Raw genomic sequence first — 57,071 nt, forward strand, 5'->3', positions numbered from 1 at the left:
CAGAGAGGCTTGCCAGTCCAGGTGCCTGGGCTTTTCGAGGAACCACGGCCAAACATACATCAACAGGTAGGACAGCCAGATAGTCGGTCCATCCAGCGCCAGGCCTAAGAATCGTCTGCGTTTAATCTGCGCCATCGGCCTTCAGCATAAGGAGACCGAGTTCGCGGGCAAAACCATGGAACGGATCTCCGCCCTGGGTGCCCCTGTTGGTCATCACGGAGACAGCCATACCATAGTCCGGGAACAGCATGAAACTGGAGGATGACCCTTTGGCGGTGCCGTTGTGATGGACAACGCGGATTTTCTTGCCATCGACCTCGATCTCACCAACCCGCCAGCCGAGAGCATAGTTCTGCACGTTCACGGTGCCGTCCTTCAAGGTCTGCGGTGTCCAGAAGGCGTCGCGCACGGCCGGCGGGACCAGATCATTCCCGATCCAAGCGCCGCCAAGGCTGGCGAGATCCTGCGGCGTGGCGAGAAAGCCGCCACCAGCCCATTTTATGCTATCGTCAGTGGGCAGGGCGTCGCGGTAATTGCCGTTTTCAACCTCGTAGAAACGGACGCGGTGGTCTTCAGGGAGGGTGCGGTCGTCGGGCTTTAGTCCGTTCAGGCCCAGCGGGCCGGCGACATGCTTTTGTACGAGGTTGAGATAGGTGTCGCCGCCGGCGCTTTCCATGACGCCGCTGGCCAGAACCGTGCCGTAGGTGGAATAGGAAAAGCCGGCCCCGGGCTCAAACAGCAGGGGCGAGCCGGAAAAGGTGCCGACCGCAGCGCGGACACTGTCAAAATGGCGGGTGTTTTCATAGTCCCAGATGGGGGCGCAAACACACATGCCGTAATGGCGGATACCTGCCGTATGTGACAACAGCTGCCGCGTCGTGATCGGATGGCCCTTGTCCGGGAAATAACCAATGTAACTCGTGATGGGTTTGTCGAGATCGAGCTTGTTTTGGGCGACCAGGATCGCGGCCAGGGTGGCGTTGACCGCCTTGCTGCTGGAGCCGATGCGATACTGGCTTTGCGGTGTCGCGGGCGTCCGGGTTTTCAGGTCGGCATAGCCCTGGGTGTGAGACCATACGATCTTGCCATCGATGCCGACGGCGGCCGACAGGCTGGGATAACGGCCGGTGGCGTATTGCTCGTTGAGATAGGCGGCCGCCGCGTGGGGTTCGGCGGGCACGGATGCCGCCTTTTCTGGCAGGGCGTTCCAGCCAAACGGCCAGACGATCAGGGGGCGGAAGAGGAGATAGATGGCGAGGCAGAGGAAGATCCCCAGACCCGCCCAGAAGAATTTGCGCATCGGTTGTCACCTTTGATGATGTGGTGACAGGGTGAGCCACGAAACCATCCGCCGGAAGTGACAGATGTCACTGCCTGACAGCTTATCCTCCACCGCTTGCGGGAGACGTGGCGAGCGAGCGGAGCCGAAGGCGTAGCAAGTCGAGACAGAGGGGGAGCCGGGAGCTTGTGACGCCCCCTCCGTCTCGACGCGTTTCGCCCCAAAAGAGGGCTCACTTGCTCGACACCTCCCCCGCAAGCGGTGGAGGATAAGGAGCGCTATCCACCGCAGCTTTCGCGGATAATAAGCTGCGTCGGTATCCGCGTCATCTCGACGGGCTCGCCATCGATCAGGGCGGCCAACGTATCGACCAGAACCTTCGCTGCCGTCTTGGTATCCTGGCGCACCGTGCTTAGGGCCGGATTGATACAGGTACAGGCCCACAGGTCGTCGAAACCCATCACGGAAACATCCCGTGGCACATTCAGTCCGCGTTTCTGCAGGCTCTGTATCGCGCCGATGGCCAGCAGATCCGTCACGGCAAACACAGCATCGAAGGCCACTCCATCGTCCAGGAACCGGTCGATCGCAGCCGCCCCCTCCTCACGCGAGATGAAACAATCGATGGCCAGGCTGTCGTCCGGCCGCACCCCCGCCTGGGTATGGGCGCGCATATAGCCCTTGTAGCGTTCGAAAAATTCGGAATGACGCTCCGATGCCTCCCCGAGGAATACGATGCGCTTGCGGCCCAGCTTCAGCAGGTGGGCCACCGCTGTATAGGCGCCGCCTTCATTGTCGGATCCGATAAAGACATTGGGCGTTTCTGGCATGACCGGCCCGAACACCACCCACGGCTCGCCGACCTGGCGCAGAGCCTCAACCTTTTGCAGATAGGTCTCAAAATCGCGATAGCCCAGAAAGATGATGCCGTCTGCACGGCGCGAAAAACCGTAATCGGCGCTCCAGTTGGCGTTCTGTTTTTGCAGCGACATCAGGACGTCAACACCCTTGTCACCCGCATAGTTCATGATCTGGCCGATCAGCGGCAGGAAAAAAGGATTGATCGTATTGTCACCCTGGTCGATGTCTTCCGACACCAGGACAGCGATGGTGTTGATCTTCTTCGACCGCAGCTTGCGGGCATTGATGTCGACCGTGTAGTTCAGCTTGGCTGCCGCATCGAAGACGCGCTGGCGCACCCCCTCGCTGACCGAAGCCGGCCGCGACAGGGCACGCGACACCGTGGCCTGGGAAACCCCGGCGAGAGCGGCAATATCAATGGAAGTAGGGCGTCTCATCTGCATCTTTTTGTTATTTGTGACCATGACACCGCCTCAGGGTTTAGACAAGTAGTCGCCCATAATGGCAGCGACCCATTCCATAAAAGCGCGCGACCGCCGGGCCTGATGGCGGCGGCGCGGTGCGCGACAATGCCAGCTGAACGCGATGATTGCTTCGCGGACGCCCTTGAGCAGGGCGGGACTGCCGGACGATATCGGCGGGGTGGTATCGCTGTTGCTGTCAGACGAGGCTGGCTGGATCAACGGCCAGCGCATCGAAGTCGCTGGCGGGATTCACACCTGATTGCCGCGTAGCGGCCTTAAGATAAGTGGGTTCACAGATTTCACAGATTAGAGGGATTAATACCAGCCCGCGATGACCTTGACTCATCGCGGACTGGCAAGCGCGCCAGCGCATGTTTCTTGGGCGCCCGAGCTTATGCGAAGAGCCATGGGGGGCGCCTGGTCCGGCGCTTGAGCTGAAAAAATGCGAATACAAAGCGTCACTCTTTATGTGGCTTGGTATAAGAGGCGCTTAGCGTAGTCCAAGGCGCCCTTTCTTGCTTAATCCCTCTAATCTGTGAGATCTGTGGACCCACTTCCTTAAAGTCCGGTCAGATCCACCACAATCCGGCGTTCGGCCGTATGGACCTCCGGCACTTGGGCCAGAGTGAAGGGAACATAGAAGCTGACACCTTCCAGTGGCTTGACATCCAGCAGGTCGCCAGCGCCGAAATTGTCGACATTGACCACCTTGCCGATCTCGGTTCCGGCCAAGTCGAAAACCTGCATACCAATCAGGTCGGTGACGTAATATTCGTCTTCGTCCGTGTCCGGAAGATCGGCGCGATCGACATACAGCTTCAGACCCTTTAGCTTTTCTGCCGCCGTACGGTCGGGCGCCTGTTCGGCGAAGACCAGCAGCGCGCCCTTGTGGGAACGCGCCCTGGTCACCACCAGGGCCGGCTTGCCGGCGGCATCCAGAAGCGGGGAATATTCCAGCAGGCTGATCGGATCGTCCATAAAGCTCATCAGCTTGAACTCGCCCTGGACACCATGGGGTGCGCCGACCTGAGCGACGAGAACCAGATTGGGTTTTGTCATCAGAAAAATCTCAAAATAAAAGGGCCGGATCGCTCCGGCCCTTTCGTATGTGGGAATCCGCAGCAAAGCTTATTCCGAAGCGGGAGTTTCGTCAGCCACGGCGACTTCGACTTCCGGTTCTGCAGCGGCTTCTTCGACGACCGGAGCCGGAGCGGCAGCAGCAGCGGCGGCTTCTTCACGGGCGGCGGCCTCGGCGTCGAGACGGTCCTGCTCGCGTTGGGCGCGTTCAGCGGCACGTTCCTGGGCCTTCTTGCCCGGGGTGCCCTTCTTCGGGTTGTTGCTGGCGGTCCAGGTGACCAGGCCTTCCTGCGACAGGAAGCGCGCGACGCGGTCGGTCGGCTGGGCGCCCTTCTTCAGCCATTCGGCAATGCGCTCCGACTTCAGGGTGACGCGGACGGCGTCCTTCGGCAGCATCGGGTTGTAGGTGCCCACCTTTTCGATGAACTTACCGTCGCGCGGCGCAGTGCTTTCGGCGACGACGATGGTGTAGTACGGGCGCTTCTTGGAGCCACCGCGGGAGAGACGAATCTTAAGCATGTTCAGTTCCTTGGTTTGATCGCTTATTTCTTGGTCGGGTTAAAAGGCTTGGAGCCGGGCAGGCCCGGTAAGCCGGAGAAGGGGGAGCCGCTGGCTGGACTGCCGAGACCGGGCAGCTTGATGCCGGCATTGCCGGCCATCGATTGGATCTTTTCGAGATCAGCCTGGGACGGGCCGCCCGGAGCGTTGAGCGTCTTGGCCATGTCGGCGATCTGGGACGGATTGGGCATGCCACCGCCGCCCATGCCAAACATTTTTGCCATCTGACCCATGGCACCGCGGCCGTTGGAGCGCGACATCGCTTTAAAGGTATCGGCCATCTGGCGGTGTTGTTTCAGCAGGCGGTTGATTTCCATGACTTCGACACCGGCGCCGGCAGCGATACGGCGCTTGCGCGACGCGTTCAGCACGTCCGGCTTCTTGCGTTCCATCTTGGTCATCGAGGTGATGATGGCCACCTGGCGGTCGAAGGTCTTATCCGAGATATTCATCTCGTCGATCTGCTTCTTGGCCTTCTGCACCCCCGGCAACAGATTCATGATACCGCTCATCCCACCCATGCGCTTCATCTGGCGCAGTTGTTCAGCCAGGTCGTCCAGGTCGAACTGACCCTTGGCCATCTTCTTGGCCATGGCGGTTGCCTTGGCCTGGTCCAGTTCCTGGGCCGCCTTTTCGACCAGGGCGACAATATCGCCCTGACCCAGGATGCGGCCGGCAACGCGGCGGGCATCAAAGACGTCCAGGGCCTCGACCTTTTCGCCGGCGCCGAGGAACTTGATCGGCAGGCCGGTGACGGCGCGCATCGACAGCATGGCGCCGCCGCGGGCGTCGCCGTCGGCGCGGGTCAGGATAAGACCGGTCAGCGGCAGGCGTTCATGGAAGGCGGCGGCCGTACGCACGGCATCCTGGCCGGTCAGGCTGTCGGCGACCAGGAAAGTTTCGACGGGGTTGGCGATGCGCGCGATCTCGGCGGCTTCGCTCATCAGCGCTTCGTCGAGCGTTGTGCGGCCGGCGGTGTCGAGGATCAGGACATCGAAGCCCTGAATCTTCGCGGCCTGCAAGGCGCGGCGGGCAATGTCGGTGGCGCTTTGGCCGGCCACGATCGGCAGGAAGTCGACGCCAACCTGTTCGGCGAGCAGCTTGAGCTGCTCCATGGCGGCCGGACGTCGGGTGTCCAGCGAAGCCATCATGACCTTCTTGCGGTCGAACTTGGTCAGGCGCAGGGCCAGTTTGGCGGAAGTCGTGGTCTTGCCGGAACCCTGCAGACCGGCCATCAGGATGACGGCGGGCGGTACAGCATTCAGGTTCAGCGGTTCCGGCTCTTCGCCGCCCAGCATGTCGATCAGGCCGTCATAGACGATCTTGACGACCTGGTCGGCCGGCTTGACCGCCTTGATGATCTCTTCGCCAGTGGCCAGTTCCTTGGCCTTTGTCATGAACTGACGCACCACTGGCAGGGCGACGTCGGCTTCCAGCAGGGCGACGCGCACTTCACGCAGGGCTTCGTCGACATCCTTTTCCGAAAGGACGCCACGGCCTGACAGGCGGTCAAAAAGACCGGATAGGCGCTCGTTCAAGCTGTCGAACATGATCTCAATTCTCCGTTCGCGTCCGGTTTGCACCCAAACAGAAAATCCCCGAGGGCGCCACGCGCTGTCGGGGATCCTTCCCATCCTCTGTCCAAGCGCTGTGCCGGGGTCGTGATGACGAAGGGTTCTGAATTAGAGCACGCCAAAGGCGCGCGATGTGGCGGGGTTTATGGCGGAAACGGATCGGAGAGTCAAGTCAGCGGCCGATAACATATTGAACGATCTCTTGAGGCGCGCCCACTCCCCGTGAAGGTCGGCGAAAGCGGTATTCAGGGATTGCCTGCACCCAGGTACAGATTGAGGGCCATCGTTTTCAACACTTCGGACTGCCACGGCGCATCCAGTTTACGGACATCGCGCTGGGCCGCCGCGATCAGGTGACGGCGCAGGACCTCATCGGTTGTCAACGCCCGCAAAGCCTCCGCAGCCGCAGACACATCCGGCTCAGCCCAGACCTGGTCGCTGTCACGGACAACAATACAATAGGGACCGTCGGGGTCTCGGATTGGAATCGTCCGCACCGGGATCAGTCGCGAATTATTGTCATTCATAAAGTCGATATTGCCGGACCAGCCGGTAGCGATCACCCCAACCCCAGACGCCATGGCTTCGGCAAGCGTCAGGCCAAATCCCTCAGAGCGGTGCAGCGAGATTAACACATCGCTGGCCGCTATCAGCCCATCCATGTCAGCATCCGAGAGGCGTTGCGTGATCACCCGGATATCGGGCCGGATGGCCACAGCATTTGTCAGACGCTGCTCGCTATCGCGATCGCCGGACATATCGCTGACCTTGAGCGTCAGGCGGGCATGCGCCGCCGGTAAAGGAAACGCTTCGCGCCAGGCTTCCAGGACACTCCACGGATTCTTGCGAACCGCACCGGACTTGGTGTCGAACAGGCACAGCACCTCACACAGGTCGGGGTCCAGACCGAACTTCTGCTGAGCATCATGATAGGGGATGGCGACGGGATGCGGTGCCGGATGCGGCATGACCCGCAACCGCGAGCTCAGATCGTCGCGACCAGCCTGCCGGAAGGCCTTGACCATGGCGTCATGGACGAAGCGGGACGGCAGCCAGATTTCGTGCAAATAATCGGCCAGCCATACCCAATCGGCTGGCGCCTTTGGCGTTTCCCATGCCCAGTAGCCAATGCGATAGCGATGCGCCCAGGTTTGCGGCGCATGCGCCATGAAGGCGACCAGGCATTCCGGCGCATTGGCATGGATAAGCCACACTCCGCCGTCGCCGGGCAGTTTCGCGCCCTGGAACACCAGATGTTTGAACGCCGGCCGCAAATCGTGTTCGATCGGGGAAAATCCGGCGGCTTTCAGCGCCCGCGCGGTCATCCGGCCGGCCCGGCCGATGCCCAAGGTTTCGCGCAAAAAGCCGGAAACGACCAGGGGGCCGGGTTTGGGTGCAACAGCGCCCGCCTTTGTCCAGGAGCCGCAACGGCCGCGCGCCAGCAGGTTGAGCCCACCATGGATGAGGGGCAGGCGATAACGCAGAGGCAGGTAGCGCAACCCGGGCATGATGTAGAATGTTCTTGAGCTGGAAATGGTCTGACCCAGCTTAGCGCCCGTTGGAAAACAAATGAAGCGGCATGTTAGAGCGGAATGCGTTTTGGTGGGATCAAAACCCCGCACTATATTTTTGTTTTGTGGCGCAATTTATCCGAAAAGTGCTGCACAATTTGTCGGATTGCGCTCAAATTGAAATCAAAGGGCTCGCTATTCCGGTCGACCGCATGAACTCGTTATTATCCAACAAACCTAAGCTAGGTTCAAAGACCCAGCCAGCGCCGGCGTTGTGTCCAGTAGGTCTTAAACTGATCGGCCTGTAGTTCGTCTTCGAACGTGACCACCTTGGTCAAATGATCGCCCGCGGGATCGGAGCGGACCGAGATGGAATCGGCGTCCTGAATCGAAGCGGCTTCGACAAACTTGAAAAAGGCACCGAAGAAGGCGTCGCTTTCCGACTCGGTACTCAGATCGAACTCAAGACTGACCACGCCCTTACCTCACTAACAACGACGGAAGCTATCCAAGCCCAAACCATGCCACGGTGTCGATGCAGATGGCTTCCCGAAAATGTCAGGATCCTGCAAAAACTGTGCGGTGCACAATAACAGTTATCAAAGCCCAAATCTTGGGAAGAGTCAAAAAGAATATATGAAGGATTAATAACATGCTTGGTCGCGTATAATCTCAAAACCCTACCCGGTAAGGGGTGACAGGGCTGTCATGACAAATTGTGTTAGGATTTAAGCGGTGTTGGCTGCGGTGTTGGGCACCTCTTCGTCCGGGGTATTGCGAGCCGCCGGTTGCGACAGTTTTTTGATGTTGCGCGCCGGCATTTTACGTTTTTTCGCGGCGCGCCCCCTCTGCCGGCTGTTACGCGGCGGGCTGATCCAATACGGCAGCGTCATCGAAAGTATTGCGGCCCGCCGGCTGCAACAGTTTTTTGATGTTGCGCGCCGGCATTTTACGTTTTTTCGCGGCGCGCTCTCTCTGCCGTCGGTTACGCGGCGGGCTGATCCATTACGGCAGCGTCATCGAGAGTATTGCGGCCCGCCGGCTGCAACAGTTTTTTGATGTTGCGCGCCGCCTGGCGAATACGGTGCTCGTTCTCAACCAGGCCGATGCGAACATAGCCTTCCCCGTATTCGCCGAAGCCCAGGCCCGGCGCAACGGCGACATGGGCCTCTTCGATCAGCAGCTTGGCAAATTCGATCGAGCCAAGATGTTCGAACTTCGGCGGGATCTTCGCCCAGGCGAACATCGAAGCCGGCGGCGCCGGAATATCCCAGCCGGCGCGCTTCATTGAGTCGATAAGAACATCCCGGCGCGCTTTATAGGTCGCGCGGATCTCGGCAACGTTCTCCTGCGGCCCGTTCAGAGCGGCGGCAGCAGCGACCTGGATTGGTGCAAAACCGCCATAATCCAGGTACGACTTGACCCGCGACAGGGCGGCGCAGATTTCTGAATTGCCGACCACCATGCCGATGCGCCAGCCCGCCATGGCATAGGTCTTGGACAGCGAGTTGATTTCGACCGAACGCTCCCTGGCGCCGTTGACCTGCAGCAGCGACGGCGGCGGGTTATCGTCAAAATAGATTTCCGAATAGGCGATGTCGCTCAGGACCAGCAGGTCGTGCTTCTGGGCGATCTTGATGACCTCCTTGTAGAAGTCGAGATCGACCCACTGCGCCGTCGGGTTGGACGGATAGGAAACAATCATCACCGACGGTGCCGGCACGGAGTGCTTCACAGCCTTGTCGATGCCCGACAGGTATTGTTCAGGCGACAAGGCCGGGACGTGGCGAATGACCCCGCCGGCCATCAGGAATCCGAAAGCGTGGATGGGATAGGCCGGGTTCGGACAAATGACGGTATCGCCGGGCGCCGTTATAGCCATGGCCAGGTTGGCAAAGCCTTCCTTAGAGCCGAGCGTCGCCACGACTTCGGTATCAGGGTTCAGCTTGACGCCGTAGCGGCGGTCGTAATAGCCAGCCATGGCCTTGCGCAGGCCCTGGACGCCCTTGGAAACGGAGTAGCCGTGGGTCTTGGGCTTTTTGACCGTTTCGATCAGTTTGTCGACGATGTGAGGCGCGGTCGGCATGTCGGGATTGCCCATGCCGAAGTCGATGACATCGACGCCCTCTGCGCGCAGCCGTGCCTTCACCTTGTTGACTTCTTCGAAGACATAAGGGGGCAGACGGCGGATACGATAGAAGTCGCGCATGACGGGTTGGAGCCTGAAACGGGGTTACAACAGAACCCTCCGTATGGCGCATCCGGTGATATTTGTCACGTCAGTAAGAGCAAAATTTTGGCTTGAAAATCGGCGTTATTGGGAAATTTTTGCGTCGGGTGAGAAAATTACGCACGCAACGATGCGTCAGGCACCGGCGATGCTCCTTATCCCCACTTGAGGGGAGAGGGCAGGGTGAGGGGTTCCTACTGACAGATACATCACTCTGCCCTCCGGGGATTAGCGAAGAACCTGCAAAAATGAGACCGCAGGAGCGAACAGGAGACCCCTCACCCCCGCCCTCTCCCCTCAAGTGGGGAGAGGGAGTCAAAAGCAGACCTGGTTAGTCCTGCAAACACGCCTTCAGCCGTTCTATCGGCGTGGCAATGATCGCCATGGCCGCTGACGCCTTCTGGTTCGAGCCACGCAGCACTGTTGTTTCGGAGTTCAACGTCGAAGTCCCGGCCTGGCCGGGAAACACCGAAACGTTGCAGGTCGTGCAGCTATCCGATATCCATGTCGACGACGTCCACATGCCGCCTGAGCGTGTCCGCGACATTGCAAAACGGGTCGAAGGCCGGAAACCCGACGTCATCCTGCTGACCGGGGACTATATTGGCGGCGACGTTCTCAAAGGCCGAAAGGAATTCGGCGCCCGCCCTCTCCGCTCACCGGAGAACGTAGCGCTCCCGGCTGGCGCCGCCACACTGACTCTGACACATAATGCCGGCCAGGTCCGGTTACCACTGATCGGCGCGCCGGTAAGGGTCGTTCGACATACCGAAGATACAGCCGACGGCTACGAAGTCATCAACAACCGCATCCTGATCGTAACGCGCGGTCTGGGTTCCAGTGGTCTGCCGGTCAGATTCGGCGCACCACCACAGATCATGGTGCTGAACATTAAGCCAGGGACAACGGCGAAGGTGACAGAGAGGCATTGAACGAAAAAGCCTTCTCCCCGTTCTTTCACGGGGAGAAGTAAAAAGCTACAGCGTCGCCGCGCGCTTCAGGAAGCTCTCGACCACCGACTTCATCTGGTCGGCTTGCTGCGACAGGCTGTGCGAGGCTTCTGTCACGGCACCGGACACTGTGCCAGCCTCTTCAGCGGCGTGGTTTAGCTCTTCGATCGTTGCGGAAGCTTCACCGGCGCCGCGCAGGGCCGAGGACAGGCTGACGGTGATTTCTCGGGTGGCCTGGACCTGTTGCCGCACAGACTCGGACGTGTTTTCCGAAATGCCCTGCATCTGGACGATGACCCCAGCGATGTTGCCAATCTCCGAAGTGGTCCGGTCGGCGGCGCGCCGCACATCGCCGATACGGCCGCGGATCTCCTCGGTCGCCTTCGAGGTCTGTTCGGCCAAACTCTTGACCTCGTGCGCCACGACGGCAAAGCCGCGACCGGCGTCACCAGCGCGCGCCGCCTCGATGGTTGCGTTCAGGGCCAGCAGGTTGGTTTGCTTGGCGACCGACGAGATCAGGTCGACGATTTCATTGATGCGGCTGACGGCCTGGGTTAGCTCGGCCACAGCATTTTGGGTATGTTCGGCGCGACTGGTGGCGTCACGGGCGACCCCGGCCGAAGCCGTCGCCTGGCGGTCGACTTCAGAGATGGTGGCGCCAAGTTCTTCCGAAGCAGCAGCGACCGCGCTCATCGAATCGCGCACCGAGAAGATCGAGGTCACCGCGGAATGGGCGCGGCTGGCGTTTTCGGACGAAGCCGAGGTCAGGATCGAGGCCGACTGCTCCAGATGGCTCGACGCCTTTTCGACGCCGCGGATCAGGCCGCTGAAATCGCGGTTGAAACCGCCGATCAGTTGCTCCATTTCGACGGCACGGGCCAGGCGAGCGCGCGACGCTTCCTCCTGTTCGAGCGCCATGGCTCGACTCTGCTGGGTCACATCCTTGAACACCTGCAACGCCTGGACCACCTGGCCCAGTTCGTCGCCACGCTGGAGCTTCGACGGCTCGACCGACATGTCGGCGTTGGTCAGTCGATGGGTGGCGTCGGCAATCGCCTTGATCGAAGTTGACGTGCTGCGTCCAATGATGACACCCAGCCCGCCGGCGGCGATGGCAGCTATGGCTGCCAGAACGGCAATGACCAGGACATCACGTTGCGCCGACTTAACGCTTTCGGCGGCCTCCGCCTTGGCGCGGGCTTCGGTGCGCTTCAATACCTTCTGGACGATGGCATCTGTGTTTTGTTCTGACGCGGCATAGGGCGGCAGGAAGGAGATGGCCGCGTTCAGGTCGATTTCCAGCATAGACGAGACAAACTCAACGGCCCCCTTCTGGGTCTCGATCTCCGTGGTCATCTCCGCGAAGGCCTTCTTGTCTTCGGCATCGCTCAACTTTTCGCCACGCGCCTTGACCTTGTCCTGCAACGACTTCAGGCTTTCGGCGATCTTGGCGGTATTGGCAGCTGAGCCCGTGACCGTGTCACCACCCGCGCGAGCCGCCAGAGCATTGTAGAGGTCGCGGGCGTCGCCACGCAGCTCGGCGCGAACCTCACCCAGGAACAAGGCATTGTCCATCACGCCGTTGACCACGGTGTCCATGCGTTTGGTCTGGGTCTGCAAGGCGAGGGTAGCGGCCATCGCGAGTACGACGATCAGAGCCATCGCCACCATGGACGGCACAAGAAATTTCCAGATGAAAGGCCAGTCAGACGGGCGCGCAAAATTCGTCCGGGGCCTTGGAGACAAGCGGTTTTGAGCCTGAGAGGTCATATGGGTCTCACATAAAACTGAACAGAGGCGCTGCCGGGAAAGCCAGCAGCGCCGAAAATTACCAACGTTTACTGAGGGTCACAAAGACCGTGGCCGGCACTTTGAAGCCCGAGGTCTGGACCTGTTTGCCGCCAACCAGGTTCTGACCGCTGGCCGCGATCGTCATATTGCTTCCGAGGTCATAGCTGACATTGGCAGCCAGGGTCGTGTGCGCGGGGACCTCGACCACGACATACGAGGAAGGCGTGTAAGAGGTGAAGTCGCCGGTATAGTGAAGGAAGGTATCGACCGTCCACTTGCCGCCTGCCCAACCAAGTCCGACGTTGCCGCGTGTTTTCGGTGTCATCCGGGAGAAATCAGCTTTCTGCGCCGGCAGCGCTACGCCGGGATAGGCCTCGTCGGTTACGTCGGTTGCCGTTACATCGGCATTCCAGTGGAAGGCCTGACCCAGTCTTCCGGAGGCGGATAACTCAAAGCCGGTCATTTCAGAATCGGCGACGTTCTGCCAAGACACAGCCGGCAAACTGGTCAGCGTCGGCATCTGGAACAGGGCCGTTGATGACGGCTGACCCTTGATCGCCTCGCTTTTCTGGCTGAAAACGCGCACGCCCAACTTGCCTGAATCGAAGGTGCGATCGTAACTGAGTTCAAGATTGTCGACGACTGTCGGTTCAAGGAAAGGGTTTCCCATAAAGGCGACCGAAAAACCGGGATAGGGCACTCTCAATTGCAGCCCACCCAACTCGACGAGACTTGGCAGTTGGGCGCCGCGCGCTGCCATCAAACGTAACGAGTCGCGGTCACTGACGCGCCAGACGGCGCCGAGATTGTAGCTCACCTTCGAGATATCGCGGTCCCAGTTGGCATTGCTGGCCAGCGGAAAACCGGGCGCAAAACTGCCCTCACGCTTCAACGACAAGGTATCGTTGCGCACCGCCGCTGAGACGCTGAAGGAATCGCGGACCGCCCAGTTCCACATGGCCGAGGCCGACACGACGTCATAACTGACCTTGCCGCCGGCAATGGGAGAGGTCGTAAGCTCGTTGTTTCTGGCTTCCAGACCCAGCCTGATGGTGTGTTTGGCGCCGATCTTGAACAGGTCCTGAACGCCGACATGGGTGATCACATTGTCGTAACTACCATTGGCGTGCACCAGGAAGACATTGTGCTTGAGGGCATTACGGTAGGCAACAGCGCTTATCACCCCGATTTTCGTATCGGACGTCAAGCCAAGCTTGACGGAACTGGTCAGGTACTTAGACGGCACGGCCTCGAACAGGGAGATCATGTCATTGGTCTGGCTGTTCGATAAGGAGGTCTCAAAGCGAACTTCGGTCTTCTCGCTGACGGTCCAGACCGTATCGACATTCACAGTAGCTTTTGACACTTCTGCACGATAGCCGGCGGCCCTGCTGCCAAGGGTGTTGTCCCATTCGTCGGCGCGCGAGGCACCTGCGGAAATACGGGCGGCGATCGCCGAAGCCGGGCGGAAGGTATGAGTCAGCGAAGCTTCACTACCGTTGCGCGAAGATGCCGATACCGAACCACCGTCGACATCGTCGTAGCGGGGATTGAAAGTGATGATATTGACGACGCCGGAAACTGCGTTGAAACCAAACAGGGCGGCGTTCGGACCTTTTACAACCTCGATCTGGCGGATTTCCGACAGTTGGACAGGAATGGTCGACCAGGCTGTGTAGCCGTAGTGGTCGAGATAGACCTGGCGCCCGTTGACCAGAACCAGCAGACGCGGCGACATCGGCTGGTTATAGCCGCGCACCCCGATGTCCGCTCCGTAGGTCGACCAGTTAAGCACATCGATGCCTGGCACCCGGCCGAGCAGGGTTGGCAGGTCATGGGCACCTGAGCGCTTGATGTCTTCCGCCGAAATGATGGTCATGTCGACGGGGACTTCGGTCGAGCGCTGGGGCGAGCCGGTGGCCGAGGTGGTGACCGGTTCTCCGAACAAAGCCTCCAGCGACCCATAATCGATCGACTGCGCGGCAGCGCCGCCGGTCAGGAAGGGCAGGCTCACAAGAGCTGCTGCAAAGAGAGGGGTTATTTTCCGCATGGTACAAACTCCGGCGCGATGTGCGCTCAAATTTCCTTGATCATCATTTTGAAAGCGGCCTTGAACTTGGCGCCGACCGCAGCCGCTGTGGCGGAATTGACGACGATTTCAACCTTGGGCGTGGCAGCCACGCCCATGACGCAGGCACCGGCCTTTACGCAGGCCATGTCAGAGCCAATGCTCAGGATTTTCTTGCTTTTGGCCGCAGAACCTACGGCGGTGAAGTTGACACCACGCGTAATGTAGTAAGCGCCGACATCACCGGCAGAGCCTATGGCACCCGCCTCAACCGGCTTTCCGACGATGGTCGCGGAACCAGCCGCCATGCCCGAACCCAGGGCCGCCATGACCTCATCCTTCTCGGCAACCGAGGCCGGTTTGGATGCGTCGTAGACGATGGCAAAGGTAACCTTGCCCGTCGGCCCGCCATCAAGAAAGGTCAGGGTTCGGCCGGCGACCTGAATTTCTCTGGCACCATCCGCATGGGCGGAAAGTGGCGCCAAAAAAAGCGTTGCGACCGCCGTCGCGAGGGCCGTTGCGTGCGTTAGACGTTTTGACATATCCAGCCTCGGGAAACTATACTGTTGCAAAAGCAAGTAACTTGACTTGGTTAATTGCAAGTAAATGTGCCATGGGAACGATTTTTTGCTGGGACTAACATATGTCAGTTCAGGAGAAGCGCTTACGCTAACCAAGCTATGAACACGTTGCCGAAAGTCTTTCAAAATAAGAGTATGGCCGACCGGCAGTCTCGGTATGTCCGACCACAAAGAGGCTTGCGATCTCCGGTAAAGAAGTTATTTTATTATGTAATATCAATGTGTTATAACTTTTATAAGTATTACTTTTGGTAAGTTTAAGTATAACTTCGACTCTACTCTTCAGTCAGCCCTTTAAGGCCGCGGAAATGGCACGCCCCTTCCAGCGCGGAAAAGACACCCCTCGGCCGTTGACATCCGCCCACTATTGGGCGAACAAAAAACATGAGAACCCTCGAAGACATCAACCAATGGGGCCAGGGCACCCTGCCAGGCCACCTTGGTATCCGCATTACCCATGTGGCGCACGGCGAACTCCACGCCGAGCTTTCGATCCAGCCGCAGGTGACGGCGCCCAATGGCTACCTCCATGCCGGCACGGTGGTTAGCCTGGCCGATACGGCGGCGGGTTATGGCTGCATCCATTCGCTGCCCGATGGTGCGGTCAACTTCACCACCGTCGAGCTGAAATCCAACCACCTGGCGACCGCGCGTGAGGGCACGCTCGCGGCTATCGGCAAGGCGGTACACATGGGCCGCACGACCCAGGTGTGGGATGTGACCGTTACCCACCCCGAAAGCGGAAAGACCATCGCTCTGTTCCGCTGCACCCAGATGCTGATCTATCCGAAGTAAAGCCATGGCTACCGAAATCGAACGCAAATTCCTGGTCACCGGCGATTTCCGGCCGTTTGCCGTCAGCCAGCATCAGATCGTCCAGTTCTATCTGAGCACCAGGCCTGATTGCACGGTCCGTATACGGCTTACCGACGATAAGGCTTTTATCACCATCAAGGGCCGAAGCTCCGAAGACGGATTGGAACGGGCAGAGTGGGAATATGCTATCCCTGTTGCCGATGCCGAAGACATGTTGCGTCTGCCTGGCATCCAATCCCTGGCCAAGGTGCGCTACAGGGTACCGGTCGGCAACCACGTCTGGGAAGTCGACGTCTTCGAAGGCACGAATGCCAGCCTGATCATGGCAGAGATCGAACTCGCTAGTCGCGATGAGGCGTTCGAACGGCCCGACTGGATCGGCCCAGAGGTTACCGGCGATGCCCGGTATTACAATTCTCAGCTTCTGACCGCGCCTTACACAGGCTGGACCCAGAGCGCAATACGATAAAAAGTGACGCCACCGCACGGACGTCCCCGTTTTCGGATAAATTGTGCGACAAAACAAAAACTTAGAGAGGGATTTTGATTCCACTAGAATCCCGCTCTGGCGTCTACTCCACCGTCACCGACTTGGCCAGGTTACGCGGCTGGTCGACATCGGTCCCCTTATGCACGGCCGTATGGTAGGCCAGCAACTGGATTGGCACCGAATAGATCAGCGGCGCGATAAAGGCGTCGCAGGACGGCGCTACAATCACCTTTAATGACTTGGCGGCATCGCCTGACAGGTTCGGCACCTTGTCCGGCGCATTGGTGATAATGATCACCCGGCCGCCGCGCGCCGCTACCTCCTGCACATTGGAAGCCGTCTTTTCGAACAGGGCGTCGTCCGGCGCGATCACTACCACCGGCGTATTTTCGTCGATCAGGGCGATCGGCCCGTGCTTCAACTCGCCGGCGGCATAACCTTCCGCATGGATATAGCTGATTTCCTTCAGCTTCAGAGCGCCTTCCATGGCCAGAGGGTACATGTCGCCGCGACCGAGATAGATAACGTCGCGCGCCCTGGACAGGTCGTAGGTCATGCGGGTGATTTCGGCATCCATGGCCATGGCTTCGGCGATCAGGCCAGGCGCGCCCAGCAGGACCTGGACCAGGCGAGCTTCTTCGTGGCTGGTGATCCGGCCGCGTTGGCGGGCGGCACAGATAACCAGGCTGAGCAGGGCCGACAGCTGCGCCGTAAACGCCTTGGTCGAGGCGACACCGATTTCCGGCCCGGCATGGGTCGGCCACATCAGATCGGCTTCGCGCGCCATGGTCGAGGAGTGGACATTGACCAAGGCCGCGGTCCGCAAGCCATTCTCCTTGCACCAGCGCAGGGCCGCCAGGGTGTCGGCGGTTTCACCCGACTGAGAAACCGCCACCGCCAGAGTTCCCGGTGTTATCGCCGGGGTGCGATAACGGAATTCCGAGGCGACCTCGACATCCACCGGCAAACCGGCCAGTTTTTCGAAGGCATACCGGGCAATGCTGCCGGCATAGAAGGCCGTACCGCAGGCAATGATCTGGATGCGGACGATGGCACCGAAGTCGACACCGGCCTTGATATCGTCGCGCACGGTGCAGGTGGTCGGATCGAGATAGGCCGAAAGGGTGCGCTGGCAAGATTCCGGCTGCTCGTGGACTTCCTTTTCCATGAAGTGTCGGAAGGCGCCTTTTTCAACCAGGGCCGCCGAGGCCGACACCACCGTCACCGGGCGATTGACCAGCAGGCCACGGGCGTTGAAGATTTCGGCGCCGTCGCGGTGCAGTATGACCCAGTCGCCCTCTTCGAGATAGGTGACACGCTGGGTGAAGGGGCCGACCGCCAGGGCATCCGAGCCGAGGTACATCTCGTCCTGGCCCCAGCCGACGACCAGGGGCGAGCCGCGGCGGGCACCCAGGATGGTATCTTTCTCACCGCCGACCAGTATGGCCAGGGCATAGGCGCCATGCAGCCGGTCCAGGACCGACTTGAAAGCGTCTCTCAACGGCAGGGTTTTCAAGGCTTCGTCGAGCAGATGGGCGATGACCTCGGTGTCGGTGTCCGAGGTGAAGTCATGCCCCCTCGCCTTCAACTCCGTCTTTAGTTCGGCGTAGTTCTCGATGATGCCGTTGTGGACCAGGCTAACGATGCCGGCCGTATGGGGGTGAGCGTTGCGCACTTCCGGCGCTCCATGCGTGGCCCAGCGGGTATGGCCGATGCCGACAACGCCTTCGATCGGGTCGGATTGAATAGCGGCCTCGAGGTTGCGGATCTTGCCCTCGGCGCGGCGGCGATCGGGGCCTGCCTCGGTGTGGACCGCGATGCCGGCCGAGTCGTAGCCGCGGTATTCAAGCCGGCGCAATGACTCCAGCAGGCGCGGGGCGACGGGTTCGTTGCCGATGATTCCGATAATGCCGCACATGTGGTCCTGTTCCTTGATCTGGGCCGCAAAAACCCCTGTTTAGCAGACCGGTTTCAAACAATACGTAAACTGGGATGACAGAACGTTACGTTGCAGCCGAAAAAAGATAGTAAAATCAGGTATTAATAATTGATTGGTAACATTCGGGCACAAAGATTTTACGCTTGCCGGCTAAACTTGCGCCTATAAGAGGCCACCTTTCCCTCCATCCCGACAGACCGTACCCATTCTCATGAGCACACGTAAGTACTTCGGCACCGACGGTATCCGCGGCCGCGCCAACTCGTTTCCGATGACCGCCGAAGTCGCCTATCGCGTCGGCATGGCCGCCGGAAAGATGTTCATGTCCAACGCCGACCGCCGTCACCTGGTCGTTATCGGCAAGGATACGCGCCTGTCGGGCTATATGATCGAGCCAGCCCTGGTCGCCGGCTTCACCAGCGTCGGCATGGATGTGCGCCTGTTCGGGCCGCTGCCGACTCCGGGTGTTGCGCTGATGACGCGATCGATGCGCGCCGATCTGGGCGTGATGATCTCAGCATCGCACAACGCCTTTATGGACAACGGAATCAAGCTGTTCGGGCCGGATGGCTACAAGCTGTCGGACGAGGTCGAACTGGAAATCGAAGCGCGCATGGACGGCGACATCCTGCAGGGCGTGGCCGAGGCGCACAAGCTGGGCCGGGTCCAGCGTCTCGATGACGCCCAGGCGCGCTATATAGAAATCGTCAAGGCGTCTTTCCCGCGGCATTTGACCCTGAACGGCCTGCGCATCGTTATCGACTGCGCTCACGGCGCCGCCTACAAGGTTGCGCCCCTGGCCCTGTACGAGCTGGGCGCCGAGGTTATCAGTATTGGTGTGTCGCCAGACGGACTGAACATCAACGAAAAGTGCGGCTCGACCCACACGGATGCCATGGCCGTTAAGGTCAAGGAGATGCGCGCCGATCTGGGTATCGCCCTGGATGGCGATGCCGACCGGGTGGTGATCTGCGACGAAAACGGCAAGGTCGTCGATGGCGACCAGATCATGGCCATCGTCGCCGGGCATCTGGCCGACAAGGGCTTGCTGAAAGGCGGCGGCGTCGTTGCCACCGTCATGTCAAACCTGGGCCTGGAACGATTCCTCGCCGCCAAGGGTCTGACGCTGGAGCGTACAAAGGTTGGCGATCGCTATGTCATGGAGCGGATGCGCGAGGGCGGCTTTAACCTGGGTGGTGAGCAGTCGGGCCACGTCATCCTGAGCGATCATGCCACTACCGGTGATGGTTTGATGGCCGCCCTGCAGGTGCTGGCGGTGCTGGTTGAACGCGGCAAGCCGATGTCGAAGCTGGGCCGTCAGTTCGAAACCGTGCCGCAGATCTTGAAGAATGTCCGGTTTACGGGTGTTTCACCTTTGAATTCGGAGGCCGTCAAGCAGGCGATCCGTGAAGGCGAAGAGATGTTGAAAGGTTCCGGCCGGGTTCTGGTGCGGCCATCGGGTACCGAGCCGCTGATCCGCGTCATGGCCGAAGGCGATGACGAAAAGCAGGTCAAGGCGGCAGTGAACATGATTGCCGAGGCGATGAAGGCTTAAGAAAGAATTTGACCACGAACCACACGAACAGACACGAACTTCAGGTCATGTCTGAGCCGTCAGCGACGTGGTGCGCTTGGTAAAGCTTTCACCCCCGCGCAGCGGCCCAATTCGACTGAATGTCGCTGCGCGGCGATTTCCGGATAACCACAAAGTTCGTGTCTGTTCGTGTGGTTCGTGGTCAAATCCTTGCGAAAGCAGACCCGCCAACGATCAGATATAACTTGTCCACCAATACTTGTGCGTGGCGCGGTATTTCGCCCAGGCACTCGACATCGGGTAGAGGATCGCCAGAACAACCAGCCATACGAGATAGGTTGCCCATAGCGGGACGCCGGCATTAGCGGCCAGTGTGCGCGACGGGTCGCTCATATGCCCCCAGAAGGCCTGGATCGGCACGCCCTGAAACAGGCCTATCAGTACCGCCAGCCCGTGAGCGACATAGATGTGCAGCAGGTAGGTCAGCATTGGCGTCCGCCCGAACGCCAGCAGTGGTTTCTGCACCAGGGCCGGCAGTTTCGGCAAGGCCAGCATCAGCAGCATGGCGATACCCAGTGTAATCAGCGCGTAGTGCAGTGATGGTGGGTATTTGAAGACGTTGAGGACGGCGAATGGTGCTTCCGAGGGGTTGGCCGGCATGGTCCACGGAACCGGGTTGCCGTACAGATTGGGTATGCGCAAGCACAGGAACAGGACGATCGATGCGACCGCCATCAGGGCGATGTTGCGGCTGCGATTGGGGCCGAGGTCGGTAATGACCGGGGTGAGGCCGAAACCCAGGCACATGATGCCCAGCCACGGAATGGCCGGATAGACATTGAATCCGCCCAGCGGGAGATTGAAGGCTGGCTCCATGAGCAGGCTCCAGGGCAACTGGAGCGCGGCGGGCAGATTTGGCGCATCGATGGGCGCCAGCAGGACATGCCCGCCGACAATGACGGCCCCGACGGCGAGGACGGCGAGCCGCGGCAGGTGCACCAGGGCGGCCATGAAGATCATGCTGACGCCGATAGCCCAGATGACCTGAAGGAAGATGCCGGGTTTCAGGTCGAAGCCGAAATTGACGACGGTGAGTTCGAGAAAGACCAGCCAAAGGCCTCGGGTAAGCAAAAAGCGGCTGAGCGGCCATCCCGTCTTGCCATTTTGGTGTTGCAGAAAGATCGAAACGCCTGACAGGAAGACAAAGGTCGGGGCGCACAGGTGTGTGATCCATCGGGTCATGTAGAGGAAGGGACCGCCGCTTTTCAGGTCCAGCGGATCAGCACCCAGCGCGCCCTGGTGGACGAAGTCGCGCGTATGGTCGAGGACCATCAGGCAGATGGCCAAGCCACGCAGCAGATCAATAAAGTCGAGACGTTTCTGAATGTCGGTCATGGCGCACTCCCCGAGGGTGGAGCCTGGAGCGGGATGTGTTTTGATGGAATCAAAACCCCGCTCCACGCGTTATGTACGCTGATCGCGCTTGGCTGCCACGCGCAACCGCAATGCATTCAGCTTGATAAAGCCCGCCGCATCCCGGTGGTCGTACGCGACCTTGCCTTCTTCAAACGTCACCAGGTCCTGATCGTACAGCGAATAGGGGCTTTCGCGGCCGGTAATGGTGACATTGCCCTTGTACAGTTTCACCGTCACACGGCCGCTAACCTTCTCCTGCGACCAGTCGATTGCCGCCTGCAACATGTTGCGCTCAGGTGAGAACCAGAAACCATTATAGATGAGCGAGGCATATTTCGGCATCAGCTCGTCCTTCAGGTGCATGGCACCGCGGTCCAGCGTGATCGACTCGATACCGCGGTGGGCCGCCAAAAGGATGGTGCCACCCGGCGTTTCATAGACGCCGCGCGACTTCATGCCGACAAAACGGTTTTCGACCAGGTCGAGACGGCCGACGCCATTGTCGTGACCCAACTGGTTCAGCTTGGTCAGCAAGGCCGCCGGCGACAAAGCGATGCCATCGATGGCTATCGGATCGCCACGCTCGAAATCCATGGTGAAAACGGTCGGCGTGTCCGGCGCGGCCTCGGGGGCAATGGTGCGCTGATAGACGAATTCCGGCGCTTCGATGGCCGGATCCTCCAGCACCTTGCCCTCGGACGAGGAGTGCAGCAGGTTGGCGTCGACGCTGAAGGGTGCATCGCCGCGCTTGTCCTTGGCGATCGGGATCTGGTGCTGTTCGGCGAAGGCGAGCAGGGCTTCACGCGAGGCGAAGTCCCACTCCCGCCACGGGGCGATGACGCGGATGTCGGGCTCCAGGCCATAATAGCCGAGTTCGAAACGGACCTGGTCATTGCCCTTGCCGGTTGCGCCGTGACAGACGGCGTCGGCGCCGACCTTGCGGGCGATATCAATCTGGGCCTTGGCGATCAGCGGACGGGCGATCGAGGTCCCCAACAGGTACTGGCCCTCATAAACCGTATTGGCGCGGAACATCGGGAAGACGTAGTCGCGAACGAACTCCTCGCGCAGGTCCTGGATGTAGATGTTTTCCGGTTTGATGCCCAGCAGTTCGGCCTTCTTGCGCGCGGGTTCCAGCTCCTCGCCCTGGCCCAGGTCGGCGGTAAAGGTGACGACATCGGCCTGGTACTCGGTCTGCAGCCACTTCAGGATGATCGAGGTGTCGAGACCGCCGGAATAGGCGAGAACGACTTTCTTGACGGGCTTTTCGACAGGAGCGGACATGGGCGGCGTGACCTTGGGACGTGACTTGGGGTTAAATCGGGCACGCGCGCTTTACGGTCTGAGGAAAGGGGATGCAAGCCCGAATCTACGGTTCAGACCAGAAGGCTTAGGGCGATTTCATGCCACCTGCGGACGGTGATGCCGTTTTGCTGGTCGACCGCCAAGGCGTGGTCTTCGTCCACAACTATGAACAACGGAACCATGCCACGATCGCGGACCTGAACCGAAAGCGGAAGGTGCTTGTGAGTCGGGTAAGGGGGAAGGGTGCTGCTCAACCATCCGAAATAAGGCGGATCGTTGGCGCGGCCGGGATCGTTCCAGCGATCAGTCATATGATCAAAACTAGCCCGACTCAAAGACGACCAAACGGAGAACGCCAGCGATTCGCCATGACCAAGAATTGGAATTTCAATAAGGCCACGAATGAAAAACACAGTCTCGTCCACAACACACTGATCATTTGTCAGATCGACACGTTGTTCGAATTCTTCTTCCGGCACCAGATCGAGCCAGGGCGCCTTTACACCGAAGCATATCGGCAGATCGTCATGAACCTTACCGCACGTTTTGCATGACCAATTCCGTTTGAACAGGCGAAACATGCGCGCAGGTCTAAACCGTCACCTGGGTGCCAAGTTCGACGACCCGGCCAGGCGGGATATGGAAGAACTCGGTCGGGTTGGCGGCGTTTTTCATCAGGAAGATGAACAGCTTGTCCTGCCACAGCGGCATGCCGGAATTGGCCGACGGTACCACATTGCGCTTACCCAGGAAGAAGCTGGTGGCCATGATGTCGAACTTCAGCCCCAGCTTGCGGCACAGACCCAGGGCCTTCGGCAGGTTCGGGCTTTCCATAAAGCCGTAGCTGAGCGTCACCTTCTTGAAGTCGTCATTGATGACCTCGATGGTAATACGATCGCCTTCCGGCACCCTCGGCGACTGGGCTGTCTTGACGGTCAGGATGATATTCTTCTCGTGTAGAACCTTGTTGTGCTTGAGATTGTGCATCAGGGCGACGGGTGCCAGTTCGGCATCGGAAGTCAGGAAGATGGCCGTACCGGCGACTCTGTGCGGAGGCCGCTTCTTCAGCATCTCGACCAGGTCGAGCAGCTGTACGCTGTCGCGTCGGGCCTTTTCGGTCAGGGTGCGTGTGCCGGCGGCCCAGGTCAGCATGATCAGGACCAGGACGGCGCCGAAGACGAGCGGAAGCCAGGCCCCGTCCGGCACCTTGAGCAGGTTGGAGGTGATGAAGACCATGTCGAGCAGAGCCAGCGGCACCAGAAGCAGGGCGGTCTGGCCCAGGTTCCATTTCCAGATATAGCGGCAGACAAACCAGGCCAGCAGGGTATCGACGAACATCGCGCCGGTGACGGCAATGCCGTACGCCGAAGCCAGGACCGACGATCCCAGAGCGTCGGCATCCTCGGCAAGACGGGCCTCGGCGACCAGGCTGGCACCCACCAGCAGAATCAGAACGCCGATCAACAGGAAGGTGTTGACCGACGGCACATAGATCTGGCCGGCCTGGGTTTCCGAGGTACGCCGGATCTCGATTCGCGGGAGCAAGCCGAGTTGCACCGCCTGCTGGGTCAGCGAGAAGGCGCCAGTGATGACCGCCTGGGAGGCAATGACGGTAGCGATGGTGGCCAAAATCAGGATCGGCCAATAGGCAACTTCCGGCACCATGTTCCAGAACGGATTTTCACCGGCGCTGTTGTCATTCAGGATCATGGCGCCCTGACCAAGATAGTTCAGGGCCAGACACGGAAAGACCAGGACCAGCCACGAGATCTGGATCGGCTTCCTGCCGAAATGACCCATGTCGGCGTACAGAGCCTCAGCGCCGGTGACGCAAAGGAAGACGCTGCCAAGGATGATAAATCCGGCCAGTTGTTCTTCCATCAGGAAGCGAAAACCATACCACGGATTGATGGCGTAAAAGATGCGGGGATCATCGGCCAGGTGAATGGCCCCAAGCGCGCCCAGGACCAGGAACCATACGACAGTGATCGGACCGAAGAATTTGGCGACCTTGCCTGTGCCCTTGGCCTGGACCATGAACAGGGCGATCAGGATGCCAGCGGCGATCGGCAGCAGGTACGGGTCCAGCCGGCCGGCCAGGCCAGGGGCGTCCTTCAGGCCCTCGACAGCCGAGAGTACCGAGATGGCCGGCGTAATGATGCCGTCGCCATAAAACAGGGCGGCGCCGCAGATACCCAGGAAAAAGACCAGCGGCGAGTACCGGCCCAGGGCCTTTTGGGCCAGGGCCATCAGGGCCAGGGTTCCGCCTTCGCCCTTGTTGTCGGCGCGCATGAAGAAGGTGACGTACTTGATCGTCACAAACAAGGTCATGGTCCACAGGACGAGCGAAACGACCCCAAGCACGGCATGTTCCGGATTCACATCACCGCGGGCATGGTGCAAGGCTTCTCGCATGGCATATAGCGGCGACGTGCCGATATCGCCGAACACGACGCCGATCGAACCGACAGCCAAGGCGAGAAAACCTTCCTTGCCATGGCCATGACTGGTGATGGCATCGGTTTCACTGGCGGTGGCGTGAGGGCTGGCAGCTGGCGTGCCGTTAGAGTCCGCGGCTTTGGCGGACGAGGCTGATGCCGGCGGGGAGGCCTTGGAATCAGCAGGGGTTTCCCCAGTCATTCATACTCTCCTGAGGGCGGAAAACACACAGATCACCGGTGACGTCCCTCGTTTGAACTGGGCGCTCTTACGCCTATTTAAAACCACATTCAATGGCCTTTGATCGCCCTATCTTGCACTGCACAGTAAGTTTTCGGGAAAAATGCATGACAACATGGTATTTTTATTTTCATCAGCCCAGACTCGCAAAGCGCGGGGGTGTCGACTGGGTATCGAAATTCGCGTAACATTGTGCTGACATGTCCGAAAGCCAGAGATTTCCCGTAGCGGCCCATACCCTGGCTTACCTGGCCCATCGTAACGCCTGTTCGCGGGAGTCGGCGGTGTCGTCGTCGGTCCTGGCGGCGTCGATTCCCACCAACCCGGTCGTCATCCGTCGCATGACGACATTGCTGGCCAAGGCCGGCCTGGTCGCCACCTGCTCCGGCGCGGCGGGCGGGGCGTGGCTGCTGAAGCCGCCGGAAGAGATACTCCTGAATGAGGTCCTGCGTGCCGTCAATGGCTGCGCCCATCTGGGCAGCGCTCCGATCGGCGCGGAGGGGTGCCCGGTTAGCCAGGCCATCCCGAGGGCGATCAACACGGCTATGGAATTGGCCAATAAGGCCGCATCCGAGGCCCTGAGTACTGTGACTGTGGCCGATTTGCTGCGCCCTGCCGCAGCGCCATCGTGCGTGGGCGAAAAGATACCGGTCTGATCCGCTCGATTTCCCCGATTTTCTTGATTTTGTAGCGATTATCGTGTTTCCCTCCGGAATCTTGTCGCGAGGTTTCATTTGGCACGCCGTCTGGTTCTGATTACGGGAGCGTCTTCGGGCATAGGCCTGGCCTTTGCGCGGACCTATGCCGCCAACGGCTGGGACGTGGCTGTGACCGCGCGCCGGGCGGAGCGACTGGAAAAGCTGGTCGAAGAGGTTCGTCTGCGCTTTGGCGTCGAGGCCTACGGCCTGCCGGCCGACCTGTCAGATGCGGCAGCGCCAGGCGTTCTGCGGGAGGGGATTGCGGCGCTCGGCCGGACAGTCGACGGCCTGGTCAACAATGCCGGATACGGTCAGCCGGGCGGTTTTGTCGGCAATCCGTGGGAATCGCACCGTGCTTTCATGCAGGTGATGATGCTGGCGCCGATGGAGCTGACGCACCGTTTCCTCCCGGGCATGATCGAGCAGAAGTTCGGCCGCGTGGTCAATGTCGCGTCGCTGGCCGGGTTTTTGCCAGCGTCTCCCGGCGATACGGTCTATGGGCCGATCAAGACCTTCCTGACGCGGTTGTCGCAAAGCCTTCACCTGGAGGTCCGCGAGCACGGCGTGCACGTTTCGGCCCTGTGTCCAGGCTGGACCTATTCGGAATTCCACGACGTTATCGGCACGCGGTCGAAACTGTCGAAATCCATCCCCGAATGGTGGTGGATGGGCGCCGACGAGGTGGCGCGCGAGGGCTATCAGGCGTGCGAAGCCAACCGGGCGGCCTGCGTCCCGGGCGCCCCGAACAAAACGGTGGCGGCATTGCTCAAAGTCCTTCCGGACGAATGGGTGATGGAACTGGTGTCGGGACAGCTCAGCAAGATCCACAGATAGTTAGCGGTTGAGAAGGCCGCGGCCTGTCATCTCTTTGAGTTTAAAGAGGAAGGGGCCTCGGGCCCCTTCACCCCAAAACCTCATCGGTGCATGGCCTCGTAGGGGTGCGCCGCTGACGGCAGGATAATGTTTTGGGTAATCTCGCCCACAGCCGAGATGATGATCTGGACCGACAAGGCGCAGAGGATCAGCCCCAGGACACGAATCACCACAACCATGCCGACCCGGCCGAAAATCCGCGAAATGGTGTTGGAAAACAGCAGGGTGAGCAGTATGGCGAGGGCGGTGGTGATAATGGCGAGCACCCCGACGACCAGGCCAGTGATACCAAAGTCATTGGCGACACCGGCCTGGATGATCACGGTCGAAATTGTGCCCGGTCCGACCATCAGCGGAAAGGCGAAGGGCACAACCAGCTTTTCGAAGCTTTTCTTGGCGGTTTCGCGGTGACCCAGGGGTTTAACCTCGAGATGGGCTTCCCCGTCGCGGACCTCGTCCTTCTGCGTAAAGCTCTCGATAAAGTCGCCACGCGCCATGTCCAGCCCCATCAAAAACAGCAGCAGGCCACCGGCGATGCGGAAGGCATCCATGGAAATGCCGAAGAACTTCAGGATGCTCAGGCCGGCAAAGAAGAAAATGGTCAGGATCAGCGCGGTGAACAGCGAGATATAGATACTCAGCCAGCGCCGCGACTTGACCGACTGGGTCTGGGTCGCGGCGGCATAGATCGGCACATTGCCGATCGGGTCGATCAGGGCGAAGAGGGTAATGAAGAAGTTGATGTAGAAGGCAAACAGCGCCGCGAAGGAAAAGTTCTCGAACATAGCCTGGCCCCGTGATTCGCCCATATCGCGACTTGTCCTGCCATAGCAAATCGTTTAGGCCCCCAACACCCCCATAAATGGAGCGCAGCCATGACCTTGAACGCCGACCCGCGCCTGATCGTGGCCCTGGATGAATCCGATCTTGCTTCGGCGCGCGCTCTGGTGACGGCGCTCGGCGATTCGGTCAGTTATTACAAGGTCGGTCTGACGCTTTTGGCCCAGGGGGGCTTGAGCCTGTGCGACGAACTGAAAGCCCAGGGCAAGCAGGTTTTCCAGGACTGGAAGCTGCACGATATCGGCGCCCAGGTCGAAGGCGCCGCTCGCGCCGCGGTGGCAGGCGGCTGCGACCTGCTGACCGTCCATGCCGAGCCCCAGGTGATGAAGGCGGCGATTGCCGGCCGTGGCGAAGGCACGACGAAGATTATCGGCGTCACCGTGATGACCTCGTTGTCACAGGGCGATCTCGACGAGATGGGCTATGGCATGCCTTTGAGCGATCTGGTGCTGCGCCGGGTCGACCAGGCCGTCGAATGCGGACTGGACGGGGTGGTGTCGTCGCCGCACGAAGCCGCCCTGATCCGGGCGAGGGTTCCGGTGGATTTCCTGATCGTGACGCCGGGCGTGCGTCCTGTCGGCGCCGACCTCAACGACCAGCAGCGCGTGGCGACACCGCAGGATGCTTTCCTGAACGGGGCCTCGCATGTGGTGGTCGGTCGGCCGATTACCCGCGCGCCGGACCCGAAGGCAGCGACGCTGGATATCCTTCGGGCGATCCACAACGCGTGAACCGGACAAAAAATTTCTGTCGCCAGAGGCGGATTTGACCGCTAGGTTTTGATGCGGGTGGGTTTGACCTACCTGGTTCGGGGTCAGCCTATGCGCATAACATCCATCCTGTTGTCGTTCGCCCTTGCTCTGGTTCCGGCCGCTCCTGCTCTCGCCCAGATCAATGAGACGACGCAGGTCCCGGCGAAACCGGTCACGTCGCGAGGAGAAGATGTGGTCCGTCTGTACGGTCGGGCAAAGTATGGCAACATCCCTGATCAGGTGCGACTGGCTGACGCCTACGACGATGGCGACGGGGTGGCGAAAGACCGCGCCCTGGCATTGGTGTGGTTTAAGGCGGCGGCAAATTACGGGGACGCCGAAGCACAGTATGAAATGGGCAGGGCCTATCTCCTCGGCCAGGGCGTACCCAGGGATACGGCCCAGGCGGCCGATTGGCTTCGAAAATCCGCTGAACAGGGATATGGTCCTGCCCAAGTCATGTTCGGCTTTCTGTATGAAGACGGCGAAGGTGTCCCCCGGGACGATGTCCAGGCCTACACTTGGCGTACCCTTTCTCTTTTGGTTCCACGCGCGGTCATCGACAAGGACGGACGCATCGCAGCGGGGAACGACCTACTTGGCGCAAAACTGACAGCGGCTCAGATGGCGCAAGCGGAAGCACAAATCAAGGCGTGGAAGCCTGCGCCGCTGACGCCGGACCAGCAGGTCTCAGCGGCCATTGACTCGGTGAAGGTCAACCCGATCCACGAAACCTTGAACGTCTTGCGCCCTCTTGCGGAAGGTGGCCATGTCCGCGCCCAATACTTGCTCGGGGCTTTATACGGCGTGGGAATGGGTATGCCCCGCGACCCTGCCACCGCGATCGTCTGGTACCAAAAGGCGGCAGAGCAGGGGCACCCAGTGGCGCAGTACATGCTGGGGCTCGCCTACCAGAAAGGCGAGGACCTCGCCAAGGATGATGCGGCTGCGATACGGTGGCTGCGCCCGGCAGCGGACGCGAATATCGGTAAAGCACAATATCTTCTGGGTATCCTGCATCTCGGTGGAAAGGGTGTTCCCCCGGATGATGTGGCTGGCCGGGCGCTTCTGCAAGCTGCCGCCGATCAGGGCGAGAGCGACGCTCAATATTTCCTGAGCACCCTGATCGTCGCCGGGCGTGGCGGCCCCGCGGACCTGGTGGAAGGGTACAAATGGTTGCTTCTGACGGAGGCCTACCGGGATGACGATGAAATTTTGGGCATGATGGCGGAGTTGAAAGCAGACCTGATCACGAAAATGACCCCAGCCGAAATCGCCGAAGCCGAAAGGCGTGCCGCGGTGTGGATGCCGACCTTCCCCAAACCCTGAGACGTGGCCCTAAAAATCCACCGCAATGCCTTTGCGTTCCCAGTCGCCGTAGCGCGTTGGCTCAGGCCCCGGCGGACCGCCTTCTTCCGCGGCGCGGGCGGCTTCCGCTTCGGCCACAGCGCGGCGTTCGGCCGCTTCGGCCAGAGCGCGCTGGGCGGCGGGCGTCAGCACCTTTTTCGGCGTCAGATCGGACAGGTCGGGTTCGGATGACATTTCTGTAATCCCCTTGCAGGCTTGGGATGTGACCCTACATTTAGGATCAACACTCTCATATCGCAAGGAGCGATTTACGACCATGAACCCGTTGAAGACCTGGCTGCTGCTGGCTGGTATGACCGCCCTGTTCGGCGTCATCGGCCTGATGCTCGGGGGCCCGACCGGGATGCTGATTGCCCTGGGCCTGGCGATCGCCATGAATATGTTTGCCTACTGGAACTCGGGCAAGATGGTGCTGCGCATGTACCATGCCCAGCCGATCGACCCCAATCGCGCCACCGGCGTGCTGCGCGGGTATTATGACGACGTTGCCGATCTGAGCCGCCGCGCCGGCTTGCCGATGCCGGCCGTCTATATCATCGACAACCCCCAGCCCAACGCCTTCGCCACCGGCCGCAACCCTCAGAACGCTGCCGTCGCCGCCACCACCGGCCTGTTGCAGGCGCTGGACCGGTCGGAGATCCGCGGCGTCATGGCCCATGAACTGGCCCACGTCAAAAACCGCGACACCCTGACCATGACGATTACGGCCACCCTGGCTGGTGCCATTTCGTCGCTGGCGAACTTCGCCATGTTTTTCGGTGGTTCGCGCGATAATGGAGGGGGCGGCAGCAATGTTTTCGTCGTCATCCTGATGTCGATCCTGGCGCCGATCGCCGCCATGGTCGTCCAGATGGCGATTTCGCGGACGCGTGAATACGAAGCCGATCGTCTTGGCGGTGAAATCTCGGGCGACCCGGAGTCACTCGCCCGGGCTCTGCGCAAGATCGAGGCCTATGCCCGCGGCGTTCCCAACCACGCGGCCGAACGCAACCCGGCCTCGGCCCACATGTTCATCATCAATCCCCTGAACGGGCGGCATATGGACAATTTGTTTTCGACCCACCCGGCGACCGAAAATCGCGTCAAGGCTCTGATTGAACTCGGCGTGACTCTGAGGCGCGGCGGGGGCAGCGATACAACCAGTGTGCCGACGACGTGACTTTACCCGGAGCCCGCCGGAGTCTATAGCGCCCTGAACAACCCTCTCCCCTCCCTGGCGAGAGGGCTTTTTTTAAAGCCTCGAATCTTAAAAACCAAGCATCTTAAGAAGCCCAGCACCTTGAACAAACCCAGACCCGCCAAAAAACCGCTGCAAAAGTCACGTCCGCGCCCCCCCCGCCCTGAACCCGAGCGCATCGACGATGGGGGCGACATCGGCATGAATGCCCGCCTCGCCGCCCTGACCCTGATCGACGCTGCGCTGGCCAAACGCACTGGTTTTGACGAGGCGGTTACCCGCAGCGATTTCCTGGACTTAAGCGACTCCGAACGCGGCTTTGCCCGCGCCCTCGCCATGCTGGTCCTGCGCCGGCTGGGCCAGCTCGACTACATTATCGAAAAGAAGACCCAGAAGGCCCCCAATGACGGCGTCTGGGCGCTGCTGCGCATCGGCCTGGCCCAGATTGGTTTTATGCAAGTGCCGGACTTCGCCGCCGTCTCGACCACCGTCAAGCTGGCCGAGCGTGAAGCCCATACCCGCCCGTTCAAGGGTCTGATCAACGCCATCCTGCGCAGCGTCATCCGCGAAGGGGGCCTGAATAAACCCCTGCCGTCGCGCCTGGCGCCTGATTGGCTGTTCCAGCGCTGGAAGGCGGCCTATGGCGAGGCTAACGCCGAAGGCATCGCCCTGATGCTGACCGAGGAGCCGGCGACCGACCTGACCTTCAAGACCGCCGCCGATCTCGACCGGCTCAAGGATGACCTGCAAGGCGAGCCCCTGGGCGGCCTGGCCCTGCGCTCCTCCCTGCGCGGCAATATTGCCGAATGGGCCGGCTATGGCGAAGGCGTGTGGTGGGTTCAGGACGCCGCGGCCTCGGTCGGCGCCGGCCTGCTCGGCGACCTGACGGGCAAGACCGCCATCGACCTGTGCGCTGCGCCGGGCGGCAAGGCCCTGCAGATGATCGCCGCTGGCGCCGAGGTCATCGCGCTTGATCGCTCGAAGAACCGCCTGAAGCGCGTCGAGGAAAATCTGATCCGCACCGGCATGACCGCCGATGTGGTCATGGGCGACGCCGAAACCTGGGAGGATAGGCGTCAGTTCGACGCCGTCCTGCTGGATGCGCCCTGTTCTGCCACCGGCACCCTGCGCCGCCAGCCCGACGTGCTTTGGGCCACCCGGCCCACCGATATCGCCAAGCTGGCCGACGTCCAGCACCGCCTGCTCGATTCGGCCGGCGGTCGCGTCAAACCGGGCGGGTCCCTGGTCTATTGCACCTGTTCGCTGGAGCGCGAGGAGGGCGAAACCCAGGTCCTGGCCTTCCTGCGCCGCCATCCGGACTTTGCCATCCAAAAGCCGGAAGATGCAACGGTCGCAGCCCTGGGCATCCCGGTCGAATCGGTCGCGCAACAGGGCTGGCTGCGGTTGTTACCGCATCACCGGCCAGGCGGCCAGGACGGCTTTTTTATCGCCCATCTGGTGCGCCAAAACGGTTGACCATCACCGCCAAGAACGCTTTAAGCAGACACTCGCTACAGGCTGACCCGACATGACCGCACCGCTTATCTGCCCGTCCATTCTGGCCTCCGACTTCGCCCGGCTGGGGGAAGAGGTGCGGGCCATCACTGAGGCCGGCGCGGACTTCGTCCATATCGACGTCATGGACGGCCACTTTGTCCCCAACATCACCATCGGTCCCGACGTGGTGAAGGCGCTGCGGCCGCATACCAGCCTGCCGTTCGACTGCCACTTGATGATCTCACCGGTCGATGCCTTCCTCGAAGCCTTCCGCAATGCCGGCGCAGACCTGATCAGCGTCCATCCCGAAGCCGGACCACACCTGCACCGCACCTTGAAATACATCCGTCAGCTCGGCGCCAGGGCCGGCGTCGTGCTCAATCCGGCGACCCCGGTCGAAGTGCTTGACTGGGTCATGGACGATGTCGACCTCGTGCTGATCATGAGCGTTAATCCGGGCTTCGGCGGCCAGAGCTTCATCGAGTCGCAACTGCGCAAGATCGAAGCGGTTCGCGGTCGGCTGGATGCGGCCGGAAATCCCGCAATCCTTCAGGTCGACGGCGGGGTCAATGCCCAAAACGCAGGAAGGTGCGTGGCCGCGGGCGCCACCGCTCTGGTCGCCGGCACCGCCGTGTTCAAGGGCGGGCGTGAGGCCTATGCCGGCAATATCAAGACTCTGAAAGGCCTGTGATGCAGGCCTTTGAGCCCGGCGCCACCGAACAGCTTCCGCCCGTCAAGACGCCCTGGGCCAAGGTTATTGGCATCCTGTTGCGCAAGCAGATCGGCGCCGAGCTCTTTGGCATGCCGGGCTATCGCTTGACGCTGAAAGGGCGGACACCTGACGGATTCCTGGCCGCGCCCCACGATGGCAGGCCCAGCCAACACCTGCTGGGCAAGGCCATCCTGTCGGGCCGGTTCCTTCTGTGCAATGCCCGGATGAGTGTCCAGGGCTCGGGCGATCCGTGGAACCGCCCCAGCCCGACCCGGGCCTTCGGCGTCGAGCTTCACCGCTTTTCGTGGCTGTCCTCTCTGCTGGCCCATGGTGACGAAGGCACGCGCGAATCCGTCCGCCTGTTTATTCTCTGGCACAAGATTTTCCGCAACTGGACGCCGTTTACCTGGGGCGAAGAGGTCCTGCCGCGGCGGCTGATCAATCTCTCGCTGTTTGCCCGTCGCATGGCCTCCCTGGCCGCACCGGACGAGGTCCACCTGCTGGCCCAATCCATGGCCGAACAGGGCCGTCACCTGCTGCGGCTGTCGCAACAGACGCCGTGGGCGGGACAACAATCGGTCGCGCTGGTTCTTTTGGGCTGTGTCCTGTCTGGCCGTGTCGGGGACGGTTTCCGCAAGAAGGGCCTGAGCCGCCTTCCAAAAGTGCTGAAAAAGATCGTTCTGCCCGACGGTTCGCACGCCTCGCGCAGCCCGGAGCAGGGGCTGGATCTGTTATACGACCTGCTGCTGGTCGAAGACGCCCTGTCCCAGCGTGGCATGGCGGTGCCCGACTATCTCGATCACTATATAGACCGGTTGATGCGCTTCGTGCGTACCTGTTCGCACCCGGACGGCAGCCTGTGCGCCTTCCAGGGTTCTGAGTCGATCCTGGAAGACCAGGTCGTGCCGGCCCTGGTGCGTACCGGGCAGAAGGCGGTCGCTGCCATACCGAATGTGCTGGAGCACGGCCGTTACCACCGCATGACCGGGCGGTCGCTGACCGTCTATGTCGATGCCGGCGAATCGAAAACCGGGGTCATGGGTTATGCCGCCTGCGACCATCCGATGGCGTTCGAGGTGTCGGGCGGGCGCGACAAGCTGATCGTCCAGCCAGGCTGGTCGCCCAGCCAGTCAGACCAGCAGGCGTTTCGCATCATCGGCGCGGGCAATACCCTGACCCTGAGCGATCGCGCCGTCCTGTCGCCGGTGTCGGGGCGGTTCGGCGAGATGTTGAACTTCGGTCTGGAGGGTCCGCGTTACAAGCTGCGCTCACGCCGGGTCGAAGCGGAGGATTCGGGCTCGCTTCTGGAGATGGAGCACGAGGGCTGGCGCGATGCTTTCGGCCTGAAGCACGAACGCCGGCTGTATGTCGATGCCCAACGTGACGAACTGCGCGGTGAAGAACGACTAACCCCGATGGAAACCAAGCAGAAGGACCTGCCGGTCGAGTCAGCGTTTACGGTCCGTTTCCTGCTGCATCCGGAAGTCCAGGCATCGCTGGCGCGCGACAGGAAAAGCGTTTTGTTGCGCGGGCCGGGCGGCCGGGGCTGGTGGCTGCGTCATGATGCCCGCGACGTGACGCTGGAAACGGGCTGGGTGTTCGAGCGTGGTGCGGCACGCAAGTCGGTTCTGATCGCCCTGCGCGGCACGGCGCGACTGGAGACCTCGACCCGCGTGCGCTGGAAGCTGTCGCCGGCAGAGGGCTAGCACAAGACCTGGGGAATCAGCCTGAACGCGCCGCGCAGCGGCAATTTACGTTAAGCGCGTCCACAGATTACACAGATTGCACAGATTAAGAGAGATTAAGGTAAGTGTCGCCGATACTTTTTTAATCCCCCTTAATCTGTGCAATCTGTGTAATCTGTGGACCACTTTTGGTCGAAGTCCGCTACGCGGCGCGTTCAGAACAGACTTCATGGTCATGTTATCGGTTTTTACGCCTGCGGCGATACAAGCTGACGGCTTCCTTATGCGCCATTTCGTATCTTGCCTTCGTTTACGGGATAACCGGCTCCAAGGAGGGCACCGTCGGCGGTGCCGTTGTTGGCGGCGTCGTCGGCAACAAGATCGGCAAGAACAACGCCAGGAGAAAGTGCGTCGACCAGGCGGCCTACCGCAGCGAAACACACTATCGCAAGCTTCCGAACGGCAGATACGAAAAGGTTGTGTACCGCTATGTCCACGAGTAACCTTTTCAGCCTTCGGAAAGAGCCCCGCCTTGCACGACGGGGCTTTTTGTTGCCGCTTTTTCGCGGTTATAGTCCCTGTATGAAACCGTTCACCCTAACACTTGTATTTGCCTTGCTCGGCACACCTGTCCTTGCAGACACGGTGACCAGCGACGATCCGCGCATCGAACTGACCAAGCAGGACAAGAAGCTGATCTCGGTCGTCGAAGACTATGTCAGCAATACCCGCGGCTGGGATGGGGGCGATTACACTGTCCAGATCTATCGCCACGAGGACGACAGGGTGGTGTTTTCGGTGTGGTACGACAGCGGCGACAGTGCCTCGACCATTGTCTACAACAATGCCCGCTCTTTCCGCGTCGTCGTCAACCCAAAGACCAAAAAAGTCGAAAGCGAACGCTTCTTCTGATTTCCTTTGAAACCTTGTACATTTTCAAGGTTTTGATGCTATAGGCGCGGCATGCTTGACACCCCAGCCTTCGACCCGTCGCACCACGTTCTGATCATCAAATGCCCGGACACCCGCGGCATTGTTGCCGCCGTTTCCGGTTATCTGAACGACAATGACATCACGATCGTCGAATCGAATCAGTTCAACGACGCCCATCGGAGCGAAGACCGGGGCGACATGTTCTATGTCCGCGTCGTGTTTAAGCAGGCTGGCGCCAAAATGCCGCCGATGGACACCCTGCGCGACGGCTTCAAACCGATTGCTCATCGCTTCTCGATGGACTGGGAAATCTTCAACCTGTCGCACAAGCCACGGGTCCTGATCGCTGTATCGAAGTTCGGCCACTGCCTGTATGAGCTGCTGCATCGCTGGAAGGCGGGTCTGCTGCCGGTCGAGATTGCCTGTGTCATGTCCAACCATGAAGACATGCGCTCGTTCGTCGAATGGAACGACGTCCCTTTCGTCTATCTGCCGGTCAACAGGCAGAACAAGGACGAGCAGGAATCGGCCTTCCTGTCGCTGATAGACCGTCATCAGGCCGACCTTGTCGTCCTGGCGCGCTATATGCAGATCCTCAGCGACGACCTGGCACGCCGGCTGAACGGCCGGTGCATCAATATTCACCATTCGTTTTTGCCGTCATTCAAGGGCGCCAAGCCCTATCACCAGGCCCATGCGCGCGGCGTCAAGATCATCGGTGCGACCGCGCATTATGTGACCTCGGACCTGGACGAAGGGCCGATTATCGAACAAGACGTCCAGCGCGTTCACCACGGCCTGACGCCGGAGCAGTTGGTGGTTATTGGCCGCGATATCGAGTCGCGGGTGTTGGCGCGGGCAGTGACCTGGCACGCTGAGCGACGCGTGATTGTTAATGGCGGCAAAACGGTGGTCTTCAGCTGACGATCTCGTGAGCTCGCTTACGGTGGGATTTTCCACTTATCCCCAGCTGTGAGCGTTTATCCGCTTCTCGCACGCGCGTTAAGACTTGATTAAGCTTATCTCGCGCTGCACAATCGCGCCGATTCCCTTACTGTATAAGCTTTTCGTCACAATTCTTTCACACAATGGGGCGCGTTCCATGTTCGAACTGTCGCGTAATGATTCCCCTCCCGCGGGAAAACGCAAGCCGTCCCGCACCGAGGCCGAGCTGACCGTCACCATCTATGCAGAAATCGACGGCATCGGTATGGGCCTCCTCAGCAACGGTGAGCCGTATCTGACACAACGTGGACTGGCAGCTTTATGCGGCGTGCAGAACGCCCATATCGGCAATATCAGCCGCGACTGGGGCAGCGAAAAGCCCCGCGTCACCGCCATCCAGGAACGCCTCGGCTTCCGCCGTGCCCAGGCGCATCGGGTCCTGACCCACGACGGTCACCGCCTCTTTGCCTACGATATGGCCGTCGCCCAGGCGGTGCTGGACTATTACGCGCTGGACGTCGCCAAGCCTGAGGCCGTGCGCAATCACCTCCGCTTTGCCGATGGTGCTTTGAAGAGTCACATCCTGAAACAGTTCGATGCGACGCCGGTGGCCACCCAACCCTTGCGGTTCGAGCCTGTAGCCAGCCTCGATGAAGACGAGGCACAGGGCCCCGTCGCCGCCTTCCTCATACAGATCTGGACGCTCTACGTCCTGTCCTTCTGGATGGCGGTGAACCATATCGAAGACCTGCGGGCACGCATCGCCAAGGCCCCATGGAACCGGCTGGGGCTTTATCTTCCGCTGAAGGCCTGCCTGGAGATTCAGGCCGAGTTCTTGCGCAGGAACAGCACCTTCAGCGTCAAATAGGTCGCTTGCGCTCAAGAAGCGAAGCGTTAGCGCGACAAAAAAAGCGGCGACCCTACTTGCGCAGGAACGGCACCCTCAGCGTGAGATAGGTCGCCGCTCGCCACAGCCACTCGAACGGTCCGTAGAGGAATACCTTGAACCACAGATGGGCCAGGACGACCTGGATCGCAAACGCGGCGAGCCCGATCAGGATGGCCGTCGATTGCAACATGGTAGCGTGCATCCCAAGTCCGAAGCTGTAGAAGACCGGCACGAAGACGATCGACTGCAGGATGTAAAGGGTCAGGGTCATACGGCCGGCCGGGGCCAGGAGGTTCAGCAGCTTATGGGCATAGCCATAGTAGAGGGTCAGAAAACCCATCATCAGGGTGAACATGACGCTAAGGTCGAACCAGCCCGACACCATCGAACCCCATAAGGGCCGCGCCATGGCCACGGCTTCCGGCATCAGGCCTGTCAGTTTGTCTTTCTGGAGGAACAATACGACGGCGAGACATGCTGCAATCAGCAGGGATATAATCCGTGTTCTGACAAATTTTTCCGGCTGGGCGAAGAAGTCGATACGTCCCAGCACCATGCCAATCAGCGACAGACCCAGGATCTGGCTCAAACGGCCGGATTCAGCCATGAACAGCCACTTGAACGGATGGCCGTCGACCCAGTTCATACGGACGGTCGCGGCCAGGTCATTTCCGGTCAGATAGACCTCGGGGATCTTGGCGCTCCAGTAACCGAACGGCTTGTTCGCCCATTCGGCGCCGTCAAGGGCGCTGACCAATTGGAAAATCATCCATGGCTGCAGCAGGAAAAAGGCGCCGGTCGCCAGCACGAGAGCATTGGACTTGAGGCGGTAGAAGGGGATGATGAACAGACCCATCACTGCCAGAACTTCCAGGATATCGCCGCGGTACCACAGGCCGTGCAGCAGACCAAGGATCCCCAAAACCGCCAGGCGCCAGACGAAGCGGACGGAAAAGTCCTGACCGCGCCGGGCCGACCGGTCCATGATGATGAAGAAGGAGACGCCGAAGCACAGGGCCAGCAGGGCAAACGACTTGCCGGCAAAGATTGTGAAGATGATATCGTGCCACAGAAGCTGGGTCGGATCGGTGACCGGATGGGCCCAGTAGAGCTCGAACAGTTCCGGCATATGGACGATGAACAGGCCGAACAGGGCAAAGCCGCGCAGCGCATCCAGCCCCTCCATGCGCGGTACGAAATCAGTTTTTACCGCAGCCATGTTTTCTCCCTCCAAATTTTGTATTTTTTTCGTCTTACCCTGCCCGCTGCACTTTTCCATAGAAAAATCAGCAAAAACCCCTATATGGGCGGAATGAAACGACCGTTTAAAGCCAAATCCCTGGGACAAAAGCCAGTCGAACTCGGCCCCAACCAGCGCCAGTTGCGTGGCGGCGAACTGGTGCGCCACGCCCTGGTGGAGATTCTGCGTGAAGGCGAGATCCACGACGACGTCTTGCACGATGTCTCGGTCACCATCACCGAAGTGCGGATGTCGCCGGACCTGCGCCACGCCACAGTTTTCGTCGAACCACTGGGCGCCGGTGTAAACAGCAAGGTCCAGGTCGGTCCGATCGTGGAGGCCCTGAACAAGCACAGCAAATATATGCGGGGTGTCCTGGGCCGGATGATCGATATGAAATTCACACCGGCCTTGCGGTTTTTGCACGACGAAAGCTTCAATGAAGCGGCACGTATCGACGCGCTGTTCATGCGGCCGGACATTGCGCGGGATCTGCGACATGATGATGAGGACGAAAACTAACTTATCCTCCACCGCTTGCGGGGGAGGTGTCAGCGCGCTGCCCGTAGACGAAGTCGAAGGGCAAGTCGCTGACGGAGGGGGAGCGGGGAGCTCGTAACGCCCCCTCCGTCTCGACGCGCTTCGGCCCATAGGGGGCCTCGCTTGCTCGACACCTCCCCCGCAAGCGGTGGAGGATTAAGGGTTTTATCCCTCATCGAAGATTTTGACCCATGGCCCGAAAGAAAAAAGGCGATCCCGTCCACGGCTGGATCTGCTTCGACAAACCGCTGGAAATGACCTCGACCGCCGCCGTGGCGAAGGTCCGCTGGCTGTTCCAGGCCCAAAAGGCCGGACACGCGGGCACGCTTGATCCGCTGGCCACCGGCATCCTGCCGATTGCGCTGGGCGAAGCCACCAAGACCGTGCCCTACCTGGTCGAAGCCGACAAGGTCTACAGCTTCACTATCACCTTTGGCGCCACGACCGACAGCTACGATGCCGAAGGCCAGGTGACCGCCACTTCCGACGCCCGCCCGACCCGCGAAGCCCTCGAAGCCCTGCTTGCGGCCTTCATCGGCCCGATCGAACAGATACCGCCGGCCTTTTCGGCTATCAAGGTCGACGGCAAACGCGCCTACGACCTGGCGCGCCAGGGTGTCGAGGTCGAACTCAAAGCCCGGAAAGTCGACGTGTTCGACCTGACGCTCGATGACTTCACTGGCGAGACCGCCACTCTGACGCTGCACTGTGGCAAGGGCACCTATGTCCGTTCGATCGCCCGTGACCTGTGCGCTGAACTGGGGGTCTGCGGCCATGTTACCATGCTGCGGCGCGAGGCTGTCGGTGCGTTTGCAACAAAAAACGCAATAACACTGGAAAAGCTGACCGATTTGGTGCATAGAGGCGCCGCTTTGGACGCTTTGCTTGGCGTAGAGACGGCGCTGGACGACATCCCGGCCCTGCCTGTGACGCAAGACGAGGCCTCAAAGCTGAAGCAAGGGCGTGACCTTGCCCTTTTGCCCCGCCAGATCAACCTGATTGCCGAGGCTCAAAAAGCCCGCCGCGAGGCTGGCTTTGACGAGTTTCCCGATACGGTCCAGGTGGTGTTGAACGGCACGGTTCAGGCACTTTGCGAACTGCGCCAGGGTAGGCTTTACCCAACGCGCATTCTGAACCTTTAATCCTCGAACAGGAGATTACCCGATGTCGATTACTGCTGACCGTAAGTCGGAAGTCATCAAAACCCACGCCCGCGCCGAGAACGACACGGGCGGCCCGGAAGTGCAAATTGCTATCCTGTCGGAGCGCATCGCCAATCTGACCGAGCACTTCAAGGAACACAAGAAGGACAACCACTCGCGTCGTGGCCTTCTGAAGATGGTGTCGCAACGCCGCCGCCTTCTCGACTACCTGAAGGACCGTGATACCGGCCGGTATCAGTCCATCATCGAACGCCTGAGCCTGCGTCGCTAAGGTTCAACTATCCAGGGGCTTGAGGTTAGACCTCAAGCCCCTGTTCTATGTATAAAGACCTCGCCTGAAACGCGATTTATCCACCCCGCGAAGCGCATCGCTCTCGCTGATCTCATGGTTCTGAAGTCTATTTGGCCAGAACCCTATAACGCTGCTCCGATAGCAGCTGACCTGCCGGGCATGGGGCCTGCCGGGTCTGAACGAAAGAAACGAAATGTTTGACATCAAAAGAAAATCCATCGACTGGGCCGGACGCAAGCTGACCCTGGAAACGGGCCGTATCGCCCGTCAGGCCGACGCCGCCGTGCTTGCCACCTATGGCGAGACCACCGTGCTGGCGACCGTGGTCTATGCCCGCGCCCCCAAGCCCGGCCAGGACTTCTTCCCCCTGACCGTGAATTATCAGGAAAAGACCTTCGCCGCCGGCAAGATCCCGGGCGGCTACTTCAAGCGTGAAGGCCGTCCGTCGGAAAAGGAAACCCTGGTTTCGCGCCTGATCGACCGTCCTATCCGCCCGCTGTTCGTCAAGGGCTTCAAGAACGAAGTCCAGGTCGTCTGTACCGTGCTGTCGCACGACATGGAAAATGATCCGGACATCGTGGCCATGGTTGCCGCCTCCGCCGCCCTGACTCTGTCGGGCGTGCCGTTTATGGGCCCGATCGGTGGCGCCCGCGTCGGCATCATCGACGGTGAATTCGTCCTCAACCCAACCGTCGACCAGGTCAAGGAATCGACCCTCGACCTGGTGGTTGCTGGAACAACCGACGCTTTGATGATGGTCGAATCGGAAGCCAAGGAATTGTCGGAAGACAAGATGCTCGGCGCCCTGATGTTCGCCCACCGCGGCATGCAACCGGTCATCGAAGCCATCATCGAAATGGCCGAGCACGCCGCCAAGGAGCCCTTCGACTTCGAAGCCGAAGATTTTTCGGGCATCGTCACCGCGATCAAGGGCCTGGTTGGTCAGGACATCCGTGACGCCTACACCATCACCGGCAAGCACGATCGCCACGCTGCGGTTGGCGCTGCCAAGTCCAAGGCCGCTGCGGCCCTGGTGAAGACTGAAGAGAACCCGGACGGCGTTGACGCGTCTAAGTTCGGCGCGGCCTTCAAGGAATGCGAAGCCGACGTCCTGCGTCGCGACATCATCGAACACGGCAAGCGCGTTGACGGCCGTCCGGTCGACAAGGTTCGCGCCATCGTGTCAGAAGTCGGCGTGCTGCCGCGGACCCACGGTTCGGCCCTGTTCACCCGTGGTGAAACCCAGGCCCTGGTCGTGGCGACGCTCGGCACCGGCGACGATGAGCAATATATCGACGCTCTGGAAGGCACCTATAAGGAAAAGTTCCTGCTGCACTACAACTTCCCTCCGTACAGCGTCGGTGAAACCGGCCGTATGGGCTCGCCCGGCCGCCGCGAAATCGGCCACGGCAAGTTGGCCTGGCGCGCGGTTCGTCCGATGCTCCCGACCACGGAAGAGTTCCCCTATACCGTCCGCGTCGTCTCGGAAATCACCGAGTCGAACGGTTCGTCCTCGATGGCGACTGTCTGCGGCACCTCGCTGGCCCTGATGGATGCCGGCGTGCCGCTGAAGTCGCCGGTATCGGGCATCGCCATGGGTCTGATCCTGGAGCCGTCCGGCGAATACGCCATCCTGTCGGACATCCTGGGTGACGAAGATCACCTGGGTGACATGGACTTCAAGGTGGCCGGCACTGTCAACGGCATCACCTCGCTGCAGATGGACATCAAGGTCCCCGGCATCACCGAGGAGATCATGACCAAGGCGCTGCGTCAGGCCAACGAAGGCCGTCTGCATATCCTGGGTGAGATGAACAAGGCGATTTCGGGCGCTCGTGAAGAGCTGGGCGAATTCGCGCCGAAGATCGAGACGATCAAGATCGCTGTCGACAAGATCCGTGAAGTCATCGGTTCGGGCGGCAAGGTCATCCGCGAAATCGTCGAAAAGACGGGCGCGAAGATCGACATCCAGGACGATGGCACGATCAAGATCTCCGCTTCTGAACAGTCGAAGATCGACGCCGCCCGTGATTGGGTGAAGTCGATCGCGTCGGAGCCGGAAGTCGGCGCCATCTACAAGGGCAAGGTCGTGAAGGTCGTCGATTTCGGCGCGTTCGTGAACTTCTTCGGCGCCAAGGACGGCTTGGTCCACATTTCGCAGATCAAGGCGGAAAAGGTCGGCAAGGTATCGGACGTGCTGAACGAAGGCGATGAGGTCAAGGTGAAGTTCTTAGGCCTCGACGACCGCGGCAAGACCAAGCTGAGCATGAAGGTGGTCGATCAGGAAACCGGTGAGGACCTGACCGAGAAGCTGGAAGCTGAGCGAGCGGAACGCAATGCGGCTCGTGGTGACGCGGGTGACGAAGGCGAGTTGGAACTGGCCGACGGTGGTGACCGTTCGGATGGTGGCGATCGTCCGCGTCGTCGTCGCCGTCGCGACTAACGCTGTCGCGTATCGGGGTGAAGGGGCCTACGGCCCCTTCGTCTTCTCTTGAATAAAGAAAAAGGGCGCCCCCGCTTTGGGGAGCGCCCTTTTTCTTTATCAGGAACAGTGGAGGTGCCTCGGGCCCCTTCCCCCAAATACGCGACAGCGTTCAGCCGGACGGCAGGGAGGGATTGCCTGACACAAGAACGGCGCCTATTCTGAACGACAAGGGGGGAAGGTGACTATGAAACGCTCTATCAAATGGTCGACCTGGCTGGCGTGGTCGCCGCTTGCCCTGCTCGCTGTATGGCACCTCAGCTTGCCCGTTATTTGCGGCGATGGCCCCTGCATTGGTCGAGCGGGCCTGTCTGCCATGAATGAACTCTTTGCCTATTCCAAATGGTTGTTACTGGCGCTGCTTATCTTGACCCTGATTGCCGCATTACTGGGTAAACTCACGAAGCTTGGCTGGACTGGCCTTGCCATCTCCTTTTTGCCTGCATTGTATCATATCGGAATCATGATCGACTAAGGGGGAGGTTGGATGAGACTCAGATCGAAAGCATCGACCTGGCTGGCGTGGTCACCCATACTGCTTCTGGCGCTCTATGTTTTGGTAGATGCAGTCCTGCCATCCTCCCTCAAATGCTCGCCGATCGATGAAGGTGGCACGGAAATGCTGTGCAGCACTGACTACAGTCATCCGGCGTTGCAATTCGCTAGACCTATGGTGTTGTCAGCTTACTATGCGTTGACGGCAATAACGGGCTTCTTCGCGGTTCGCCGCCAACTCACTGTTTTTGGTGTGGTTGGATTTGTGATTTCCGTCGTTGTCGGACTCCTGTTGGCCTATATGCTGCTCTATGCGCTGTTTATCTTTAGCGACGAATGCACGCCCTAATCACCTCCATGAACAACATCACTGACCAGATCCTCGACCGTGGCGCCGTGCTCCTCTTGGCCAATTCTGGCAAACCTCAGACCTTGGTCGGGTGTGAGCTGGAAGAACTCGATCTGTCGGATTTTGTCCTGAACGGCTGGGTGTTCGACCAGTGCATCCTGAAAAAGTCGAAGTTCACCTCGGCCAAGCTGGAGAAAGCCCAGTTCATCGGCTGCAAGGGCGCGCAGGCGGTGTTCACGGGCGCCGCCCTCGGTGAGGCAAAGTTCAATGGCTGCGACTTCAACAATGTTCAATTCCGCGGTGCCACCCTGACCCAGGCAAAGTTCCAGCGCTGTAAACTGACCGGCGCCGATTTCACTCAGGCCCGGACGTTTGATCTCACCTTCGAAGAATGCAAGCTGAACGACGCCCGGCTGCGCGGGATTTCGTTCGCCCGGCAGACATTGAAGCAGCTCGACCTGCACAATGCCGACCTGCATCAGTGCGACTTTCGCGACTCGGTGTTCGAGGATTGTAGCTTGCGCGACGCCATGCTGGACCATGCCCGGTTCGAAGGGGCCGACTTGCGCGGAACCGATATCGGTGGTGTGCGGCTGGACGATGCGCGGCGGTTCAAGGGCGCTACGATTTCAAGGGCACAGGCTGCTGAGTTATTGTCTGAGTTGGGATTGAAGGTGCGGTAGCGCTGTAGAATCCCCTCTCCCCGCGAGCGGGGAGAGGTTAGGGTGAGGGGCGGGGCGACTTCCGAACGCTCCGTCCTCTGAAGGCCCCTCACCCGATCGCGTTCACTTCGTTCCGCTCTCGTCCTCTCCCCGCAGGCGGGGAGAGGTGAATTAAATCAACCCCTTTTCCCGCAAAACGGCATCCATGGCCGGGTTGCCGCTGGGTTCGGTCCAGTCGCTCACGCCCGCCGCGATCAGCAGTCGTGCCCCTTCGGCATAGTCACCATGACCACAGTTGGTGGCGCCGTGGTGCAGCCAGCCGCTGGGCGTCGCATTGAAAGAACATTCGACGGCATCCAAAGGCGCACCATACGCCAGCAACAACCGGATCAGCGCCACATTGCCGCGCCAGCACGCCTGATGCAGCGCCGTCTCACCCATATCTCCGCGGGCATCGACCGACACACCCGCTTTCAACAAGGCTTCGACGGCCCCGATATTGCCGTGTTCGGCCAGTTGCGGCAGCAGGCGGGCATTGGCGGGGGAAGCCGCGCTTTCCGGCGGCACCTCGCCACCCTGGCCGGCCACCACGGCATCCAACGCCGACAGCCGGGTATCAGCGCCACGCGACGCCAGCGTACCGGCCACCGCTCTCTGACCCGCCACCACTGCCATGGCGTAGGCCGTGCGGCCATCGCCGCGCACGGCATCGATATCGGCGCCGGCATCGAGCAACATGGCGACAATCGCTGCCGACCGTCCCCGCCGTACCGCCCAGTGCAGTGCTGTGTCGCCCTGGGCATTGGCCAGGTTAGGATCACCGCCGGCGTCGAGCAACAACCGCAGACCCTCGCGGTCCTCACGGTCCAGCATGTGCTTGATAGCATTGGCCTCATCGACCCTGGCGCCATGCTCCAGCAGGAGCTTCATACAGGTCAGGTCGCGATGCTCTGTGGCATGATACAGCGACTCGCCGTCGTTGGGATCGGCGCCGGCTTCCAGCAGGATACGGGTGATCTCGGTGTTGCCCAGCAAACCGCTGGCGGCGTAGAGGCAGGACAGCGGACCATGGTCGGCGGCCAAGGCTGTGTTGGGGTCGGCGCCATTGTTGAGCAGTAACCGCACCGTCATGGCCAGTCTCGCCGCGCGCTCCGAATTCGGCCGGCCAAAGCGCGAAAAACAGGCATAGACCAAAGGTTCGACGCCCTGCGGTCCGGACGGCTCGACAGCAAATTCCGGATCGGCGGCGATGGCGTCGGCGACCTTTTCCCAGTCGCCCAGCACCAGGGCGACATAGGTGCCGGCGTGAGCAATGTCGGGGTGTTCGGCCAGGATATCGCGCGCCCGGCGCTCATCCGAGGTGGCGGCGGCGAGAAAGCGGTCGACCAGTTCGCGGAAGTCGAGGTTAGATTCAGTAATAAAGGCCTGGAAGCGTGGCCAGCTGGCAAAGCCCTGTTCGCGGGCGACGGCCAGTTGCGCGGCGTGCAGGGCCGGTTCGCCGTCGGCGCCATAGCGTTTCAGCCGGGCATTGGCGACAGGGTCGCCGGCGCGAGCCGACTTCAGCAAGGCCTTGGCGCGCTTTTTGTAAAAGTCGAGATTGAGGTCAGCGGTTTGGGTAAGCTGTTTGGGAAGCATGATAACGAACGCCCTTCAGGTCTGCCCACCGGTCCGCAATTGGGGCTGAAAGGATGGTTCGTGAAAACGACGTAGGTAAAAAAAGGTGGGAAAATCCCTGCCCGCGGACCGGCTGCGTCCCTTGAACGCAGCCCACTATGGATCAGGCCAAAGCCCCGCGCAAGCCAGCCATGCGCGGAAAACGTAGTCGTTAATCACAACTGTCATCCTGAAATCACACTTGCTAGCGAAAATATCAAGGTTTTGGCCTTATCATAAGCGGAACCCCTGCCAGGATTAAGGACCACAGCCTTACCTAAGGGAAAGACAATCGTGTCAGGCGGGGAAAGGTCTTGCGCCCGACTCGCAAATTGACTAGAGCGCAATCCGATAGGGTGGATGCAACTTTTCGGAAGAATTGCGCGACAAAACAAAAACTTAGAGCGGGGTTTTGTTTCCAACAAAAACGCATCCCGCTCTAGCCCGCCAACAACAGGCCGACCCAAAGGTCGTCGTCCAGGACGTTTTCATGCTCTATCTGTCTCGCCTTCTGGTTTTTTCCGCGCTTGCTTCCGGATGGCTGGCCGCGCCGGCCTTGGCCGCGGAGCCGACGACCGAGGTTATTATCACCGCCCAGAAACGACCCGAGCCGCTGCGACGCGCGCCGTTGTCGATTGCGGTGGTGACGGGCGAGCAGATGGAACGTAGCGGGGCGTATGACCTGAAGGACATGCAGATACTCACCCCATCGCTGCTGATCACCTCGACGGCCAATGAGGCCCAGACGACGGCGCGCCTGCGCGGGGTCGGCACGGTGGGTGACAATCCCGGGCTGGAATCGTCGGTCGGCGTGACCATCGACGGCGTGCTGCGGCCGCGCACCGCCACGGCGATGAGCGACCTGGGTGTGCTGGACCGGGTGGAAATCCTCAAAGGACCGCAGTCGGACACCTACGGCAAAGGCGCCTCCGCCGGGATCATTCAGGTGGTCAGCAAGCTGCCCAGCCTGAAGCCGTCACAGAATTATGAACTAACGACTGGCTCGCAATGGACGCTTGGCGCCTCGTCCTATCTGACCGGCCCGGTGGCCAAAGATCTGGCCGGTTCGTTGTACCTGGCGACGCGCGAAAGCGATGGCCAGTATGAGATCCACACCGGCGACGGCCCGCGTACCCGCACCGATGATGGTGACGTCAATTACGATTCGCTCCGAGGCCAACTGCTGTATGCGCCGACGGGGTCGCTGCGCCTGCGCCTGATTGCCGACTACACACAGCGCGACGAAAGCTGCTGTGCCGGCACGGCCATCGCCATAGGCGGCACGCGCGGCTACATCGACAGCTTGTCGGACGACGAAGGCACGGCCTCGGTGGTCGATCCGGAAGGGCGCCAGGCCTGGGCCAACCGCCCGACAGGCCAGCAGATCGTCGACGGCGGTGTCTCGCTGCAAACCGACGTGGCGCTCACCAGTACGCTGCAACTGACCTCAATCTCGGCGGCGCGCTACTGGGATCACAACAGCGGTTACGACGCCGATTTCAGCTCGGCCGACGTTTATTACCGCAACGAAGGCGGCAGTTTTGGCAACCGCTTCAACACAATTTCGCAGGAAGTGCGGCTGAACGGCAAGACGTGGAACTTCGACTGGATGCTGGGCGTGTTCCTCGACCAGGAAGACGTGGTCCGTAACGACGAAACCCTGTACGGCGAGGACTATGAGGCTTATCTGAGCCTGCTGCTGTCGGGCGGGGCCAATCCGAACCGGGTGTCTGAACTGACCGGCTTGCCCGTCGGCCAATCGTTCGTGCCGGGCCAAGGCGCCCAGGATGTCCACGACCAGCGCGAACGCAATGCCGCCCTGTTCGGCCATGTCGACTGGTTCGTCAGCGATAATCTGACGGTGCTGATTGGTGCACGAAGAAATCAGCAGAAAAAAACCCTGGTATCGCACTATACCACCTCGGATGCCGGTATCGCCTGCGCCAATGCTTCGGCCTCAAAGAGCGTGCTCTGCCAGGCGTTCGCCAACCCGGCCTTTACCAATCTGACCAATGTTCAGAGTGCGGAGGAATCTGCGACGGTCGGTTCGATCAAGGTCAAGTGGCAGGTGACGCCGAACATCATGTCCTATGCCTCCTACGGCGAAGGCTGGAAGGGCGCTGGTTTCAACCTGGACCGCGAACAGACGTCTGCCTTTGCCGCCGACCGCAACACCGCATTTAGGGCGGAGACCTCGCGCGCCTATGAGCTGGGCGCCAAGGGCCGGTTCTTCGACGGCCGGCTGGCGGTCGACGGGACGCTGTTCGACCAGCGCTTCCGCAACTTCCAGCTCAACACCTTCCTGGGCACGTCGTTCCTGGTGACCTCGATCCCGAACCTGCGCTCAAAGGGCGTGGAGCTGGAGTCGCGTTATCAAACGGGGTTTGGACTGAACCTGCGTGCAGGCGTTACCTATACCGATGCCAAGTTCGGGCCTGAGCCGATTGCCGGGCTGGCGCTGCTGGCCAACAACACGCCATCGTTCGCGCCGGAATGGTCATCGGCGTTCGGGCTCGACTACAGCCGCATGATGGGTGGTTTGAAACTGGCCGCCAGCCTGGATGGCCGCTATAACAGCGACTACAATACGGGTTCGGATCTGGCGCCGATCAAGGTGCAAAAGGCCCATACGCTGTATAATGGCCGCATCGGCGTCGGCGCGCCGGATGGTAACTGGACGCTTGAACTTTGGGGCCTGAACCTGACGAACGAGACCTATTACCAGGTGGCCTTCTCGGCGCCGTTCCAGTCGGGCTCGTTCAAGGCGTTTACCGGCAATCCAAGGACGGTGGGTTTGACATTGCGCCTGCGCCATTAAAGCGGGATGGCTTTAGGTAGAATCGCCATCTCGCTCTAAGTTTTTGTTTTGTCGCGCAATTTATCCGAAAACGGGGACGCCGGTGCGGTGGCTTCCACTTTATCGGATTGCGTTCCAGCGCCATGACAAGCCCCAGCGCCATTTCCTTCACATCCGCGCTGCTATGGCGTGTCCGGTCACGCCTTATACCAACCCGCGAAAATCTTGACTCATCGTGGGTTGGCAAGCGCGACTGCGCGCCCGAGCTTTTGCGAGGAGCCATGCGGCGCTTGAGCTGAAAAAATGCGAATACCAAGCGTCATTCTTTATGAGGCTTGGCATTAGCGCCAGCAAATCGGCAATGCCTTGACGGAGAAGCCCAAGTCCCGCGCGCCGCAATGTTCTGGCGATGATACCAGCCCCGTCTGGTCGTCATTGCGGGTCATTTTGGCGGATACGCCCAAGGCCTGGGCTGCCTGTCTGATGCGAATGGGAATCTTATTTTCTTAAGCGCACGATGCGCGCGCTGACCAGCGCACTTGCAATTCTTGCAAAGAATCCCCTGAAGGGAAGCTCGACACTACACGGTACGCCAAAAAAACAAAGCTGGCGCAAGCCTAGAGCGGGATGGCTTTAGGTAGAATCACCATCTCGCTCTACGTTTTTGTTTTGACACGCAATTTATCCGAAAACGAGGACGCCCGTGCGGTGGCTTCCACCTTATCGGATTGCACTCCAGGAGGCAGTCATGGACGACAGACCAAAGACACAGGTACATGAGGAACTGCACGACCACAGTCAAATGGTGCAAAAGCATAGCTGTTGTCAGAACAAGGCGCCTGCTCCCGAAGAGGTTCATGCCCACGCCTGCCATCACGCACATGACCATTCCGCCGCGCCCAACCCAGCATCCACATCCAGAGTCGGCGAGGCTGTCACCTATACCTGTCCGATGCATCCCGAAATTCGTCAGGAGGAGCCGGGGTCCTGTCCGATTTGCGGCATGGCGTTGGAGCCGGAAATCGTCACACTTGAGACACCAGATAATCACGAGTTAAAGGATATTTCCCGCCGCCTGTGGATTGCTACCGCGCTGAGTATCCCGGTAGCGTTTCTGGCCATGGGCATGCATTTCGGTCTTAACCGATACGTCCCGATGCCGGTATCGCTTTGGCTTCAACTGATGCTGTCGACACCGGTTGCGCTGTGGTGCGGCTGGCCTTTCATCACCCGCGGCTGGGATTCGGTCAAAACCCGTAACCTGAACATGTTCACCTTGATCGCGCTGGGGATTTTGGTCGCCTGGAGCTACTCCGTCTTTGCGGTCCTGGTGCCGGGCGCCTTCCCTGATCTGACCGGCATGGGGCCGGATGTCTATTTTGAAGCGGCGGCGGTCATTACAACGCTTGTGCTTGTGGGACAGGTCCTGGAACTCAAAGCCCGCGCCCGGACGGGCGATGCCATACGCGCACTTCTGAAACTGGCCCCTGCGACCGCACATCGCCTGCATGGGGAAACAGAAGAGACCGTGGCGCTCGATGCAATTATCGTCGGTAACTTACTGCGCGTCCGCCCAGGAGAGAAAATTCCCACCGATGGCGACGTCGTCGAGGGCACAAGCCATGTCGATGAATCGATGCTTACCGGCGAGCCGATGCCGCAAACCAAAGCGAAAGGTGACAAGGTAACAGGCGCGACCGTCAACCAAACCGGCAGTTTCGTTATGCGCGCGACCCGCGTTGGCAATGATACACTCCTTGCCCAGATCGTCGCGCGCGTTGGCCAGGCACAACGCTCCCGCGCCCCCATTCAGCGCATGGCCGACCAGGTATCGGCATGGTTCGTCCCCGCCGTCATCGTGATCGCGGCACTGACCTTTGCGGCATGGTTGTTTTGGGGCGCCGAGCCGAAACTGGGCCACGCCATGCTCAATGCGATTGCTGTTTTGATTATCGCCTGTCCTTGCGCGCTCGGCCTTGCCACGCCGATGTCGATCATGGCGGGAACCGGGCGAGCAGCGCATATGGGAATCCTTATTCGTGATGCCGCTGCGCTTGAGGCTTTCGAAAGCATCGATACGCTGGTCTTCGACAAGACCGGCACGCTCACGCAAGGCCGCCCGGAACTCACAGACGTGAAATCGAGCGGCGATTTATCCGACGACCGGCTCTTGTCGTTAGCGGCCTCTGTCGAAGCCTTGAGCGAGCACCCGATAGCGATTGCCATTGTCGCTGGCGCTAAAGAACGTGGCGCAGTAATTTTGCCGGTTACCGATTTCGACTCTCCCACAGGTAAGGGCGTGGTGGGCAAGGTCGACGGGGTGCTCGTGGCTCTTGGCAATACGGCGCTCGTCGGCGAGAATGCGACGCTGCTTGAACTTGCCCGCCCCTTGCGCGAGCAGGGCCAGACCGTTGTGTATGTCACCATCGATGAAAAGCCAGCGGGCGTTATCTCCGTCGCTGATCCGGTCAAGCCCTCAACCCAAGACGCGCTCAAGGCCCTTCAGGCGCGTGACATCAAGATTGTCATGCTGACCGGCGATAACGAAGCCACCGCAAAGGCCGTCGCCAAAACGCTTGGTATCGATGAGGTGAGAGCCGATGTACTCCCAAATCAAAAAGCCGATGTGATCGAGGACCTGATCGGGCGCGGCCGCAAGGTTGCGATGGCAGGCGATGGCGTCAATGACGCCCCCGCTCTGGCCGCGGCTACCGTTGGTATCGCTATGGGTAACGGGACTGACATCGCGATGGAAAGCGCCGGTATCACCTTGATCAAGGGCGATCTGGGCGGCATCGCCAAGGCCCACGCGCTCAGCCGTCTGGTCATGGGCAACATCAAACAAAATCTTGTCTTTGCCTTTGCCTATAATGTTGTTGGCATCCCCGTCGCCGCCGGCGTGCTCTACCCAAGTTTTGGGATAGTGCTGTCTCCTGTCATCGCTTCGGCGGCGATGGCGCTCAGTTCAGTCTCGGTAATTGCTAACAGTCTAAGAATAGGTTCGGCGCGTATTGATAGGTAGCTGTCCATGTGCGGAACCTGATTTATAAGAAAGCACAGCCTTTATCTTTTTGGCAGAAATCACTATAATGGACCAGCATGACACAGTTTTTTACACGGCTGATAGTGGCAGCGATATTCGTCTTTATGACGGTGTCATCGCCCCTGCACGCCCATGTCCTGCCCAGCCAGGGTCGTGTTGCAGCGGCTGAAACGATAGCCGCGCTAGAAACGGGCGGCATGGACGAAGCGTGCGCCAAAGCCATGGCGGAAGCGGCGGCTGCGGATCATTCTGGCGACAAGCACCACGAGGGAAAAAGCAGTGCATGCTGTGACAACGGTTGCAATTGTCCCGTGAGCCATTGCGCAAATATGGCGGCGTCCATTTCCTGCGGCAGCTTCAGCCTGATTGAACACGGCGAGAGGTTGGTCCCGGAAGGATCGAGCCAGGATTTGCCGTCGTATCTTTCCGACACGCTTAAACGGCCGCCCCGAGCGTAATCCCGTTTTGTTTGACCTTTAGTGTGCGCCTTTCGGCGCATGCCCAACCCTGTCTGCAAATTGGATACTCGCATGAAAAATATATGGCTTTGGGGGCTTGGCGTCTCAGCCCTGGTGTTTTCACCCATGGCGGCGGTCGCTGAAACCCGTGAATACAGCCTGACGATCAGTCGCCAGGAGGTGATGATTACCGGGCAACCTCTCAAGAAAATAACGCTGAACGGCTCCATTCCCGGTCCCGTGCTTCGCTTCAAGGAAGGGGATGAAGCCGTCATCCACGTCACCAATAATCTGGACGAGGAAAGCTCGATTCACTGGCATGGCCTGATCCTGCCGGGGAACATGGACGGCGCTCCGGGCTTCAATGGCTTTAAAGCCATTAAGCCGGGACAAAGCTTCACCTACAGGTTTCCGATCAAACAGGCCGGGACCTACTGGTATCATTCCCACACGACCCTGCAGGAACAGGACGGTCTATATGCTGGCCTGGTCATCGAGCCTGCCACACCCGATCCCGTAGAGGCCGAGCGTGACTACGTCGTTCTGCTTTCGGACTTCTCGAAGGAGGATGCCGCCGACATTCTGGGCAACCTCAAAATGTCATCCGATTATTACCAGACCCGTCGCCGGACGGTTGGCGATCTCTTCAGTGACATGGAGGAGAAGGGCTTCAGCAAAGCGGTGAAGGACGCAGCCGCCTGGGGCAAAATGCGTATGCTGCCAACTGACCTCTCTGACGTGAAGGGCTATCATTTCCTGGTTAACGGTCTCACCAATGGTCAGAACTGGACGGGCATATTCAAGCCCGGTGAGCGCGTCCGCCTGCGCTTCATCAATGCCTCTGCCATGACCATTTTCGATGTGCGGATACCAGGATTGAAGATGACCGTGGTGGCGGCTGATGGCCAGCCGGTCGAGCCGGTTGAGGTTGATGAGTTTCGTCTTGGCAATGCAGAAACCTACGATGTCATCGTGACACCTTCGGATGACAAGGCCTACACCATCGCCTCCGAGTCGATTGATCGTGAAGGTTTTGCAATTGCAACGCTCGCCCCTCGCGACGGCATGAAAGGTGAAATCCCGGCTGCACGTCCACGCGCGCGACTGACAATGGCCGATATGAACATGGAGGCCATGATGCGCGACGATCCCAACATGGACATGAGCGACATGGAGACCGAAAGCGGCTGGGCCAGGACCTATGCGCCGGAGGGTGCGAAAATCTTGTCGTATGGCGATCTGCGCTATCTGACGGAGCAGGCCGACACGCGCGCGCCGACACGCGACATTACCGTGCGTCTTGGTGGCAATATGGAGCGCTATATCTGGACGATGAACGGGACGGTGTTCGATCCCATGAAAGGGATCAATATCGCCTATAATGAGCGTGTACGGATTTCCTATGTCAACGAAACCATGATGGCGCATCCCATCCATTTGCACGGCATGTTCACGCAAGTCGAGAACGGTCAGGATGCGGGCAAGATGCCCAACAAGCACACGATCATCGTACCGCCGGGACAGACTGTTTCCGTTATCCTGACAGCTAACGAGCCGGGCGAATGGCCCATCCATTGCCATCTGCTTTATCACATGGCGACAGGGATGATGGCCAAGGTCATTGTAGCTCAGCCCGGCGAAGCGATCAGGTTACCCGCCTCTGATGCACCGCCGATGGATCACAACGGTCATGACATGAGCAAGATGGGTGCCGAATCCTCGTCTGAAACTAAAGACCCGCATGCCGGGCATGACATGCCTGGCATGGAACCTGTGCGGCAGGATACCAACCCGGCATCACCCGCTCAGCTTGGCGCGGACGATCATTCACGGCATGGAGCAGCGGCGGAAGCCAAACCCGCTCAGAAAAAGGAACCTGCCAACACGCAACCGGCTCAGCCACAAGGAGGCCAGCATGACCATCACTAAAACAGTTTTGACAGTTTTGGCCTTGTTCCTGTTGCCGCTGCCGGTGCTCGCCAATGATCTCGAAGACGAAAAGATGGCTCACGATCACGGCGGTCAGGTGTTTCACGCCTTTCGACTGGAAACGGATATTGGTCGCCAGCGCGGCGAAGGCGTGGCGAGCTGGGACCTGGACGGCTGGGTTGGCACGGATGTGAACAAACTCTGGCTCAAAAGCGAAGGCGACATTGAAGACGGTGAGATTCACGAGGCCGAGCTATGGGCGCTCTACAGCCGGAATGTTTCGACCTTCTGGGATGCGCAAATCGGCATTCGCTATGATGTCGAGCCGGAAGGACACACCTTTCTTGCCCTTGGCATGAGTGGCCTTGCGCCTTACTTCTTTGAGACAGAGGCCCATCTTTTCATTCGCGATGATGGCGCCCTGAGCGCCCGGCTGCGACAAGAGAACGAATGGCTTTTGACCAACAAGCTCATCCTGCAGCCCTATGTGGAAGTCAACCTGAGCGGGGAAGATGATCCCGAGCTTGGCATCGGCTCCGGCCTGACCAGCGGCAAAATTGGGCTTCAAACGCGCTATGAGTTCAGCCGAAAGTTCGCGCCATACGTCGATGTCTCCTACGAGCAGACGTTCGGCGGGACGGCTGATTATGCGCGCGCTCATGGCGAAGACCCTGACACGACCATGTTAAGTGCCGGCATTCGCTGGTTATTCTAACACTTCATAAGTGCATCGGCGCTTTCTTCCAGGAAAGTAAAATTCCTTATGCGATTGCCCTGCCTTCGTGCTAAGGCCCGCCGCCATGTCCTATAAAGTCACTGTCCTGACCATGTTTCCGGAGGCTTTCCCTGGCCCGCTCGGGGTGTCGCTGATCGGGACATCTTGGAAAGAATCTGAGCTGTGGTCCCTGGAAACACTGGACATTCGCACCTTTTCAAGCGATAAGCGCGGTTTTCTTGACGACACCCCCGCCGGAGGTGGCCCAGGTCAGGTGCTGAAGGCCGATGTCATCGCCAAAGCGCTTGATTCGCTTGAGCTTTCCAACCGGCCCAAGGTTTACATGTCCGCCCGGGGCAAGCCCCTGACCCAGGCGAAAGTCAAGGCATGGAGCGCCGCAGACGGACTGATCGTCCTGTGCGGACGCTTTGAAGGGGTGGACCAACGGGTGCTCGACGCCCGCGGGTTCGAGGAAATCAGCGTCGGCGACGCCGTCCTTGCGGGCGGAGAAGCGGCGGCGATGGTAACGATCGAGGCAGTGGTGCGGCTTATTCCGGGGGTTCTCGGCGCATCGGAAAGTCTTGAGACCGAAAGCTTCGAGGATGGACTCCTGGAGCATCCGCAGTACACGCGACCGCGGACGTTCGAGGGCCTCGACATTCCCGAGGTGTTGTTGTCGGGCGACCATAGGAAAATGGCCGTCTGGAAACAACAGCAGAGAGAGGCAACCACGAAGGACAGGCGACCCGATCTGTGGGCGGCCTGGCTTTCCAAATCACAGGCAAAAGGCTCTCCAAGGCCCCAATAATTCAGGAGTACTTATATGAACCTGCTTCAGCAGATCGAAGCCGAAGAAGTCGCCAAGCTGGCGGCCACCCGGACCAACCCCGCTTTCCAGCCCGGCGACACGCTGCGCATCAACGTCCGCATCAAGGAAGGCGAGCGCGAGCGCGTCCAGGCCTTCGAAGGCGTCTGTATTGCCCGCGCCGGCTCCGGCATCAATGAAACCTTCACGGTCCGCAAGATCAGCTTCGGCGAAGGCGTCGAGCGCAAGTTCCCGCTGCTGTCGCCGATGATCGAGTCGATCGAAGTCAAGCGTCGCGGCGTCGTACGTCGCGCCAAGCTGTATTACCTGCGCGACCGCCGCGGCAAGTCGGCCCGTATTGTCGAGCGTTCGCAAAGCTCGACCCGCGGTTCGAAGGGTGATGAACTGCGCGCTGCCATGGCCAACGCTGCGCCGGCCCCGAACCTCGACGCCGAATAGGTTTCTGGCGTTTAAGCCAGTTGAAATGCCCGCCAGATCGCTCCGGCGGACATTTTGTTTGTCGTCGAAGGGTGGGTGGCGACACTGAGGGGCATATCCAGGTGTCCGCGCGTACGGAACTTTCCGAAAAGCCCCTCACCCGATCGCCTTCGCTTCGCTCGGCTCTCGTCCTCTCCCCTCACGAGGGGAGAGGGAAGAAGGGCTATGGCTTTGGCGGTTATAGGGTCAGTCCTTAGAGCGGGATGAGTTTTGATGGAACCAAAACTCCGCTCTAAGTTTTTGTTTTGTCGCGCAATTCATCCGAAAAGTGCTGCACACTTTTTCGGATTGTTTTCATAGACTTTCGCTGCGTTGGCCAGGTTGCGAAGCACCGCCTGTTCGCCACGCACCTTTACGGTAGCGCGACCGGTTACGCCGACCGGCCACCTTTTTGATGATGCGCGACGTGACGATGTGGCCGGGATCACGGCTTGTCAAGCTACTCCAGCACGCCTTCG

Annotated in this window: 54 protein-coding genes (2 of these 54 running past the window's edge); 31 read left to right on the forward strand and 23 right to left on the reverse strand. The window is 60.1% G+C overall.

From position 1 onward, the window contains the following. The 3 genes from ABAC402_RS39185 to ABAC402_RS27850 form a co-directional block, all read right to left on the reverse strand. Positions 1–135, reverse strand: partial view of a sensor histidine kinase gene (locus tag ABAC402_RS39185; RefSeq protein ID WP_023449000.1) — the beginning only. The gene continues 948 nt to the left of window position 1, outside the view; only the first 135 of its 1,083 coding nucleotides appear in the window; the start codon lies at positions 133–135; its stop codon lies off the left edge, out of view. Beyond that, positions 122–1,300 (reverse strand): serine hydrolase, encoded by a 1,179-nt coding sequence (locus ABAC402_RS27845; protein WP_023449001.1) that lies wholly within the window; start codon positions 1,298–1,300, stop codon positions 122–124. Before ABAC402_RS27845 ends, ABAC402_RS39185 begins: the two co-directional genes overlap by 14 nt. Before the next feature lie 257 nt (positions 1,301–1,557). Then, positions 1,558–2,577, reverse strand: coding sequence for a LacI family DNA-binding transcriptional regulator (locus ABAC402_RS27850; protein ID WP_235079930.1), 1,020 nt, complete (start codon positions 2,575–2,577; stop codon positions 1,558–1,560). A gap of 169 nt (positions 2,578–2,746) precedes the next feature. On the opposite strand from ABAC402_RS27850, the gene ABAC402_RS39695 reads away from it, so the two are divergent. Further along, entirely contained in the window at positions 2,747–2,863 is a 117-nt protein-coding gene (locus ABAC402_RS39695) for an SDR family oxidoreductase (protein ID WP_235079931.1), read from the forward strand. Between the two features lie 299 nt (positions 2,864–3,162). Here ABAC402_RS39695 and rimM read toward each other — a convergent pair whose 3' ends face one another. The 7 genes from rimM to ABAC402_RS27885 form a co-directional block, all read right to left on the reverse strand. Then, on the reverse strand, positions 3,163–3,663 hold the full coding sequence (gene rimM / locus ABAC402_RS27860; protein WP_023449004.1) for a ribosome maturation factor RimM: 501 nt from the start codon (positions 3,661–3,663) through the stop codon (positions 3,163–3,165). Between the two features lie 69 nt (positions 3,664–3,732). Further along, positions 3,733–4,200 (reverse strand): 30S ribosomal protein S16, encoded by a 468-nt coding sequence (rpsP, locus tag ABAC402_RS27865; protein WP_023449005.1) that lies wholly within the window; start codon positions 4,198–4,200, stop codon positions 3,733–3,735. A 23-nt stretch (positions 4,201–4,223) separates the two neighbouring features. Next, entirely contained in the window at positions 4,224–5,789 is a 1,566-nt protein-coding gene (gene ffh, locus ABAC402_RS27870) for a signal recognition particle protein (RefSeq protein ID WP_023449006.1), read from the reverse strand. Positions 5,790–6,058: 269 nt separating this feature from the next. Then, on the reverse strand, positions 6,059–7,321 hold the full coding sequence (locus ABAC402_RS27875; RefSeq protein ID WP_023449007.1) for a glycosyltransferase: 1,263 nt from the start codon (positions 7,319–7,321) through the stop codon (positions 6,059–6,061). A gap of 251 nt (positions 7,322–7,572) precedes the next feature. Further along, entirely contained in the window at positions 7,573–7,800 is a 228-nt protein-coding gene (locus tag ABAC402_RS27880) for a hypothetical protein (protein WP_023449008.1), read from the reverse strand. A 252-nt stretch (positions 7,801–8,052) separates the two neighbouring features. After that, a complete protein-coding gene (locus ABAC402_RS40155; protein WP_155847347.1) occupies positions 8,053–8,217 on the reverse strand; it encodes a hypothetical protein in 165 nt (54 codons plus the stop codon). Positions 8,218–8,309: 92 nt separating this feature from the next. Further along, the gene (locus ABAC402_RS27885) at positions 8,310–9,533 is read right to left on the reverse strand and encodes an LL-diaminopimelate aminotransferase (RefSeq protein ID WP_023449011.1); all 1,224 of its coding nucleotides are present in this window, start codon (positions 9,531–9,533) and stop codon (positions 8,310–8,312) included. Positions 9,534–9,928: 395 nt separating this feature from the next. On the opposite strand from ABAC402_RS27885, the gene ABAC402_RS27890 reads away from it, so the two are divergent. Continuing rightward, complete coding sequence (locus tag ABAC402_RS27890; RefSeq protein ID WP_023449012.1) at positions 9,929–10,486, forward strand: hypothetical protein; 558 nt, start codon at positions 9,929–9,931, stop codon at positions 10,484–10,486. 45 nt (positions 10,487–10,531) lie between these two features. On the opposite strand, the gene ABAC402_RS27895 is transcribed toward ABAC402_RS27890, so the two are convergent. From ABAC402_RS27895 to ABAC402_RS27905, 3 genes are all read right to left on the reverse strand, one after another. Beyond that, positions 10,532–12,175 (reverse strand): methyl-accepting chemotaxis protein, encoded by a 1,644-nt coding sequence (locus ABAC402_RS27895; protein WP_023449013.1) that lies wholly within the window; start codon positions 12,173–12,175, stop codon positions 10,532–10,534. Positions 12,176–12,332: 157 nt separating this feature from the next. Continuing rightward, the gene (locus tag ABAC402_RS27900) at positions 12,333–14,345 is read right to left on the reverse strand and encodes a TonB-dependent siderophore receptor (RefSeq protein ID WP_082179882.1); all 2,013 of its coding nucleotides are present in this window, start codon (positions 14,343–14,345) and stop codon (positions 12,333–12,335) included. Positions 14,346–14,371: 26 nt separating this feature from the next. Continuing rightward, complete coding sequence (locus ABAC402_RS27905) at positions 14,372–14,905, reverse strand: hypothetical protein (RefSeq protein WP_023449015.1); 534 nt, start codon at positions 14,903–14,905, stop codon at positions 14,372–14,374. Between the two features lie 423 nt (positions 14,906–15,328). Between ABAC402_RS27905 and ABAC402_RS27910 the strand changes: the two genes are divergently transcribed. Continuing rightward, positions 15,329–15,739 carry a PaaI family thioesterase gene (locus ABAC402_RS27910; protein ID WP_023449016.1) on the forward strand — a complete coding sequence of 137 codons (411 nt, stop codon included), beginning with the start codon at positions 15,329–15,331 and terminating at the stop codon, positions 15,737–15,739. A 4-nt stretch (positions 15,740–15,743) separates the two neighbouring features. Further along, entirely contained in the window at positions 15,744–16,229 is a 486-nt protein-coding gene (locus ABAC402_RS27915) for a CYTH domain-containing protein (RefSeq protein ID WP_023449017.1), read from the forward strand. Positions 16,230–16,332: 103 nt separating this feature from the next. Here ABAC402_RS27915 and glmS read toward each other — a convergent pair whose 3' ends face one another. Further along, positions 16,333–18,168 carry a glutamine--fructose-6-phosphate transaminase (isomerizing) gene (gene glmS, locus ABAC402_RS27920; RefSeq protein WP_023449018.1) on the reverse strand — a complete coding sequence of 612 codons (1,836 nt, stop codon included), beginning with the start codon at positions 18,166–18,168 and terminating at the stop codon, positions 16,333–16,335. Positions 18,169–18,400: 232 nt separating this feature from the next. On the opposite strand from glmS, the gene glmM reads away from it, so the two are divergent. Next, on the forward strand, positions 18,401–19,744 hold the full coding sequence (gene glmM / locus ABAC402_RS27925; RefSeq protein WP_023449019.1) for a phosphoglucosamine mutase: 1,344 nt from the start codon (positions 18,401–18,403) through the stop codon (positions 19,742–19,744). 213 nt (positions 19,745–19,957) lie between these two features. Here glmM and ABAC402_RS27930 read toward each other — a convergent pair whose 3' ends face one another. The 4 genes from ABAC402_RS27930 to ABAC402_RS27945 all read right to left on the reverse strand — a co-directional run bounded on the left by ABAC402_RS27930 (position 19,958) and on the right by ABAC402_RS27945 (position 25,084). Further along, a complete protein-coding gene (locus ABAC402_RS27930; RefSeq protein WP_023449020.1) occupies positions 19,958–21,118 on the reverse strand; it encodes a DUF1624 domain-containing protein in 1,161 nt (386 codons plus the stop codon). A gap of 69 nt (positions 21,119–21,187) precedes the next feature. Then, a complete protein-coding gene (locus ABAC402_RS27935; RefSeq protein ID WP_023449021.1) occupies positions 21,188–22,423 on the reverse strand; it encodes an argininosuccinate synthase in 1,236 nt (411 codons plus the stop codon). A gap of 92 nt (positions 22,424–22,515) precedes the next feature. After that, the gene (locus ABAC402_RS27940; RefSeq protein WP_023449022.1) at positions 22,516–23,025 is read right to left on the reverse strand and encodes a DUF2199 domain-containing protein; all 510 of its coding nucleotides are present in this window, start codon (positions 23,023–23,025) and stop codon (positions 22,516–22,518) included. Positions 23,026–23,035: 10 nt separating this feature from the next. Continuing rightward, positions 23,036–25,084 (reverse strand): potassium transporter Kup, encoded by a 2,049-nt coding sequence (locus ABAC402_RS27945; protein WP_023449023.1) that lies wholly within the window; start codon positions 25,082–25,084, stop codon positions 23,036–23,038. Positions 25,085–25,323: 239 nt separating this feature from the next. On the opposite strand from ABAC402_RS27945, the gene ABAC402_RS27950 reads away from it, so the two are divergent. Both ABAC402_RS27950 and ABAC402_RS27955 read left to right on the forward strand, forming a co-directional pair. Next, on the forward strand, positions 25,324–25,779 hold the full coding sequence (locus ABAC402_RS27950) for an Rrf2 family transcriptional regulator (RefSeq protein WP_023449024.1): 456 nt from the start codon (positions 25,324–25,326) through the stop codon (positions 25,777–25,779). A 78-nt stretch (positions 25,780–25,857) separates the two neighbouring features. Continuing rightward, the gene (locus ABAC402_RS27955; protein ID WP_023449025.1) at positions 25,858–26,655 is read left to right on the forward strand and encodes an SDR family oxidoreductase; all 798 of its coding nucleotides are present in this window, start codon (positions 25,858–25,860) and stop codon (positions 26,653–26,655) included. Between the two features lie 80 nt (positions 26,656–26,735). Here ABAC402_RS27955 and ABAC402_RS27960 read toward each other — a convergent pair whose 3' ends face one another. Further along, a complete protein-coding gene (locus ABAC402_RS27960; RefSeq protein ID WP_023449026.1) occupies positions 26,736–27,503 on the reverse strand; it encodes a MarC family protein in 768 nt (255 codons plus the stop codon). A gap of 72 nt (positions 27,504–27,575) precedes the next feature. Here ABAC402_RS27960 and pyrF point away from each other — a divergent pair, with 72 nt between their 5' ends. Beyond that, positions 27,576–28,265 (forward strand): orotidine-5'-phosphate decarboxylase, encoded by a 690-nt coding sequence (pyrF, locus tag ABAC402_RS27965; RefSeq protein WP_040409883.1) that lies wholly within the window; start codon positions 27,576–27,578, stop codon positions 28,263–28,265. A gap of 213 nt (positions 28,266–28,478) precedes the next feature. Next, on the forward strand, positions 28,479–29,615 hold the full coding sequence (locus ABAC402_RS27970) for a tetratricopeptide repeat protein (RefSeq protein WP_162148513.1): 1,137 nt from the start codon (positions 28,479–28,481) through the stop codon (positions 29,613–29,615). Positions 29,616–29,624: 9 nt separating this feature from the next. Here the strand turns inward: ABAC402_RS27970 and ABAC402_RS27975 are convergent, their stop codons facing one another. Beyond that, the gene (locus tag ABAC402_RS27975) at positions 29,625–29,828 is read right to left on the reverse strand and encodes a DUF1674 domain-containing protein (RefSeq protein ID WP_023449029.1); all 204 of its coding nucleotides are present in this window, start codon (positions 29,826–29,828) and stop codon (positions 29,625–29,627) included. An 82-nt stretch (positions 29,829–29,910) separates the two neighbouring features. Here ABAC402_RS27975 and htpX point away from each other — a divergent pair, with 82 nt between their 5' ends. From htpX to ABAC402_RS28015, 8 genes are all read left to right on the forward strand, one after another. Continuing rightward, the gene (htpX, locus tag ABAC402_RS27980; protein WP_023449030.1) at positions 29,911–30,813 is read left to right on the forward strand and encodes a zinc metalloprotease HtpX; all 903 of its coding nucleotides are present in this window, start codon (positions 29,911–29,913) and stop codon (positions 30,811–30,813) included. A gap of 219 nt (positions 30,814–31,032) precedes the next feature. After that, positions 31,033–32,307, forward strand: coding sequence for a transcription antitermination factor NusB (locus ABAC402_RS27985; protein WP_052025288.1), 1,275 nt, complete (start codon positions 31,033–31,035; stop codon positions 32,305–32,307). Between the two features lie 52 nt (positions 32,308–32,359). Further along, positions 32,360–33,019: a ribulose-phosphate 3-epimerase gene (gene rpe, locus ABAC402_RS27990; RefSeq protein ID WP_023449032.1), complete on the forward strand. Its 660-nt coding sequence runs from the start codon at positions 32,360–32,362 to the stop codon at positions 33,017–33,019. Beyond that, positions 33,019–34,746 (forward strand): heparinase II/III family protein, encoded by a 1,728-nt coding sequence (locus ABAC402_RS27995; protein WP_023449033.1) that lies wholly within the window; start codon positions 33,019–33,021, stop codon positions 34,744–34,746. The genes rpe and ABAC402_RS27995 overlap by 1 nt, the downstream gene beginning before the upstream one ends. 167 nt (positions 34,747–34,913) lie before the next feature. Next, the gene (locus tag ABAC402_RS40840) at positions 34,914–35,228 is read left to right on the forward strand and encodes a glycine zipper 2TM domain-containing protein (protein ID WP_023449034.1); all 315 of its coding nucleotides are present in this window, start codon (positions 34,914–34,916) and stop codon (positions 35,226–35,228) included. Between the two features lie 79 nt (positions 35,229–35,307). Further along, entirely contained in the window at positions 35,308–35,637 is a 330-nt protein-coding gene (locus ABAC402_RS28005; protein WP_155847348.1) for a hypothetical protein, read from the forward strand. 51 nt (positions 35,638–35,688) lie between these two features. Continuing rightward, positions 35,689–36,582 carry a formyltetrahydrofolate deformylase gene (gene purU / locus ABAC402_RS28010; protein WP_023449036.1) on the forward strand — a complete coding sequence of 298 codons (894 nt, stop codon included), beginning with the start codon at positions 35,689–35,691 and terminating at the stop codon, positions 36,580–36,582. Positions 36,583–36,760: 178 nt separating this feature from the next. Continuing rightward, positions 36,761–37,471, forward strand: coding sequence for a hypothetical protein (locus tag ABAC402_RS28015; protein ID WP_023449037.1), 711 nt, complete (start codon positions 36,761–36,763; stop codon positions 37,469–37,471). Positions 37,472–37,523: 52 nt separating this feature from the next. Here ABAC402_RS28015 and ABAC402_RS28020 read toward each other — a convergent pair whose 3' ends face one another. Further along, complete coding sequence (locus ABAC402_RS28020) at positions 37,524–38,711, reverse strand: DUF418 domain-containing protein (RefSeq protein WP_031235411.1); 1,188 nt, start codon at positions 38,709–38,711, stop codon at positions 37,524–37,526. A 93-nt stretch (positions 38,712–38,804) separates the two neighbouring features. On the opposite strand from ABAC402_RS28020, the gene rbfA reads away from it, so the two are divergent. The 7 genes from rbfA to ABAC402_RS28050 all read left to right on the forward strand — a co-directional run bounded on the left by rbfA (position 38,805) and on the right by ABAC402_RS28050 (position 44,736). Then, on the forward strand, positions 38,805–39,254 hold the full coding sequence (gene rbfA, locus ABAC402_RS28025; RefSeq protein WP_031235412.1) for a 30S ribosome-binding factor RbfA: 450 nt from the start codon (positions 38,805–38,807) through the stop codon (positions 39,252–39,254). A 209-nt stretch (positions 39,255–39,463) separates the two neighbouring features. Further along, entirely contained in the window at positions 39,464–40,414 is a 951-nt protein-coding gene (gene truB, locus ABAC402_RS28030) for a tRNA pseudouridine(55) synthase TruB (RefSeq protein WP_023449040.1), read from the forward strand. 22 nt (positions 40,415–40,436) lie between these two features. Next, complete coding sequence (gene rpsO, locus ABAC402_RS28035) at positions 40,437–40,706, forward strand: 30S ribosomal protein S15 (protein ID WP_023449041.1); 270 nt, start codon at positions 40,437–40,439, stop codon at positions 40,704–40,706. A gap of 214 nt (positions 40,707–40,920) precedes the next feature. Continuing rightward, positions 40,921–43,170, forward strand: coding sequence for a polyribonucleotide nucleotidyltransferase (pnp, locus tag ABAC402_RS28040; protein ID WP_023449042.1), 2,250 nt, complete (start codon positions 40,921–40,923; stop codon positions 43,168–43,170). Between the two features lie 226 nt (positions 43,171–43,396). Continuing rightward, on the forward strand, positions 43,397–43,684 hold the full coding sequence (locus ABAC402_RS28045) for a hypothetical protein (protein WP_023449043.1): 288 nt from the start codon (positions 43,397–43,399) through the stop codon (positions 43,682–43,684). Positions 43,685–43,696: 12 nt separating this feature from the next. Continuing rightward, positions 43,697–44,053 (forward strand): hypothetical protein, encoded by a 357-nt coding sequence (locus tag ABAC402_RS40160; protein ID WP_155847349.1) that lies wholly within the window; start codon positions 43,697–43,699, stop codon positions 44,051–44,053. An 8-nt stretch (positions 44,054–44,061) separates the two neighbouring features. Further along, complete coding sequence (locus tag ABAC402_RS28050) at positions 44,062–44,736, forward strand: pentapeptide repeat-containing protein (protein ID WP_023449045.1); 675 nt, start codon at positions 44,062–44,064, stop codon at positions 44,734–44,736. 150 nt (positions 44,737–44,886) lie between these two features. Here ABAC402_RS28050 and ABAC402_RS28055 read toward each other — a convergent pair whose 3' ends face one another. Continuing rightward, positions 44,887–46,350 carry an ankyrin repeat domain-containing protein gene (locus ABAC402_RS28055; RefSeq protein ID WP_023449046.1) on the reverse strand — a complete coding sequence of 488 codons (1,464 nt, stop codon included), beginning with the start codon at positions 46,348–46,350 and terminating at the stop codon, positions 44,887–44,889. Positions 46,351–46,858: 508 nt separating this feature from the next. Between ABAC402_RS28055 and ABAC402_RS28060 the strand changes: the two genes are divergently transcribed. The 7 genes from ABAC402_RS28060 to rplS all read left to right on the forward strand — a co-directional run bounded on the left by ABAC402_RS28060 (position 46,859) and on the right by rplS (position 56,574). Beyond that, positions 46,859–49,186 carry a TonB-dependent receptor gene (locus tag ABAC402_RS28060; RefSeq protein ID WP_031235415.1) on the forward strand — a complete coding sequence of 776 codons (2,328 nt, stop codon included), beginning with the start codon at positions 46,859–46,861 and terminating at the stop codon, positions 49,184–49,186. 727 nt (positions 49,187–49,913) lie between these two features. Beyond that, positions 49,914–52,187, forward strand: a complete 2,274-nt coding sequence (locus ABAC402_RS28065; RefSeq protein ID WP_369751390.1) for a copper-translocating P-type ATPase — start codon at positions 49,914–49,916, stop codon at positions 52,185–52,187. A gap of 77 nt (positions 52,188–52,264) precedes the next feature. Further along, positions 52,265–52,666: a hypothetical protein gene (locus tag ABAC402_RS28070; protein ID WP_023449049.1), complete on the forward strand. Its 402-nt coding sequence runs from the start codon at positions 52,265–52,267 to the stop codon at positions 52,664–52,666. A 72-nt stretch (positions 52,667–52,738) separates the two neighbouring features. After that, positions 52,739–54,595 (forward strand): copper resistance system multicopper oxidase, encoded by a 1,857-nt coding sequence (locus ABAC402_RS28075; protein ID WP_023449050.1) that lies wholly within the window; start codon positions 52,739–52,741, stop codon positions 54,593–54,595. Next, positions 54,582–55,310: a copper resistance protein B gene (locus ABAC402_RS28080; protein WP_031235418.1), complete on the forward strand. Its 729-nt coding sequence runs from the start codon at positions 54,582–54,584 to the stop codon at positions 55,308–55,310. The genes ABAC402_RS28075 and ABAC402_RS28080 overlap by 14 nt, the downstream gene beginning before the upstream one ends. An 85-nt stretch (positions 55,311–55,395) precedes the next feature. Next, positions 55,396–56,118 (forward strand): tRNA (guanosine(37)-N1)-methyltransferase TrmD, encoded by a 723-nt coding sequence (trmD, locus tag ABAC402_RS28085; RefSeq protein ID WP_023449052.1) that lies wholly within the window; start codon positions 55,396–55,398, stop codon positions 56,116–56,118. A gap of 15 nt (positions 56,119–56,133) precedes the next feature. Continuing rightward, positions 56,134–56,574 carry a 50S ribosomal protein L19 gene (gene rplS, locus ABAC402_RS28090; protein WP_023449053.1) on the forward strand — a complete coding sequence of 147 codons (441 nt, stop codon included), beginning with the start codon at positions 56,134–56,136 and terminating at the stop codon, positions 56,572–56,574. A 478-nt stretch (positions 56,575–57,052) separates the two neighbouring features. Here the strand turns inward: rplS and ABAC402_RS28095 are convergent, their stop codons facing one another. Next, positions 57,053–57,071, reverse strand: partial view of a hypothetical protein gene (locus ABAC402_RS28095; protein ID WP_023449054.1) — the 3' portion only. The gene runs 587 nt beyond the window's last position; the window shows 19 of its 606 coding nt (coding positions 588–606); the start codon falls outside the window, past its right edge; it ends in the stop codon at positions 57,053–57,055.

It is taken from the genome of Asticcacaulis sp. AC402, from assembly GCF_000495835.1.
Classification (GTDB): domain Bacteria; phylum Pseudomonadota; class Alphaproteobacteria; order Caulobacterales; family Caulobacteraceae; genus Asticcacaulis.

Bases quoted from the DNA above. Each gene is read 5' to 3' on its own strand.
- ABAC402_RS27845 (WP_023449001.1), bottom strand. From the start codon at position 1,300: ATGCGCAAATTCTTCTGGGCGGGTCTGGGGATCTTCCTCTGCCTCGCC.
- ABAC402_RS27850 (WP_235079930.1), bottom strand. From the start codon at position 2,577: ATGAGACGCCCTACTTCCATTGATATTGCCGCTCTCGCCGGGGTTTCC.
- rimM (WP_023449004.1), bottom strand. From the start codon at position 3,663: ATGACAAAACCCAATCTGGTTCTCGTCGCTCAGGTCGGCGCACCCCAT.
- rpsP (WP_023449005.1), bottom strand. From the start codon at position 4,200: ATGCTTAAGATTCGTCTCTCCCGCGGTGGCTCCAAGAAGCGCCCGTAC.
- ffh (WP_023449006.1), bottom strand. From the start codon at position 5,789: ATGTTCGACAGCTTGAACGAGCGCCTATCCGGTCTTTTTGACCGCCTG.
- ABAC402_RS27875 (WP_023449007.1), bottom strand. From the start codon at position 7,321: ATGCCCGGGTTGCGCTACCTGCCTCTGCGTTATCGCCTGCCCCTCATC.
- ABAC402_RS40155 (WP_155847347.1), bottom strand. From the start codon at position 8,217: ATGACGCTGCCGTATTGGATCAGCCCGCCGCGTAACAGCCGGCAGAGG.
- ABAC402_RS27885 (WP_023449011.1), bottom strand. From the start codon at position 9,533: ATGCGCGACTTCTATCGTATCCGCCGTCTGCCCCCTTATGTCTTCGAA.
- ABAC402_RS27890 (WP_023449012.1), top strand. From the start codon at position 9,929: ATGATCGCCATGGCCGCTGACGCCTTCTGGTTCGAGCCACGCAGCACT.
- ABAC402_RS27895 (WP_023449013.1), bottom strand. From the start codon at position 12,175: ATGGTGGCGATGGCTCTGATCGTCGTACTCGCGATGGCCGCTACCCTC.
- ABAC402_RS27900 (WP_082179882.1), bottom strand. From the start codon at position 14,345: ATGCGGAAAATAACCCCTCTCTTTGCAGCAGCTCTTGTGAGCCTGCCC.
- ABAC402_RS27905 (WP_023449015.1), bottom strand. From the start codon at position 14,905: ATGTCAAAACGTCTAACGCACGCAACGGCCCTCGCGACGGCGGTCGCA.
- ABAC402_RS27910 (WP_023449016.1), top strand. From the start codon at position 15,329: ATGAGAACCCTCGAAGACATCAACCAATGGGGCCAGGGCACCCTGCCA.
- ABAC402_RS27915 (WP_023449017.1), top strand. From the start codon at position 15,744: ATGGCTACCGAAATCGAACGCAAATTCCTGGTCACCGGCGATTTCCGG.
- glmS (WP_023449018.1), bottom strand. From the start codon at position 18,168: ATGTGCGGCATTATCGGAATCATCGGCAACGAACCCGTCGCCCCGCGC.
- glmM (WP_023449019.1), top strand. From the start codon at position 18,401: ATGAGCACACGTAAGTACTTCGGCACCGACGGTATCCGCGGCCGCGCC.
- ABAC402_RS27930 (WP_023449020.1), bottom strand. From the start codon at position 21,118: ATGACCGACATTCAGAAACGTCTCGACTTTATTGATCTGCTGCGTGGC.
- ABAC402_RS27935 (WP_023449021.1), bottom strand. From the start codon at position 22,423: ATGTCCGCTCCTGTCGAAAAGCCCGTCAAGAAAGTCGTTCTCGCCTAT.
- ABAC402_RS27940 (WP_023449022.1), bottom strand. From the start codon at position 23,025: ATGTTTCGCCTGTTCAAACGGAATTGGTCATGCAAAACGTGCGGTAAG.
- ABAC402_RS27945 (WP_023449023.1), bottom strand. From the start codon at position 25,084: ATGACTGGGGAAACCCCTGCTGATTCCAAGGCCTCCCCGCCGGCATCA.
- ABAC402_RS27950 (WP_023449024.1), top strand. From the start codon at position 25,324: ATGTCCGAAAGCCAGAGATTTCCCGTAGCGGCCCATACCCTGGCTTAC.
- ABAC402_RS27960 (WP_023449026.1), bottom strand. From the start codon at position 27,503: ATGGGCGAATCACGGGGCCAGGCTATGTTCGAGAACTTTTCCTTCGCG.
- ABAC402_RS27975 (WP_023449029.1), bottom strand. From the start codon at position 29,828: ATGTCATCCGAACCCGACCTGTCCGATCTGACGCCGAAAAAGGTGCTG.
- htpX (WP_023449030.1), top strand. From the start codon at position 29,911: ATGAACCCGTTGAAGACCTGGCTGCTGCTGGCTGGTATGACCGCCCTG.
- ABAC402_RS27985 (WP_052025288.1), top strand. From the start codon at position 31,033: ATGAATGCCCGCCTCGCCGCCCTGACCCTGATCGACGCTGCGCTGGCC.
- rpe (WP_023449032.1), top strand. From the start codon at position 32,360: ATGACCGCACCGCTTATCTGCCCGTCCATTCTGGCCTCCGACTTCGCC.
- ABAC402_RS27995 (WP_023449033.1), top strand. From the start codon at position 33,019: ATGCAGGCCTTTGAGCCCGGCGCCACCGAACAGCTTCCGCCCGTCAAG.
- ABAC402_RS28005 (WP_155847348.1), top strand. From the start codon at position 35,308: ATGAAACCGTTCACCCTAACACTTGTATTTGCCTTGCTCGGCACACCT.
- purU (WP_023449036.1), top strand. From the start codon at position 35,689: ATGCTTGACACCCCAGCCTTCGACCCGTCGCACCACGTTCTGATCATC.
- ABAC402_RS28015 (WP_023449037.1), top strand. From the start codon at position 36,761: ATGTTCGAACTGTCGCGTAATGATTCCCCTCCCGCGGGAAAACGCAAG.
- ABAC402_RS28020 (WP_031235411.1), bottom strand. From the start codon at position 38,711: ATGGCTGCGGTAAAAACTGATTTCGTACCGCGCATGGAGGGGCTGGAT.
- rbfA (WP_031235412.1), top strand. From the start codon at position 38,805: ATGAAACGACCGTTTAAAGCCAAATCCCTGGGACAAAAGCCAGTCGAA.
- truB (WP_023449040.1), top strand. From the start codon at position 39,464: ATGGCCCGAAAGAAAAAAGGCGATCCCGTCCACGGCTGGATCTGCTTC.
- rpsO (WP_023449041.1), top strand. From the start codon at position 40,437: ATGTCGATTACTGCTGACCGTAAGTCGGAAGTCATCAAAACCCACGCC.
- pnp (WP_023449042.1), top strand. From the start codon at position 40,921: ATGTTTGACATCAAAAGAAAATCCATCGACTGGGCCGGACGCAAGCTG.
- ABAC402_RS28045 (WP_023449043.1), top strand. From the start codon at position 43,397: ATGAAACGCTCTATCAAATGGTCGACCTGGCTGGCGTGGTCGCCGCTT.
- ABAC402_RS40160 (WP_155847349.1), top strand. From the start codon at position 43,697: ATGAGACTCAGATCGAAAGCATCGACCTGGCTGGCGTGGTCACCCATA.
- ABAC402_RS28050 (WP_023449045.1), top strand. From the start codon at position 44,062: ATGAACAACATCACTGACCAGATCCTCGACCGTGGCGCCGTGCTCCTC.
- ABAC402_RS28055 (WP_023449046.1), bottom strand. From the start codon at position 46,350: ATGCTTCCCAAACAGCTTACCCAAACCGCTGACCTCAATCTCGACTTT.
- ABAC402_RS28060 (WP_031235415.1), top strand. From the start codon at position 46,859: ATGCTCTATCTGTCTCGCCTTCTGGTTTTTTCCGCGCTTGCTTCCGGA.
- ABAC402_RS28065 (WP_369751390.1), top strand. From the start codon at position 49,914: ATGGACGACAGACCAAAGACACAGGTACATGAGGAACTGCACGACCAC.
- ABAC402_RS28070 (WP_023449049.1), top strand. From the start codon at position 52,265: ATGACACAGTTTTTTACACGGCTGATAGTGGCAGCGATATTCGTCTTT.
- ABAC402_RS28075 (WP_023449050.1), top strand. From the start codon at position 52,739: ATGAAAAATATATGGCTTTGGGGGCTTGGCGTCTCAGCCCTGGTGTTT.
- ABAC402_RS28080 (WP_031235418.1), top strand. From the start codon at position 54,582: ATGACCATCACTAAAACAGTTTTGACAGTTTTGGCCTTGTTCCTGTTG.
- trmD (WP_023449052.1), top strand. From the start codon at position 55,396: ATGTCCTATAAAGTCACTGTCCTGACCATGTTTCCGGAGGCTTTCCCT.
- rplS (WP_023449053.1), top strand. From the start codon at position 56,134: ATGAACCTGCTTCAGCAGATCGAAGCCGAAGAAGTCGCCAAGCTGGCG.